General features: G+C 74.8%; 47 protein-coding genes and 1 pseudogene. 28 read left to right on the top strand and 20 right to left on the bottom strand.

Annotated elements, in window-relative coordinates:
- The 3 genes from ABD160_RS32990 to ABD160_RS32980 form a co-directional block, all read left to right on the top strand.
- The coding region (locus ABD160_RS32990; RefSeq protein WP_344030595.1) for a transglycosylase domain-containing protein at positions 1–2235 on the top strand (2235 nt) is incomplete at its 5' end.
- Positions 2236–2417: 182 nt separating this feature from the next.
- Positions 2418–3740: a glycosyltransferase family 87 protein gene (locus tag ABD160_RS32985; RefSeq protein ID WP_344030592.1), complete on the top strand. Its 1323-nt coding sequence runs from the start codon at positions 2418–2420 to the stop codon at positions 3738–3740.
- A gap of 153 nt (positions 3741–3893) precedes the next feature.
- Entirely contained in the window at positions 3894–4562 is a 669-nt protein-coding gene (locus ABD160_RS32980) for an NUDIX hydrolase (RefSeq protein WP_344030589.1), read from the top strand.
- A 1-nt stretch (position 4563) separates the two neighbouring features.
- Here ABD160_RS32980 and ABD160_RS32975 read toward each other — a convergent pair whose 3' ends face one another.
- On the bottom strand, positions 4564–5337 hold the full coding sequence (locus tag ABD160_RS32975) for a deoxyribonuclease IV (protein WP_344030586.1): 774 nt from the start codon (positions 5335–5337) through the stop codon (positions 4564–4566).
- A 218-nt stretch (positions 5338–5555) separates the two neighbouring features.
- Here ABD160_RS32975 and rpsF point away from each other — a divergent pair, with 218 nt between their 5' ends.
- The 5 genes from rpsF (at position 5556) to dnaB (ending at position 9247) form a co-directional block, all read left to right on the top strand.
- Complete coding sequence (gene rpsF / locus ABD160_RS32970; RefSeq protein WP_344030597.1) at positions 5556–5870, top strand: 30S ribosomal protein S6; 315 nt, start codon at positions 5556–5558, stop codon at positions 5868–5870.
- 11 nt (positions 5871–5881) lie between these two features.
- The gene (locus ABD160_RS32965; RefSeq protein WP_344030583.1) at positions 5882–6430 is read left to right on the top strand and encodes a single-stranded DNA-binding protein; all 549 of its coding nucleotides are present in this window, start codon (positions 5882–5884) and stop codon (positions 6428–6430) included.
- Positions 6431–6481: 51 nt separating this feature from the next.
- Positions 6482–6718 carry a 30S ribosomal protein S18 gene (gene rpsR, locus ABD160_RS32960; protein ID WP_085915038.1) on the top strand — a complete coding sequence of 79 codons (237 nt, stop codon included), beginning with the start codon at positions 6482–6484 and terminating at the stop codon, positions 6716–6718.
- 14 nt (positions 6719–6732) lie between these two features.
- Entirely contained in the window at positions 6733–7179 is a 447-nt protein-coding gene (gene rplI, locus ABD160_RS32955; RefSeq protein WP_344030580.1) for a 50S ribosomal protein L9, read from the top strand.
- Positions 7180–7831: 652 nt separating this feature from the next.
- Positions 7832–9247 (top strand): replicative DNA helicase, encoded by a 1416-nt coding sequence (dnaB, locus tag ABD160_RS32950; RefSeq protein WP_344030577.1) that lies wholly within the window; start codon positions 7832–7834, stop codon positions 9245–9247.
- A 190-nt stretch (positions 9248–9437) separates the two neighbouring features.
- Here dnaB and ABD160_RS32945 read toward each other — a convergent pair whose 3' ends face one another.
- Entirely contained in the window at positions 9438–9821 is a 384-nt protein-coding gene (locus ABD160_RS32945; RefSeq protein ID WP_344030574.1) for a DUF3040 domain-containing protein, read from the bottom strand.
- A 162-nt stretch (positions 9822–9983) separates the two neighbouring features.
- Positions 9984–10481 (bottom strand): dTDP-4-dehydrorhamnose 3,5-epimerase family protein, encoded by a 498-nt coding sequence (locus ABD160_RS32940; protein ID WP_344030572.1) that lies wholly within the window; start codon positions 10479–10481, stop codon positions 9984–9986.
- 195 nt (positions 10482–10676) lie between these two features.
- Between ABD160_RS32940 and ABD160_RS32935 the strand changes: the two genes are divergently transcribed.
- Positions 10677–11864 carry a methyltransferase domain-containing protein gene (locus ABD160_RS32935; RefSeq protein ID WP_344030570.1) on the top strand — a complete coding sequence of 396 codons (1188 nt, stop codon included), beginning with the start codon at positions 10677–10679 and terminating at the stop codon, positions 11862–11864.
- Between the two features lie 13 nt (positions 11865–11877).
- Entirely contained in the window at positions 11878–12267 is a 390-nt protein-coding gene (locus ABD160_RS32930; protein WP_344030567.1) for a BlaI/MecI/CopY family transcriptional regulator, read from the top strand.
- A gap of 6 nt (positions 12268–12273) precedes the next feature.
- Here ABD160_RS32930 and ABD160_RS32925 read toward each other — a convergent pair whose 3' ends face one another.
- On the bottom strand, positions 12274–13896 hold the full coding sequence (locus ABD160_RS32925; RefSeq protein WP_344030564.1) for an SDR family oxidoreductase: 1623 nt from the start codon (positions 13894–13896) through the stop codon (positions 12274–12276).
- A 38-nt stretch (positions 13897–13934) separates the two neighbouring features.
- The gene (locus ABD160_RS32920; RefSeq protein ID WP_344030561.1) at positions 13935–15377 is read right to left on the bottom strand and encodes an AI-2E family transporter; all 1443 of its coding nucleotides are present in this window, start codon (positions 15375–15377) and stop codon (positions 13935–13937) included.
- Between the two features lie 740 nt (positions 15378–16117).
- Between ABD160_RS32920 and ABD160_RS32915 the strand changes: the two genes are divergently transcribed.
- Positions 16118–16606, top strand: coding sequence for a hypothetical protein (locus ABD160_RS32915; protein WP_344030558.1), 489 nt, complete (start codon positions 16118–16120; stop codon positions 16604–16606).
- 513 nt (positions 16607–17119) lie between these two features.
- Positions 17120–18355: a D-arabinono-1,4-lactone oxidase gene (locus ABD160_RS32910; RefSeq protein ID WP_344030555.1), complete on the top strand. Its 1236-nt coding sequence runs from the start codon at positions 17120–17122 to the stop codon at positions 18353–18355.
- Positions 18356–18359: 4 nt separating this feature from the next.
- On the opposite strand, the gene ABD160_RS32905 is transcribed toward ABD160_RS32910, so the two are convergent.
- Positions 18360–19691, bottom strand: a complete 1332-nt coding sequence (locus ABD160_RS32905) for an amidohydrolase family protein (protein ID WP_344030552.1) — start codon at positions 19689–19691, stop codon at positions 18360–18362.
- Between the two features lie 2 nt (positions 19692–19693).
- Positions 19694–20350: an NYN domain-containing protein gene (locus ABD160_RS32900; RefSeq protein WP_344030549.1), complete on the bottom strand. Its 657-nt coding sequence runs from the start codon at positions 20348–20350 to the stop codon at positions 19694–19696.
- Between the two features lie 126 nt (positions 20351–20476).
- Between ABD160_RS32900 and paaI the strand changes: the two genes are divergently transcribed.
- Entirely contained in the window at positions 20477–20869 is a 393-nt protein-coding gene (paaI, locus tag ABD160_RS32895) for a hydroxyphenylacetyl-CoA thioesterase PaaI (protein ID WP_425563704.1), read from the top strand.
- A gap of 49 nt (positions 20870–20918) precedes the next feature.
- Here paaI and ABD160_RS32890 read toward each other — a convergent pair whose 3' ends face one another.
- From ABD160_RS32890 to ABD160_RS32865, 6 genes are all read right to left on the bottom strand, one after another.
- Entirely contained in the window at positions 20919–22205 is a 1287-nt protein-coding gene (locus ABD160_RS32890) for a benzoate/H(+) symporter BenE family transporter (protein WP_344030543.1), read from the bottom strand.
- Between the two features lie 84 nt (positions 22206–22289).
- Positions 22290–23540 (bottom strand): xanthine dehydrogenase family Fe-S subunit, encoded by a 1251-nt coding sequence (locus ABD160_RS32885; protein ID WP_344030539.1) that lies wholly within the window; start codon positions 23538–23540, stop codon positions 22290–22292.
- Positions 23537–24409 (bottom strand): FAD binding domain-containing protein, encoded by an 873-nt coding sequence (locus ABD160_RS32880; protein WP_344030536.1) that lies wholly within the window; start codon positions 24407–24409, stop codon positions 23537–23539. The genes ABD160_RS32885 and ABD160_RS32880 overlap by 4 nt, the downstream gene beginning before the upstream one ends.
- Positions 24409–25191, bottom strand: a complete 783-nt coding sequence (locus ABD160_RS32875; protein ID WP_344030534.1) for an enoyl-CoA hydratase/isomerase family protein — start codon at positions 25189–25191, stop codon at positions 24409–24411. The genes ABD160_RS32880 and ABD160_RS32875 overlap by 1 nt, the downstream gene beginning before the upstream one ends.
- Before the next feature lies 1 nt (position 25192).
- Positions 25193–27604, bottom strand: coding sequence for a xanthine dehydrogenase family protein molybdopterin-binding subunit (locus ABD160_RS32870; RefSeq protein ID WP_344030532.1), 2412 nt, complete (start codon positions 27602–27604; stop codon positions 25193–25195).
- Positions 27597–29111, bottom strand: a complete 1515-nt coding sequence (locus tag ABD160_RS32865; RefSeq protein WP_344030529.1) for a class I adenylate-forming enzyme family protein — start codon at positions 29109–29111, stop codon at positions 27597–27599. The genes ABD160_RS32870 and ABD160_RS32865 overlap by 8 nt, the downstream gene beginning before the upstream one ends.
- Before the next feature lie 143 nt (positions 29112–29254).
- On the opposite strand from ABD160_RS32865, the gene ABD160_RS32860 reads away from it, so the two are divergent.
- A complete protein-coding gene (locus ABD160_RS32860) occupies positions 29255–29827 on the top strand; it encodes a PadR family transcriptional regulator (RefSeq protein WP_344030526.1) in 573 nt (190 codons plus the stop codon).
- Positions 29828–29852: 25 nt separating this feature from the next.
- On the opposite strand, the pseudogene ABD160_RS32855 reads toward ABD160_RS32860, so the two are convergent.
- From ABD160_RS32855 to ABD160_RS32840, 4 genes and pseudogenes are all read right to left on the bottom strand, one after another.
- Positions 29853–30962, bottom strand: a pseudogene (locus tag ABD160_RS32855) (nitric oxide synthase oxygenase); the annotation flags it as partial.
- Positions 30963–31557: 595 nt separating this feature from the next.
- Entirely contained in the window at positions 31558–32331 is a 774-nt protein-coding gene (gene trmB, locus ABD160_RS32850; protein ID WP_344030523.1) for a tRNA (guanosine(46)-N7)-methyltransferase TrmB, read from the bottom strand.
- A complete protein-coding gene (locus tag ABD160_RS32845; RefSeq protein WP_344030520.1) occupies positions 32324–33328 on the bottom strand; it encodes a glycosyltransferase family 2 protein in 1005 nt (334 codons plus the stop codon). Before ABD160_RS32845 ends, trmB begins: the two co-directional genes overlap by 8 nt.
- Before the next feature lie 54 nt (positions 33329–33382).
- Positions 33383–34375 carry a glycosyltransferase family 2 protein gene (locus tag ABD160_RS32840; RefSeq protein ID WP_344030517.1) on the bottom strand — a complete coding sequence of 331 codons (993 nt, stop codon included), beginning with the start codon at positions 34373–34375 and terminating at the stop codon, positions 33383–33385.
- Between the two features lie 757 nt (positions 34376–35132).
- On the opposite strand from ABD160_RS32840, the gene ABD160_RS32835 reads away from it, so the two are divergent.
- Both ABD160_RS32835 and ABD160_RS32830 read left to right on the top strand, forming a co-directional pair.
- Complete coding sequence (locus tag ABD160_RS32835; protein WP_344030514.1) at positions 35133–35495, top strand: hypothetical protein; 363 nt, start codon at positions 35133–35135, stop codon at positions 35493–35495.
- Between the two features lie 94 nt (positions 35496–35589).
- Complete coding sequence (locus ABD160_RS32830) at positions 35590–35904, top strand: hypothetical protein (protein ID WP_344030511.1); 315 nt, start codon at positions 35590–35592, stop codon at positions 35902–35904.
- A 6-nt stretch (positions 35905–35910) separates the two neighbouring features.
- Here the strand turns inward: ABD160_RS32830 and ABD160_RS32825 are convergent, their stop codons facing one another.
- Both ABD160_RS32825 and ABD160_RS32820 read right to left on the bottom strand, forming a co-directional pair.
- Entirely contained in the window at positions 35911–36375 is a 465-nt protein-coding gene (locus tag ABD160_RS32825) for a hypothetical protein (protein WP_344030509.1), read from the bottom strand.
- A gap of 86 nt (positions 36376–36461) precedes the next feature.
- Entirely contained in the window at positions 36462–37025 is a 564-nt protein-coding gene (locus ABD160_RS32820; protein ID WP_344030507.1) for a TetR/AcrR family transcriptional regulator, read from the bottom strand.
- A gap of 139 nt (positions 37026–37164) precedes the next feature.
- Here ABD160_RS32820 and ABD160_RS32815 point away from each other — a divergent pair, with 139 nt between their 5' ends.
- The 4 genes from ABD160_RS32815 (at position 37165) to ABD160_RS32800 (ending at position 43881) form a co-directional block, all read left to right on the top strand.
- A complete protein-coding gene (locus tag ABD160_RS32815; protein WP_344030504.1) occupies positions 37165–38748 on the top strand; it encodes an MFS transporter in 1584 nt (527 codons plus the stop codon).
- Between the two features lie 147 nt (positions 38749–38895).
- Positions 38896–39243 carry a hypothetical protein gene (locus ABD160_RS32810; protein ID WP_344030502.1) on the top strand — a complete coding sequence of 116 codons (348 nt, stop codon included), beginning with the start codon at positions 38896–38898 and terminating at the stop codon, positions 39241–39243.
- Positions 39244–39605: 362 nt separating this feature from the next.
- Positions 39606–41426 (top strand): phosphoenolpyruvate carboxykinase (GTP), encoded by a 1821-nt coding sequence (locus ABD160_RS32805; protein WP_344030500.1) that lies wholly within the window; start codon positions 39606–39608, stop codon positions 41424–41426.
- Positions 41427–41829: 403 nt separating this feature from the next.
- Positions 41830–43881 (top strand): hypothetical protein, encoded by a 2052-nt coding sequence (locus ABD160_RS32800; RefSeq protein WP_344030497.1) that lies wholly within the window; start codon positions 41830–41832, stop codon positions 43879–43881.
- 3 nt (positions 43882–43884) lie between these two features.
- Here the strand turns inward: ABD160_RS32800 and ABD160_RS32795 are convergent, their stop codons facing one another.
- Complete coding sequence (locus ABD160_RS32795) at positions 43885–44229, bottom strand: DUF3024 domain-containing protein (RefSeq protein WP_344030493.1); 345 nt, start codon at positions 44227–44229, stop codon at positions 43885–43887.
- 186 nt (positions 44230–44415) lie between these two features.
- On the opposite strand from ABD160_RS32795, the gene ABD160_RS32790 reads away from it, so the two are divergent.
- The 8 genes from ABD160_RS32790 to ABD160_RS32755 all read left to right on the top strand — a co-directional run.
- Positions 44416–46395 carry a serine hydrolase domain-containing protein gene (locus ABD160_RS32790; RefSeq protein ID WP_344030490.1) on the top strand — a complete coding sequence of 660 codons (1980 nt, stop codon included), beginning with the start codon at positions 44416–44418 and terminating at the stop codon, positions 46393–46395.
- Positions 46396–46400: 5 nt separating this feature from the next.
- A complete protein-coding gene (locus ABD160_RS32785) occupies positions 46401–47708 on the top strand; it encodes a sensor histidine kinase (protein ID WP_344030487.1) in 1308 nt (435 codons plus the stop codon).
- Positions 47705–48361: a response regulator transcription factor gene (locus tag ABD160_RS32780; RefSeq protein WP_344030484.1), complete on the top strand. Its 657-nt coding sequence runs from the start codon at positions 47705–47707 to the stop codon at positions 48359–48361. The genes ABD160_RS32785 and ABD160_RS32780 overlap by 4 nt, the downstream gene beginning before the upstream one ends.
- Positions 48362–48390: 29 nt before the next feature.
- On the top strand, positions 48391–48984 hold the full coding sequence (locus ABD160_RS32775) for a peroxidase-related enzyme (protein WP_344030482.1): 594 nt from the start codon (positions 48391–48393) through the stop codon (positions 48982–48984).
- Between the two features lie 99 nt (positions 48985–49083).
- Positions 49084–49416, top strand: a complete 333-nt coding sequence (locus ABD160_RS32770; protein WP_344030479.1) for an antitoxin — start codon at positions 49084–49086, stop codon at positions 49414–49416.
- 213 nt (positions 49417–49629) lie between these two features.
- Positions 49630–50823, top strand: a complete 1194-nt coding sequence (gene pdhA, locus ABD160_RS32765) for a pyruvate dehydrogenase (acetyl-transferring) E1 component subunit alpha (RefSeq protein WP_344030476.1) — start codon at positions 49630–49632, stop codon at positions 50821–50823.
- Positions 50820–51797: an alpha-ketoacid dehydrogenase subunit beta gene (locus ABD160_RS32760; RefSeq protein WP_344030474.1), complete on the top strand. Its 978-nt coding sequence runs from the start codon at positions 50820–50822 to the stop codon at positions 51795–51797. The genes pdhA and ABD160_RS32760 overlap by 4 nt, the downstream gene beginning before the upstream one ends.
- A gap of 9 nt (positions 51798–51806) precedes the next feature.
- The coding region (locus tag ABD160_RS32755; protein ID WP_344030471.1) for a biotin/lipoyl-containing protein at positions 51807–52919 on the top strand (1113 nt) is incomplete at its 3' end.

Here is a 52919-nt window from a genome sequence, read left to right as displayed (position 1 = left end):
GCGGCGCCGGGCCGGACCGGTGGCCCGCCCGGGCCGCCCGGCCGCACCGACGGCCGCCGCCCCGGCGGTGACGGCGGCGACGGGCGCAGGCCGAGCCGCAGGCGCCGGATCCGGAACTGGCTCATCGCCGCGGCCGGGGTCTCGGTGCTCGGCCCGCTGGTCGCCTTCGCGATCGGCTGGCTGGTCTTCCCGGTGCCGGCCGCCGACGACATCGCGGTCACCCAGGTGGCGACGTTCACCTACGCCGACGGCGCGCCGCTGGCGACCGTGCGGCCCGGCAACGTGAACCGCACCAGCGTCACGCTGGACCGGATCCCGGTGCCCGTGCAGCAGGCCGTGCTGTCCGCCGAGGACCGCAGCTTCTTCTCCAATCCCGGCTTCGACATCTCCGGCATCGGCCGGGCGGTGATCAACCAGCTGACCGGCGGCATCGGCGGCGGCTCGACGATCACCCAGCAGTACATCAAGGTGACCACCGGGGACGACCAGAACTCGCTGTTCCGCAAGTTCCGCGAGGTGGTGCTGGCGGCGAAGATCTCCAAGGAGATGACGAAGGAACAGATCCTGGAGAACTACCTGAACGCGATCTACCTGGGCCGCGGGGCCTACGGCGTGCAGGCGGCCAGCCAGGCGTACTTCGGCAAGGACGTGTCGGAGCTGAGCGTCTCCGAGGGGGCGATGCTGGCCGGCGTGATCCAGTCGCCGTCGCGCTGGGACCCGGCGAAGAACCTGGACATGTCGCAGCAGCGCTGGAACTTCGTGCTCGACGGCATGGTGGGGCAGAACTGGCTCAGCCAGGCCGAGCGGGACCAGCAGCAGTTCCCCCGCTGGAACGAGTCGTCCGCCGCCGAGGGCGGCGGCATCCCCGGCGACGACCGGGGACACATCTACAACGCCGCCCGCGGCGAGCTGGAGGGGCTCGGCATCTCCGAGACCGAGCTCAACACCCAGGGGCTCACGATCACCACCACGATCGACCCGGCCGCCCAGGAGCAGGCCGCCGAGGCCGTCGCGCAGAGCCTGGACGGGCAGCCGGAGAACCTGCGCTCGTCGCTGGTGTCGGTCGATCCGCGGACCGGTGCCGTGATCGCCTACTACGGCGGCGAGAACGGCGTCGGGCTGGACTACGCGTCCGTGCTGAAGCAGCCCGGGTCGTCGTTCAAGCCGTTCGTGGTCGCCGCGGCGCTGCAGGCGCCCGACCCGATCGGCCTGGGCACCACCTACGACGGGTCGTCGCCGCAGACGCTGGCCGGCACCCGGGTCACCAACTCCGAGGGAGTGAGCTGCGCGAACTGCTCGGTCAAGGAGGCGATGACCAAGTCGATCAACACCGTCTTCTACCGGATGGGCCTCGACGTCGGCCCGGCGCGGGTCGCCGATGCCGCGCACCAGGCCGGCATCCCCGCCGACCTGCTGCCGGACCCGACCGGCGGCATCTCGCTCGGCGACCGTGAGGTGCACCCGAAGGACATGGCGGCGGCCTACGCGACGTTCGCCGCGGACGGCGTGAAGCGCGCGCCGTACATGGTCAGCAAGGTCACCGCCAACGACGGCCGGGTGATCTACGACCGCGGCGGGACCGACGACGGCGAGCAGGTCATGCCCCAGGAGGTCGCGCGCAACGTCACCGAGTCGATGACCGACGTCGCGAGCTCGTCCCGGATCGGGCTCAACGGCGGGCGCCCGGTCGCGGTCAAGACCGGCACCGTGCAGAGCTCGGTCGAGGGCCAGAACAACGACGCGTGGACCGTCGGCTACACGCCGTCGGTCTCCACCGCCGTCTGGGTCGGCACCGACGACAACTCGCCGATCCGCAACGCCTCCGGCAACGCGATCTTCGGCCGGATGCTGCCCGGCCAGATCTGGCAGTCGTTCATGGACGACGTGCTGCGCGGTACCCCGCCCGAGCAGTTCTCCAGCTTCCGGCCGATCGGCGAGGCCCCGCCGGCCCGCAACGTCTCCGCCGACACCGGCTCCGGCGACGACTCGTCGTCGGCCGGGGAGAGCACGGAGCCGAGCCGGGAGCCCGAGGAGGGCCGGGACCGCAACGGCGACGAGGGCGGCGGGCGCGACGGCTCCGGCGGCGACGGCGACTCCTCGGACGACGGCTCCGGTGGCGACGGGGGCGGCGACCGCAACCCGTTCGAGAACGGCGACCCGTTCTCCGACGGCGGCGGCCCGGACTCCGGTGGCGGCCAGGACGGCTCCGACGACCCGAACGGCGGTGGGGGCTGAGCGACCCCGGCCGCCCCGGCGCCGATCCCCCCGGGGAACCGCACACCGGGGACGGCCCGACCGTCCGCGAGGTCCCGAGCTGGACCGAGCCGCTCGCCCGCTCGGCCAGCCGGCTGGTCGGCGGCCCGCTCGGCAGGCACGCGCTGATCGGCCGGGCCCGCTACTGGACGCCGCTGCGGGCCGTGCTGCTGCTCGCCGTCGTCGTGCTGGCGATGAGCTGGCTCGGCAAGGCGGCCTGCCTGCAGGAGTACCGCACCGCGGACGGCGTGCTGGCGCTCGACTGGCGCAACGACCGCCAGTACGTGGCGATGTGCTACTCCGACACGGTCCCGCTCTACGGCCTGGAGGGGCTCGCCGACGACGGCGTCCCCTACCGCGACGCCTGGTTCGAGACCCGCTCCGACGGCACCCGGGTCGAGCGCTGGATGGAGTACCCGGTGCTCACCGGGTTCTTCCAGTACCTCAACGCGCAGCTCACCGACGGCTGGCAGTGGCTGGCGGAGCGGCTGCCGCTGCCGACCGCGCTCGACGTCGTCGTCTACTTCAACATGACGGCCTTCTGGCTGTCGGCCGCCTGGCTCACGGTGGTCTGGGCGGTGCTGCGGCTGCGGCCGGACCGGCCGTGGGACGCCGCGCTGGTCGCGCTGTCCCCGCTGGCCCTGGTGCACGTGTTCACCAACTTCGACGCGCTCACCGTCGCCCTCGCCACCGGCGCCCTGCTGGCGCTGCGCCGGGACCGGCCCGGCTGGGCCGGCGTCCTGATCGGGCTCGGCGCCGCCGCGAAGCTCTACCCGCTGCTGCTCCTGGTGCCGATCCTGCTCGTCGGGTGGCGGCGCCGCTCCGACGGCGGCCTGGTGCGGGCCGGCTGGGCGACCGGCGCCGCGGTCGCCGCCTGGACCGCGGTCAACCTGCCGGTCGCGCTCGCCTGGCCGCGCGGCTGGGCCGAGTTCTTCCTGCTCAACCGCACCCGTCCGGCCGATCCGGACTCGATCTGGTACTCGCTGAGCTGGTTCACCGGCTGGGCCGGGTTCGACGGCCCACTCGTCGACGGGGCCCCGCCGACCATCCTGAACGCGATCACCGCGGTGCTGATGGTGCTCGCCGTCGCCGCCGTCGCCTGGCTCGCGCTGCGCGCCCCGCAGCCGCCGGCCGTCGCGGAGCTCGCCTTCCTGTGCGTCGCCGCTTTCCTGCTGGTCAACAAGGTGTGGAGCCCGCAGTACTCGCTCTGGCTGGTGCCGCTCGCGGTGCTGGCGATCCCGCGCTGGCGGCTTCTGCTCGGCTGGATGGTGATCGACGCCCTGGTCTGGGTGCCGCGGATGTACCAGTACCTCGGCGTGGCCGACAAGGGCCTGCCGATGGAGCCGTTCCTGGTCACCGTCCTGGTCCGGGACGCCGTCGTGGTGGCGCTGTGCGTGCTGGTGGTGCGGCAGATCCTGCGGCGCGGGCGGGACACCGCGCCCGACCCGGTCTGGCCGCCCGCGACCCGGGTGGCGGCCCGCACCTGACCCGCCGCGCCCCGCCCCGCACCCCGCCGTGCGCCGAGATGCAGCTCAGCGGGCGTTCCGGTGTGCGATGCGCCCGCTGAGCTGCATCTCGGTGACGGGTGACGGTGGTCTCGCCGCGCAGGCCACCGCGCACGGGTGCGGAAGTATCGGGGCATGGGCGACGACGCGGTGGTCCCGGACCGGGTGCAGCAGCGGCTGCGGGAACGGATCGAGGCGGCGCTGCCGGTGCTGCAGCGGCGCGCCGCGACCGACACCGAGCGGGCCGGGAAGCGGCCCGCGTCGGTCACGATGACGCTGCTCCCGGTGCCGGGCGCGACCGGTGACGGCCCGCTGGCCACCGAGGTCGCGTTCGTGCTCACCCGCCGGGCCCGGTCGCTGCGCGCGCACTCCGGCCAGTGGGCGCTCCCCGGCGGCCGGCTGGACGCGGGCGAGACGGCCGAGCAGGCCGCCCGCCGCGAGGTCGCCGAGGAGGTCGGCCTGGACCTCGGCCCGGACCGGGTGCTCGGCCTGCTCGACGACTACCCCACCCGCTCCGGGTACGTCATCACGCCGGTGGTGCTCTGGGCGGGTGGTGCCGGGGAGCCGGTCCCGAACCCGGACGAGGTCGCGGAGCTGCACCGGCTCCCGCTCGCCGAGATCGACCGCGAACCCCGCTTCCTGACCATCCCGGAGTCCGGGTCCCCGGTGATCCAGGTGCCGCTGTTCGACCGCTACGTGCACGCCCCGACCGGTGCGGTGCTCCACCAGTTCCGGGAGGTCGTGCTGCACGGGCGGCCGACCAGGGTGGCGCACCTGGAGCAGCCGGTGTTCGCCTGGCGGTGACTCAGCTCCGCGTGTGCTCGCGGAGGTACGCGATGTCGGCGGCCTGGCCCTCGGCCGGGGTCTCCACGACCACCGGCGCGCCGGCCTCGGCGACGACGGCGGCCAGCTCGTCGGGCGGGATGGTGCCCGCACCGATGTTGGCGTGCCGGTCGCGGGCGGAGTCGAACGGGTCGCGCGAGTCGTTCAGGTGGATCAGGTCGATCCGGCCGGTGATCGCCTTCGCCCGCGCCACGATCCCGGCGAGCTCCTCCCCGCCGGCGAACGCGTGACAGGTGTCCAGGCAGAACCCGACGCCGAACTCGCCCACTGCGTCCCACAGCCGGCCGAGCGCGTCGAACCGGCGGGCCATCGCGTTGTCCCCGCCCGCGGTGTTCTCGATCAGGACCGGCACGTCGAAGCCGTGCTCGCCGGCCTGGCGCTCGACGAACTTGCGCCAGTTGTCGATCCCGGCGGCCGGGTCCTCGCCCGCGGTGACGTGACCGCCGTGCACCACCAGGCCGAACGCGCCGACCTCGGCCGCGCCGGCCAGGTGCTGCTGCACGATCTTGCGGGACGGGATCCGGATCCGGTTGTTCGTGGACGCCACGTTCGCGGTGTAGGGGGCGTGCACCACGACCGCGACCCCGGACCCGGCCAGCTCGGCGGCCCGCGGGTGCGGCGGCGGCTTCTTCCAGCCCTGCGGGTCGGAGAGGAAGAGCTGGATCACCTCGGCCCCCACCTCCTCGGCCGCGGCCAGCGGGTCCTCGGCGTCGCGGACGTGTGCTCCGATCTGCATGCGGGTCACGGTAGCGAGCGCCCCCGACAGAACCGCCCGGGTGCCAGTGTACCCGCAGGTGGGGCGCCGGACGGCCGTTGGTAGCCTTGCCCGGTCATCCCGCAGGTCCGCGTCCGGCTCCGGCCGTGCGGCGATTCTGTCGGGGGGCACTGAGAACCTCCTGTCACGGCCGTCCGGGCCGTGACCGTTTTCGAGTCCATAGGAGGTGAGTGGTTCTCATGCGTCACTACGAGGTCATGGTCATCCTCGACGGCAGCCTGGACGAGCGCACCGTGCAGCCGTCCCTGGAGCAGTTCCTCACCGTCGTGAAGAGCGACGGCGGATCGGTCGAGAAGATCGAGGTCTGGGGCAAGCGCCGGCTGGCCTACGAGATCAGGAAGCAGAGCGAGGCCATCTACGCGGTCGTCGAGATCGCCGCGGAGCCCGCCACCGTCGCCGAGCTGGACCGCCAGCTGGGTCTGAACGAGTCCGTGCTGCGCACCAAGGTGCTGCGCAAGGACGTCACCCGCACGCCGGCGCCCGCCGCCGGCTGAGAGGGGCTGTCATGGCCGGCGAGACCGTGATCACCGTCGTGGGAAACCTGACGGCCGATCCCGAGCTGCGGTTCACCCCCTCCGGCGCCGCGGTCGCCAACTTCACCGTCGCGTCGACGCCGCGGACCTTCGACCGCCAGTCCGGCGAGTGGAAGGACGGCGAGGCGCTGTTCCTGCGCTGCAACATCTGGCGGCAGGCGGCGGAGAACGTCGCCGAGTCGCTGACCCGCGGTGCGCGGGTCGTCGTGCAGGGGCGGCTGCGGCAGCGGTCCTTCGAGACCCGTGAGGGCGAGAAGCGCACCGTCGTGGAGATGGAGGTCGACGAGGTCGGCCCCTCGCTGCGCTACGCGACCGCCAAGGTCAACAAGGTCAGCCGGGGCGGAGGCTCCGGCGGCTTCGGTGGCGGCGGCGGTGGCGGCGGCTACGACGGCGGTGGCGGCGGCGGCCAGCAGGGCGGCGGCTCCGGCGGAGGCAACTCCGGCGGCGGCTATGACGACCCCTGGGGTTCGGCCCCGCCCGCCGGGAGCGGCGCGGCGTCCGACGACGAGCCCCCTTTCTGATCCACGTACCCACCGCCCGTCACGGGCGGTAGACCCACCAGGAGCACCACCATGGCCAAGGCCATCGTGCGCAAGCCGAAGAAGAAGGTTTGCGCGTTCTGCAAGGACAAGGCCCAGCTGATCGACTACAAGGACACCGGTCTGCTGCGGAAGTTCATCTCGGACCGGGGCAAGATCCGTGCCCGTCGGGTGACCGGCAACTGCCGTCAGCACCAGCGGGACGTCGCCGTCGCGGTCAAGAACTCCCGCGAGGTCGCCCTCCTGCCCTACACCTCGACCGCGCGCTGACGAGGAGAACGCAGATGAAGCTCATCCTCAACGCCGACGTCCCCAACCTGGGCGCGCCCGGCGACATCGTCGAGGTCAAGGACGGCTACGGCCGCAACTACCTGCTGCCGCGCAAGCTCGCGGTCGTCGCCACCCGTGGTGCCGAGAAGCAGGTCGAGCAGATCCGCCGGGCCCAGAAGACCCGCGAGATCCGGGACCTCGGGCACGCCCAGCAGGTCGACTCGCAGCTGCGCAACCTGAACGTGACCGTCCCGGCCAAGGCCGGCGACAACGGCAGGCTGTTCGGCTCGGTCACCCCGACCGCGGTCGTCGAGGCGGTCAAGGCGTCCGGCGGTCCGACGCTGGACAAGCGGATCGTCGACGTCCCGGGTCACATCAAGACCCTGGGCAAGCACCAGGTGCAGGTGCGCCTGCACCCGGAGGTCACCACCGAGCTGCCGATCGCGGTCGTCGCGAGCTGAGCGGTGCGGTGGTCGGTCGACCACTGAGAGTAGTCAGAGCGGTGTCCGGAGCCGAGTGCTCCGGGCACCGCTCTGTCGTATGTACGGGCCCGCCCGCGACGGGTCGGCGACCGGTCCGCGGACGCGCTCCGGAGTCGCGAGTGGACGGGTCCGCCCGGTCGGGTGAGGACGGACCGGATCCGCTGTCACACAGACGACACGCCGCGCGGTGACGATCGGCTCGTCGGGCGGGGCTGTGGACGCGCCGGGCGGTGAACGGTGTCCGGCGCACTCCGACACGCCGGAAGCGGCCCTGCGACGACACGCCAGAGCGATGTTGTCCACAGCTGTCCCCATGCCACTGACCAGCGATTATGGCAGAAATCGATGCGCTGTCCCCAGGTTGTCCACAGCACGGTCCCGGGATGGGCGGCGGTCGTGCACAGTCCGTCCCCAGGTTGATCACCAGGCCGGTTGGTGCCGGGGGTGTGCGCCGACCTAGCCTCGGTCCGACCGGCTCGGCAGTACGTCCCGCACCCGCCCGCACGACAGGCGGCCCGGTGGCGGGCGCCCGGGCCGGACCATCACGGGAGACCCACGCGAGTACGCCGAGGACGGCTCTCGCGCTTCGAACGTGTGTTCGCTATGCTGTCCACCGGGGGTGACGCTGCGTATGGCTCTGACGGACGATCGTCCCACCGGCCGGCCTCGAGCCGTTCGCGACGAGGACCAGGCGGGCGGCTCCGGCAGCGGCGGGAGCGGCACCTTCGATCGTCAGCCGCCGCAGGATCTCACCGCGGAGCAGTCGGTACTGGGCGGCATGCTCCTGAGCAAGGACGCGATCGCCGACGTCGTCGAGGTGCTCCGCCCGGAGGACTTCTACCGTCCCGCGCACCAGACGGTCTACGAGACGATCCTGGACCTCTACGGCCGCGGTGAGCCGGCCGACGCGGTGACCGTGTCGGCCGAGCTGCAGCGCCGCGGCGAGCTGGTGCGCCTGGGCGGTGCGCCGTACCTGCACACCCTCATCGCGACGGTGCCGACCGCGGCGAACGCGGCGTACTACGCGGAGATCGTCGGGGAGAAGGCGATCCTGCGCCGGCTGGTCGAGGCCGGCACCCGGATCGTGCAGCTCGGCTACCACGGAGCCGAGGGCGGCGAGGTCGACGAGGTCGTCGACCGGGCGCAGGCCGCCGTCTACGAGGTCACCGAGCGCACCACCACCGAGGACTACACGGTGCTGGAGGAGCTCCTCCAGCCGACGATGGACGAGATCGACGCGATCGCCTCCCGCGGCGGCATGTCCTCCGGCGTCCCCACCGGGTTCGCCGATCTCGACGCGGTCACCAACGGTCTGCACCCCGGGCAGATGGTCGTCGTCGCGGCCCGGCCCGGGCTCGGGAAGAGCACCCTGGGGTTGGACTTCGCCCGCTCCTGCTCCATCAAGAACGGCATGACCAGCGCGTTCTTCTCCCTGGAGATGAGCAAGTCCGAGATCGTGATGCGTCTGCTGTCGGCGGAGGCACGGATCCGGCTGGCCGACATGCGGGCCGGCCGGATGTCCGACGAGGACTGGACGCGGATGGCGCGGCGGATGTCGGAGATCTCCGAGGCGCCGCTCTACATCGACGACTCGCCGAACCTGACGCTGATGGAGATCCGGGCCAAGGCGCGCCGCATGAAGCAGCGCAACGACCTGAAGCTGATCATCCTGGACTACCTGCAGCTGATGACCTCGGGCCGCAAGGTCGAGTCCCGCCAGCAGGAGGTCTCGGAGTTCTCCCGGCAGATCAAGCTGCTCGCCAAGGAGCTCGAGGTGCCGGTGGTCGCGATGAGCCAGCTGAACCGTGGTCCCGAGCAGCGGACCGACAAGCGGCCGATGCTGTCCGACCTGCGTGAGTCCGGATCCATCGAGCAGGATGCCGACATGGTGGTGCTGCTGCACCGCCCGGACGCCTTCGAGCAGGACGACCCGCGGGCCGGCGAGGCGGACCTGATCCTGGCCAAGCACCGTAACGGTCCGACGACGACGATCACCGTGGCGCACCAGCTGCACTACAGCCGGTTCTCCGATCTCGCGCACGGCTGAGCGCCGGGCAGCGGCAGCACCGGGCGCGCGGGCGGCCGGTACGACGTGGCGTGCGGCCCGCTGACCGCGGCGTGGGACGTGGCGACAGCGTGGGACGTGGCGGCAGCGCGGCGGTGGCCGCGGCACGGGGTGTCAGGCGGCCGGGCAGGCCCGGCGCGACCGGCGCGGTGAGCGTGGCCCGGCGGCCCGCTCAGCCCCCGGGTCGGCGCCGCTGCGGCACGGTGGCCGCGACGCCCAGCGACAGCGCGGCGAGCACGATCCCGGCGATCACCACCGGCACCGCGACCATGACCGCTCCGGCCAGCAGCACCAGCAGGGACACTCCCAGCAGCGCCGACGGCAGCGGCCCGGCCCCGTGCACCGAACGACCCGACCCGCCCGGGCCGTGCAGCAGGCTTCCCGGCGCGGCCGGACGCAGCAGGCTCCCCGGGGTGGCGGGACGCAGCGCGCGCCCCGGGCCGGCCGGCCGGTTCGCGCCGGTGAGCGCCGCGAACCGGCGCACCAGGCGTGGATCGGTGAGCCGCAGCTGGATCTCGATCTCGTGCAGCCGCCGTGTCTCGCGCTCGCTCAGCACAGGAGCACCCCTCGGAGTCTCGACCGGCGCACGGGAGCACCGGTGGGGAGCCTGGGGCGACGTCGATCCGGGCGTTCAGGGCAGACTACGTGACCTGATCGTGACCTTGACAGCCGGGCGAACGGGGTCACAGTGCCGGTGCTCACGCCGCACCGGCCCGGGTCACCAGATGGAGACGCGGTCCCGCCGGGGCCCGGCCGGGGCGCCGAGCCTGCTGCACAGACCGGTCCACGAGCGGTCCGGGGCCGGTGTCCTGGCGGGCCGGGACCGCAGCCAGCGCAGCTGGAGGTCCGGGTCGTCGGGATCGACGGTCGCCCGGTCCCGGCGGCTCGGCCTGGCCGCCGACCGGGTCTCGACGATCGTGCCGTCGGTGAGCGCCTGCACGCCGTGCAGGCAGCCGGGCGGGACCAGCAGCAGCCGCCCGCCGTCCAGCACGGACACGGCGAGCCGGCCGAACGTCTCGGCCTCCGGGCGGGCGTCGATCACGACCGCGTAGCCGGCTCCGCGGGACACGTCGAGCAGCACCGCCTCGGCCCGGTGCAGGTGCAGGCCGTCCACCGCGTCCCGGGCCACCCGGCGCCTGCGGCGCACCGCGAACGCGTCCGGCCCCGGCGGCCCGACGAGCAGCGACCCCGGCACCACGGTCCTCAGCACGCTCACCCGCCGCTCCCCCCGGCCGCTCCGGTCACGCCCGGTGGCGTGTCCGGGCCCCGGCCCGTTTCTCGTACCCGGGACGACAACGAGCGAGACCGCCGTCGGTGACGCTCGGCGAATGTGTACTGCTCCGAACGGGTGGCCGAGGCGTGGCCGCCGTCGCGGACTACTATCGCCCATAGTTGATCGGGGGTGGGCGCCATGCCGGAACCGGTGCGCTGCCGCGCCTGCCGTTCCGATCGCGGCGAGATCGTCCTCGACCTCGGCGAACAGCCCCCGTGGGACCGCATGCCGCTGCGGGACGCGCCGCTGCCCGATCCGGTCGCCCCGCTGCGGATGTGGCTGTGCAGGCGCTGCGGCCTGGCCCAGCTCGCCGACGACGTGCCGGTCGCCGAGGAGCTGCACGGCGTCGAGCCGCTGGCGTTCGCCGCGCAGAGCGACCGGTCGGTCGCCCGGCTCGCCGACGCCGGCCTGGTCCGTCCCGGCGGCCGGGTGGCCGAGTTCGGCAGCCCGCACGGCGAGTCCTGGCTGCCCCGGCTGACCGGCCGGGGGATGACCGCGCTCGACCCGGCGGATCCCGGGGCCGGGCCCGCCGACCTGGTGGTCGACGTCTACGGGCTGCTGCACGAGCCGGACCAGCGGACCGCGCTGCGCCGCCGCGCCGCCCTGCTCGCCCCGGGCGGGACGCTCGCCCTGCAGCTCCTGTCGCTGGGCACCGTGCTGCGCGAGGGCCAGTGGTACGACCTGCGGCACGGTCACCACGCCTACTGGTCGCTGCCCGCGCTGGACGCGGCGCTGCGCGGGCACGGGATCGGCCTGCACCGCGCCTGGTGGTACCCGCTCTCCGGCGGAACGCTGCTGGTCACCGCCCGGGCCGGGGCCGAGCCGGACGCCGGGGCCCGGCGGCTGCTCAGGGCCGAGGACGGGCTCGGCGTCCGGACCGCGGCCGGGCTGGGCCGGTTGCAGGCCGCCGCCGACGGCACCGGCGCGCTGCACGCCTGGCTGGTCGCCGAGCGGGCCGCGGGCCGCACCGTCGCCGCCTACGGCGCCGCGTCGCGGGCGGTCCCCCTGGTCTGCCGGGCCGGGATCCGGTCGGACCTGCTCGCGGCGGTCGGCGACGCGGCGCCGGCGAAGCAGGGCAGGCGGATGCCCGGCACCGACGTGCCCGTCGTCGCCCCGGCGGAGCTGGCGCGGCTGCAGCCCGACCGGGTCGTGCTGTTCATGCCGGAGCTCGCCGACGAGGTGCGCGCGGAGCTGCCGGGGATCGAGGCGGCCGGGGGCCGGTGGGTCGTCCTCGATCCGGCTCCGCGGCTGCTCGGCCGGGTGGCGGCGGAGCGGTCCGCCGGACGGAGCCCTGGGGCGCATGGGGGGTTGCGGTTACCCTCGTAGGCCGGGAGGCACCATGCGAGGTCGACTCGGTGAGCTCGAGGCAGCCGTGATGGACGTGCTGTGGGACGGTGCCGCACCGTGCCGCGTCCGGGACGTCCGGGCCCGCCTCGCACCGGCCCGCCCGCTGGCCTACACCACCGTCATGACGGTGCTGGACAACCTGCACCGCAAGGGCTGGGTCCGGCGCGAGCTCGACGGCCGGGCCTATCTCTACCGCCCGGCCGCCACCCGCGAGGAGGAGACCGCGCAGGCGCTGCGCGAGCTGCTGGACGCGGCCGGCGACACCGAGGCCGTCCTGCTGCACTTCGCCCGCTCGGTGTCCGAGCGCGAGTCGGCGGTGCTGCGGGCCGCGCTGAACCCGTCGGCGCCGCCGGTGCTGTGGGGCCGCGACGCCGCGGGCTGACCGGGATCAGGCGGCGCGGCCGGCGGACCGGCGGGACCGCAGCCAGGACGGCCTGCGGCTCGCCGGCGGGGTGTCGGGTGCGCCGTCGTCGGTCCGCTCGGCGGTCCTGGTGATGTTGCGGACCATCCCGCCGAAGACGATCCCGTGGAACGGCGCGACCGACCACCAGTACAGGAACCCGGGCAGCCCGTGCGGGATGAACACCGCGCGCTGATGGTAGGTCGATCCGCCGTCGCGGGGCCGGACCGTCATCTCCAGCCAGGCCCGGCCCGGGACCTTCATCTCGGCCCGCAGCCGCAGCAGCGCCGCCCCGTCCCCGTTCCGGCTGTCCCCGTTCCGGCTGTCGCCGCCGGGTTCCACCAGCCGTTCCACCCGCCACCAGTCCAGCGCGTCGCCGGTGTGCAGGTCGTCCGGGTCGCGGCGGCCGCGGGCCAGCCCGACCCCGCCGACGGCCCGGTCCATCCATCCGCGCACCGACCAGGCCAGCGGGAACGAGTACCAGCCGCGCTCCCCGCCGATGCCCTTGACGACCGTCCACAGCCGTTCGGGTGAGGCGCCGCAGTCCTGCTCGCGCTCGTCGAGGTAGACGCTGCCGCCCGCCCACTCCGGGTCGCTGGGCAGCGGATCGGACGGCACGTTCTGCACGGTCGCGCCGGACCAGCGGGTCTCGACCTCGCCGTCGGTGATCCGGGACAGCGCCAGCCGCACCGCCCGGTCGTAGCCGATCCGGCCCTCCGGCGGGTCGGGCACGTAGCCCAGGATGTCCTGCTCGGAGCAGACGACCTCGTGCACCAGCGACTCGATCAGCGGGGTCGCGATCGACTTCGGCACCGGCGTGACGACGTTGATCCAGTGCGCGGACAGCGACGGCGACAGCACCGGCACCGGGACGACCCGCCGGCGGCCCAGCCCGGCGACGGCGGCGTAGCGCTGCATCATCTCGACGTAGGTGAGGATCTCCGGCCCGCCGATGTCGAACGTCCGGTTCAGCCGCCCGGGCAGCTCGGCCGCCCGGATCAGGTAGCGCAGCACGTCGCGCACCGCGATCGGCTGGATCCGGTTGTGCACCCAGCGCGGGGTGACCATCACCGGGAGCCGCTCGGTGAGGTGGCGCAGCATCTCGAAGCTGGCCGATCCGGAGCCGAGGATCACCGCCGCCTGCAGCACGACGGTCGGCACCCCGGACCGCAGCAGCGTCTCCCCGACCTCGACCCGGGACGCCAGGTGCGCCGACAGCTCGGCCGGGTCGCCGTCCGGGTGCAGCCCGCCCAGGTAGACGATCCGCCGCACGCCGGCCTCGCGCGCGGCCTCACCGAGGATCAGCGCCGCCCGCCGGTCGAGCGAGGCGAAGTCCGAGTCGGACAGCGAGTGCACCAGGAAGTAGACGACGTCGACGTCCCGGCACGCCTCCCGGACGCTCTCCGGATCGAGCAGGTCCCCGGTGACGATCTCGGCGTCGCCTGCCCACGGGACGTCCGCGAGCTTGTCCGGGTTCCGGACCAGGCAGCGGACGTGCACCGGGCCGGCGTCCGGGTCGGGCACCAGATCGGCCTCCGGGCCGTGCCCCAGCAGCCGCGGTGCCAGCCGTCCACCGATGTACCCGGTCGTTCCCGTGACGAGATAGCGCACGGACCGATCGTCCCACCGGTTCGCCCGCCCGGCAGGGTTCACGATCTCCCGGTGAGCTCGGCGGGCGGGTTCCCGTCGCGCGGCCGCAGCGGATCGACGGCCTCGGGTGCGACCTCCCGGGGTGCGACGAGCGAGCGCACGGCGGCGGTGAGCACCGCCAGCAGCGGGACCGCGAGCAGCGCGCCGACGATGCCGGCGATCACCACGCCGGCGGCGACGGCCAGCGCGACGGCCAGCGGGTGCAGCCGCACGGCGCGTCCGAGGAGCACCGGCTGGAGCACGTGGCTCTCCAGCTGCTGCACGGCCAGCACGACGCCGAGCACGATCAGCGCGGTCCCGAGGCCGTTCGCGACCAGCGCGATCAGCACGGCGATCGCCCCGGTCACCACGGCGCCGACGATCGGGATGAAGGCGCCGACGAACACCAGCGCCGTCAGCGGCAGCGCCAGCGGTACGCCGGTGATCCACAGCCCGAGGCCGATCCCGGTCGCGTCCACGATCGCGACCAGCACCGTCGCCCGCACGTAGCCGACCAGCGAGGCGAACGCGCGCCGCCCGGCGACGTCCACCCGCTCGCGCCGGCCGACCGGTGCGAGCAGCCGCAGGAAGCCCCACATCCGGCGGCCGTCGTAGAGCATGAAGATCAGTGCGAACAGGCACAGCGCGAAACCGGCCAGCACCTCGCCGACCGTCGTCGCGGTGCTCACCGCACCCGAGGTGAGGGTCTGCTGGTTGTCCTGCAGGGTCTCCAGCAGCTGGTTCCCGAGCTGCTCGACGTCGACCTGGAACGGGGTGGCGTCCACCAGGCCCTGCAGCGACGCCACGCTGATCGTGAGCTGCCCGATCAGGTCGGCGGTGCCGTCGACCAGGGTGTTGACGACGAGGGTCAGCAGCCCGCCGAGCGCGGCCAGCCCGGTGACCATCACCAGCCCGGTGGCGACCCCGCGCGGGACCCGCCGGTCGTGCAGCCACTGGACCAGGGGGGCGAGCAGCGCGGCCAGCAGCACGGCGATCGCGACCGGGATGACGACCACCCGCAGCTGGATCACCAGGAAGATCATCAGTGCCAGTCCGGCCGCGATGACCAGCATCCGGGCGCAGATCTCGGAGGCCACCCGCAGCGGTGCCGGGACGTCCGAGCGGCCCGCCGGGCGGCGCGATCGCCGGGCCCCGGGTGCCTGCTGCGGGGTGTCGGACCAGGACAGGGCGGCCTCCGGATCGGAGGCCGCGCCGCCCCGGGGCTCGGCGAGGGGCGGTCCGGCTCCCTCGGCGAGCGCGGCCGCGGGGGACCCGGGATCGTGCCCGGTGCCGGTCTCCGGGGGCGCGGTGTCCGGCTGCGCGGTGTCCGGGGGCGCGGTGTCCGGGTGCGTGGTGTCCGGCTGCGCCGTGTCCGGCCGTGCGGTGTCCGGGCGCGTCGTGTACGGGTCGGTGGCCGTCCCGGGGTCCGGCCGGCCGTCGCCTGGTCCCGCACCGTCCGCCATCACCCCGACGCTAGACCCCGGTCCGGCCGCCGGCCCGCCGCGCGCGGCGCCCGCACCCAGGTCCGCTCGGACGGCCCAGCGCCGGCCCGGCCGGGGCGGTCCACCCGGCGGTATCCGGCCGGGGCCGGCCCGTCGCCCCGGGACGGTGCCGGCGGTCCGGCAGGGCGGTGCCGACGACCGGCACGACGGTGCCGGCGATCCGGGCCCGCGGACCGGGACGCGCCGGCGACCGGCCGTCCGGCGACGTCCGCCCGGCACGCGATCCGGGGAACCTCTCGCACCCCTCGGACGGCCCAGCCACCGCGCGGTCGGAGCAGTGCGGACCACCGGAGGTCACGCAGCGTCGAACTACACCCGTGTAGTGGACACCCCGAGGTCCGGCGGTGACACCGTCAGGTGGCGGACCGGTCACCCATCGCCCGATCACCGCCCGGACGTGGCCCGAAGCCGGTGGGAGCAGCCGGAGCGACACCTCCACCCCGGGTTCGGGACGGGTGGACGATTACTCGCTGCTCCACAAGAGCGCCGGACGAACACTCTCCGTACACGCGACGCAGGGGGACGGCCGGGCTGCGCCACCCGTACGAGCGCACTTGCCGGTGTCGCTGTAACCGCCGTTTCCCCGCTCGGGTGTCACCCGTTGACGGAGTGAGTGGGCCGAACGGCGGTACGACGGGTACGGACTTCGGGCGAACCAGTTGCGGCACACAACCGACGTCAGCGAGCAGGAGGTACGGCGGGTGTACGAGTTCGAGAATGGATCCAGCGGTCACGGTTCCGGCGGTCTCGAGTCGTCGATCCGGCGTCGGCGGGCCACCCGGGACGGATGGCCGTTCCCGGGCCGGCACGAGTCGCACAACGAGATCGCGGACGAGACCCCGATCTTCCATTCGCTCACCGTCGGCGGGTGGCGGGACCGGCAGCGCTCCGGCTCCGCGGGCAACGCCGTGCGGCGGGTGCACCGCGGCACCGTCCGGACCACCCGCCGCGCCCCGGCCGCCGACGCCCGGCAGACCGCCGACGCGGTCGCCGCGTTCCACACCGATCCGCTCGCCTCGCCGGTCCCGCAGCAGTCCGAGCCGGTCGGCCGGGGCACCTGGAACGACCCGGGCGACGCCGCGCTGGCGATGCTGCGGCGCCGCCGGGACGCCGCGCGGGCCGCGGACCGGGCGGCGGTCGCCGACCTGCTCGGCGGCGCCGGGCGGCACCGGCTGACCCGTTCGGCCTGATCGTCACGGCGCAGGCAACCAGCGCGCCCCCGGGACGTCCCGGGAGGTGAGAAGACGTCCCGCGGAGACCTTGGGCCGCGGGGTGGGTGACGACCGGCTGGGGAGCAGGGTCGTCAGCACGCAAGGCGAGGGCCGGAACGCCGGGTCGGAGGGAGCCGACCGGGCGTCCCGGCCCTCGCGCGTGCCCGTGCCGGCACGGTCGGGCGGTGCCGGACGCGATCGAGCCGGCCCGGAACCGTGGGGAGCGCGATTCCGGAGGCGCGGGCTCGACGAGGCGGGGACGGCGTCGGCCCTGCCTCACGCGGCGACATGATCGCCACGGAGTGTGACCGTAACGGGCGGCCGTCCGGGTCACAAGGGGTCTGTCATAGTCCGTTCTGCAGCATCACCGAACACTGCAGTCACCACCGTCACCTGAGTCACCACGTTCGACGCAGTCGTGCGGGGTGACGTCGCCGCGTCGTACCCGGATCCTTCCGCACGGTGACGCCCGGGCGCTCTACCCTGCAGTCGATGAGCACCGATGCCGCGGCGACCGGACCCCGTCGCACCGACCGCCCGCTGGACGAGGCCGGGGTGGTGACGGCGGTGCGGCGCGCCGCCGAGCGGGGCACCCGGGTGCGCCCGACCGGGGCGGGGGCGCGGGCGCCGGGACCGCTGGTCCGGACCGACGACGTGCTGCTCGACGCGTCCGCGCTGACCGGGGTCGTCGAGGTCGCCGAGGACACCGTGCGGGTCCGCGCCGGGGAGACGATCGCCGCCCTGTGCACCACGCTGGCCGCGTCCGGGCGCGCGCTCGCGACCGTGCCGGACGCGCCGCGGGCCACCATCGCCGGTGCCACCGGGCTCGGGATGTACGGCGGCGAACCGGCCGTCGGGTCGCTGTCCGACCAGGTGCTGGCGGTGCGGCTGGTGGACGGGCTGGGCCGGGTCCGCGAGGTGACCGGATCGGACCTGGACGCCGCCCGCTGTGGCCTCGGCGCGCTCGGCGTGCTCACCGCCGTGCAGCTGCGCACGGTGCCGCTGCGCAGGCTGCGGGTGCACGAGGAGCCGACCCGGACCAGCGAGCTGCTCACCGACGGCGTGCTGACCGGGCACGCCTGGACCGAGTGCGACGTGGCGGTGCACACCGGCCAGGCGATCGTCCGGTGGGCCGAGCCCGAGGACACCGACGACCTGCCCGCCGAGGTCGCCGAGGGCCGCGGCGGATACGCCGGGACCTGGGGCCGGGCGGTGTCCCGGCTGGCGTCGTCGTGGTGGTCCGCGCGGTCGTCGTGGCCGCCGCCGCACCGCTGGGCACCCGGGACCGCAGGCCCGCCGCACGAGGTGCTGCCCGATCCGCAGCCGTGGGACCCCGATCTCGCCGAGTGGGCGGTGCCGCGCGCCGCGCTCGGCACCGTGCTCCGCGAGCTGGGCGCCGCGGTCGCCACCCGGGGGCACGATCTGCGCCCGGTCCGGGTGCGGCTGGGGCCCGCCGAGACCGGCCACCTGCACCCGGCGTCCGGCCGGGACACCGCCTACCTGCGGATCCGGACCCGCGGCGCGGCGGAGGAGCCGGTGCGCCGACTGGCCGGTGCCGTCCTGGAGGACGCGGGCGGGCGCCCCTGCTGGACGACCCGGCACGAGTGGGGGCCGGACGAGCTGGCCGTCGCCTACCCGGGCTGGGCGGCGTTCGGCGAGGTCCGCGACCGGTTCGACCCGGAGCGGCGGTTCACCGATCCCTACCTGGCGTCGGTGCTCGGCCCCTGACCCCTCAGGACGCCAGCGCCTTCCGGAGCCGGGCCGAGACGGCCCGCACCGCGGCGAGCGACTCCCGGCGGTCGGCCATCGTCGGCTCGCCGCCCGCGACGACCTGCTCGCCGCCGACCCACACGTCGCGCACCAGCCGCGAGCCGCCGGCCCACACCAGGTTCGACACCAGCTGGGCGTCGTCCTCCGGGGCGACGAACGCCGAGTCGTCGGTGTCGATGTGCACCACGTCGGCCCGCCGGCCGGTCTCGAGCACGCCCAGGTCGTCCCGCCCGATCGCGGCCGCGGCGTCGGCGGTGCCCATCAACAGCACCTCGGCGGCGGTGATCGCCGCGGCGTCGTCGGCCCCGATCCGGGCGAGCAGCCCGGCGAGCCGCGCCTGGTGCCACAGGTCCAGGTCGTCACCGGAGGCCGGGCCGTCGGTCCCCAGCCCCACCGGGACGCCGGCCCGGCGCAGGTCCAGCAACCGTGCCGTCCCGGCCGCGAGCTTGGCGTTGGAGCCGGGGCAGTGCGCGACCGCGACCCCGTGCCGGGCGTAGGTGGCGATGTCGTCGTCGGACAGGTGCACCGAGTGCGCGGCCAGGATTCGGCCGCCCAGCGCGCCGCCCGCGTCCAGCATCGCCGGGACCGAGCCGTGCTCGTCGCGCAGGTGGGCGTCCTCGCCGCGGGACTCGGCGACGTGCGTGTGCACCAGCGCGCCCCGCTCGCGGGCGTGCTCGGAGATCGACGCCAGCGCGCCGGGCGGGAGGGTGTACGCCGAGTGCGGGCCGTAGCCCAGCTCGATCCGGCCGTCCCCGCCCGGGTGCAGGCCGTGCGCGTCGATCCGGGCCGACACGTCGTCGCGCATCTGCTCCCAGGTGCCCAGCCGGTCCCAGCCGGGCGCGGCGATGATGCCCGGCGTCAGCACGGCGCGCGATCCGGCGGTCCGGACGGCGTCGGTCAGCGCGTCGGTGAAGAAGTACATCTCGACGCTGGTGGTGCAGCCGGTCCGCAGCAGGTCCAGGCAGCCGGCGAGCATCCCGGCGTGCACGTCGGACTCGGTCAGCAGCGCCTCGGCCGGCCACATCACGTCGGTCAGCCACGGCATCAGCGGGAGATCGCCGCCCATCCCGCGCAGCAGCGACATCGGGGTGTGGCAGTGCGTGTTCACCAGGCCGGGCATGATCAGCCCGGGCAGCGGCCGGACGACGGCGTCGGTCGCCGGGGCGTCGGCCGCCGGGCCGAAGTGGGCGATCCGGCCGGCGTCGTCGACGTCGAGCACGGCGTCGCGGACGACCGGGAACCCCGGCGCGCAGCTCAGCGCCACCGGGGCGGTGAGCCGCTGCAGCACCGCCATCGTCAGCGCCGCTCGAGCAGCGAGCGCAGCGACCGGAACGGCGGCAGCCAGGCGCCCTCGTCGGGCAGCGTGTCCAGCGAGACCCGCGGCAGCGGCTCCCGGAACACGCCGTCGATGTCCTCCAGGTCCAGGAACGAGATCACCTCGGAGGACAGCGCGAACCCGGCGTACTCCCGGAACCCGATCACCGAGACGTCGGTGCCGGACTCGACGAGCTTCTCCAGCGGGTCCTTGAACGCCCGCCCGTCGCCGGACGCGACGACGACGTGCCGCAGCCTGCCCTCGGCCGCGCGCAGGTCGATGTGCGCGAGCATGTCGTCGTCGACGTCGGAGTCCTCGCTGCTCTTCGGCTTGGCGAAGACCGCGAAGCCGACGTTGCGCAGCGCCTCGACCCAGGGCCGGACGATCTCGATGCTGCCCGCGGCGACGTTGGTGAACACGCACGCCTCGGCCTCGGCCTCGGGGCCGGCGAGATCGAGCAGCCAGCGGCCGACGGCGTCGAACCGGGGCCGGTAGGCCGACGTCGGCCGGGCGCCCAGCAGCGAGCCGAGGCTCATGTCCATGTTCGGGGCGTCCCAGACGAGCAGCACCCGCTCCAGCGGTCCGGTCGGCCCGGTACGCCCCTGCTGGCCCGTCACGGTCCCCGCCCCGCTGCTCATGCCGGCGAGCCTAGTCGGGACGTGCCGTCGGCCGGCGGGCGCCGGGTGGGCGAGACTGTGCCGGTGACGACGACGGGCAGTGCGGGCACCGACGGTCAGCGGATCGCCGAGGAGAGCGCGGCCGCGATGCGGGCGGCGGACCGGGCGGCCCGCGCCGCGGGCGTCGAGGTGACGGAGGTGGCGCCGGGCCGCGCCGTCGCCACCATGACGGTCGGCGAGGACCACGCCAACGGCCACGGCGTCTGCCACGGCGGCTACCTGTTCCTGCTCGCCGACGCCGCGATGGCGTACGCGTGCAACGCCTACGGCGTCTCGGCGCTGGCGACCGGCGCGGACATCGCGTTCCTGCGCCCGGCCCGGACCGGCGACCTGCTGACCGCCGAGGCGGCGGAGCGCGCGCTGACCGGCCGGTCCGGGCTCTACGACGTGACGGTCCGGACCGCCGACGGGGCGGTTGTCGCCGAGTTCCGGGGGCGGACCCGGCAGGTCCCCGGCCTGGCCCCGCCGCCGCCGGCCTGACCCGCCCGGCCCGCCCGGGCGCGGCCCGCGACCGCACCGGCGACCGGGCTCACGCCGGTGCGGACCGGAAGTCGCGACCCTCCAGGACCGCCGAGGCGAGCACGCCGGCCACCAGCGCCCAGAACGGGCTGGAGATCCCCAGCGGCGCGATCCCGCTCATGGCCACGACCAGCGCCGTCAGCGCCCCCACCCGGAACCGGCCCTCGCCGAACGCGCCGCGGAACGACGAGACCAGCACCCCGATCATCGCCAGGCCCGCGACGGCCGAGACCAGCTCGACCGGCAGCGCCGTCACCGCGGTCACCGCCAGGCCGGCGAGCACGCCGAAGGCGATGAACACGACACCGTTGACCACGCTCGCCGCGTACCGGGCGTCCTTGTCGGGGCCCGCCTGCGGACCGGCGCAGATCGCCGTCATCGGCCCGGCCACGTTCGCGTTGTGCCCGCCGAACAGCGGGGCCAGCGCGCCGCCGACGCCGCTGGCCACCGTCATCGCGTTCACCGGCGGCCGGTAGCCCTGGCTGAGCAGCACGCCGTAGGCCTGCGCGTTCTCGGCCGCGATCACCAGGACGGCGAGCGGCAGCGCGACGGCGAGCAGCGCGCCCACGTCGAAGGTGGGGACGACCAGCACCGGAAGGGTCCAGCCCTCGACGGCGGCGCCGTCCCCGGAGAGGGCGCCGGTCGCGATGGCCGCGACCAGCCCGGCCCCGAGTGCGCCGAGCGCCCCCGGGACCGACGGCACGAACCGGGACAGCACCAGGAACCCGGCGATCGCCGAGCCGACGATCCACGGCGCCGCCGCGGCCGCGTTCACCACCTCGGTGCCGAACCGGATCAGCGCCCCCGCGATCATCGCCATCACGATGGGCAGCGGGAGCAGGCGGGCCACCGTGCCGATCAGCCCGCTGAGGCCGAGCGCCAGCACGAGCAGCCCGGCGACCAGGAACGCCCCGACCAGGTCGGAGAACTCGTAGGAGCCGAGCGCCCCGACCGCGAGCACCGCGCCGGGGATGGAGTACGCGCCGACCGCGGGCATCCGGTAGCGCAGAGCCAGGAACAGCGAGATCAGCCCGCCGAACACGTAGATCCCGAAGATCCAGGACGAGATGATCACGCCCGGGACGCCGGCGGCGGCGGCTCCGTCGATCACGATCAGGGCGGGCCCGGTGCACCCGAAGACCGCGGCGACCACCCCGGCGCCGATCGTCGCCGGAGTGAGCCGCGACGGCAGGCCGCGCAGGCCGGACCGGATGCCGGGGCCGGGCTCGAGCCCCCGGGAACGGACCGGCCCGTCCAGCACGGCGCCCTCGCCGGGCCCGTCGGTGGATGCGGTCATCGTGTCGCCTCCTTGCGATCACACACCGGATCGGTACAGTGGATGCAGTGGGTGCAGTGGGTACGGGGGTGTCCGGCGGTGCGGTCAGGACCGGCGGCGCAGGCCCCGGAGCCGGCCGAGCCCGCGCCGGACGAGCGCCCCGGCGGCGTCCCGGGCGGTGCCGACGAGCAGCCGCAGCTGCGCCCGGCGGCCCGGCGCCGTCACCGAGCCGGTCTGCGCGGCCTCGTCGACGCTCGCCGCGAACTGCTCGAACATCCGCCGCGAGACGTCCCCGGCGAGTGCCCGGCCGAACTGGGCGACCCGGCCGGTGAGGTGGACGTCGGCGTGCGCGGTCAGCACGGTCCCGCCGCCGGGGCCGGCCGCCGCCGCCAGCACGACGTCGGCCCGGGTGGCGCTGCCCCCGGCGTCTGAGCCCTGGGCGTGGAAGCGCAGCCGGTGCGCCGCCGGGTCGCGTTCGACGACCTGGGCGAGTCCGTCGAAGGAGAGCCTCACCGGGCCGAGCGCGACGGTGGCGCGGCCGCGGTACCGGTCGCCGTCGAGCACCTCGGTCAGCCGGGCGCCGGGCAGGCAGCGGGCCAGCAGGTCGAAGTCGTCCAGCACCGCCCAGACCCGGTCGGTCGGCGACCGCAGCGTGCTGGTCACCTCGACCACCGCCGACGGCGGCCCGGAGGGCAGCTCGACGCGCTCGGGTGCCGCGGCCGCCGGGACGTCCTCGGCCGGGGCCCCGGCCCCGGATCCCGCTCCGGTGCCACGGCCGACCAGGGTGCGGTGGCCGCAGGCCAGCGGGCCGGGGACGCCGTCCGGGTAGGTGCGTGCGACGTCGTCGACGGCGGCGAGGATCCCGCGGTACCCGGTGCACCGGCACAGCACGCCGGACATCTGCTCGGGCAGCTCCTCTGCGGTGACGCCCGGATCGGACCGGAGCAGGTCGTAGCTGCTCATCAGCATGCCGGGGGTGCAGAAGCCGCACTGCAACCCGTGATGGGCGGAGAACGCCCGCTGCAGCGGATGCTGGTCCTCGGGGGTGCCGAGCCCCTCGACGGTGACGATCTCGGCGCCCTCGCACTGGACGGCGAACAGCAGGCAGGCCCGGGCCGCCTGCCCGTCGACCATGATCGTGCACATCCCGCACACGCCGTGCTCGCAGCCCAGGTGGGTGCCGGTCAGGCCGAGCTGCTCGCGCAGCGCGTCGGCGAGATGCGCCCGGGGCGGCACGTCGACGGTGGCCCCGGTGCCGTTGACGGTCATCGCGATCCGGACGGTCTCGTCGGCGGCGACCCGTTCCCGGGGCGCGGGCCGGGCCCGCGAGGCCGGGGGATCGGACAGGGCGGTCATGCGGTCTCCCTCCGGTCCCGGGCGCGGCGCAGCGCCCGGGACAGCTCTCGTGCGGCGAGCACGCCGAACAGCCGCCGCCGGTACCCGGTGGAGCCGTGGGTGTCCCCGCCGGTGTCGACGACCTCCTCGGCGAGCGCCGCGGTGGCCGGGCGGAGGCCGTGCTCGTCCTCCGCCTCGCGCAGCAGCGGCGTGACCTCGCGGGTGACGGCCCGGTCGGAGATCCCGAAGCCGGTCAGCCGGGCCCCGGTGACGGCGCCGTCGCGATCGACCCGGACCCGGGTGACGACCCCGGCGAGCGCGAAGTCGCCGTGCCGGCGGGCGATCTCGGCGAACCCGTGGCCCTCGCCGGCCGCCGCGGCCGGGAAGGTCACCGACAACAGGAGGTCCTCCGGGCCGGCGGCGGTGCTCATCGCCCCGGTGACGAACTCGGCCGCCGGGATCGTCCGCCGACCGGCCGGGCCGATCAGCTCGATCCGCGCGTCCAGGCAGCAGGCGACGGCGGGCAGCTCGGCGGCCGGGTCGGCGTGCGCGAGGCTGCCGCAGACGGTGCCCCGGCTGCGCAGCTCGCGATGACCGACGAACGGCATCGCCATCCCGATCAGCGGGACGGCGCGGGCGGCCGGGTCGTGCTCGACCGCGCGCTGGCGCACCGCCGCGCCGACGCGCAGGCCGCCGTCGCGGACGCCGAGCTCGCCGAGCTCGGGGACGGCGGTGATGTCGACGAGGGTGCCCGGCCGGCCCAGCCGCATGGCCAGTACCGGGACCAGCGACTGCCCACCGGCGAGCACCTTGCCGTCCCCGCCGGCGAGCTCGCCGAGCACGTCGTCGAGCGAACCGGGGCGGACGTAGGCGAACGGTGCGGCCTTCATCAGCGACCCGTGAACTCCGCCGCGCGCTTCTCGCCGAACGCCTTCACGCCCTCGGCGAAGTCGTCGGTGGCGCGCAGCATCGAGTAGGCCTTCCGCTCCAGCTCGATGCCGGTGTACAGCGGGCCGTCGACACCGCGGTCGAGGACCTCCTTGGCGGTGCGCAGCGCGGCCGGGGAGAAGCCGGCCATCCTCAGCGCGAGCTCGTCGGCTGCGGCGTGCAGGGCGTCCCGGTCGTCGTACAGCTCGGCGGAGAGGATCCCCCAGTCCAGCGCCTGCCGGGCCTGGATCCGGGTGGCGGTCATGATGTGGAACTTCGCCCGGGACAGCCCGATCAGCCGGGCCAGTCGCTGGGTGCCGCCGGAGCCGGGGATCATGCCGAGGTTCATCTCGGGCAGCGCGAGCTGGGTGCGGCCGGTGCCGAGCCGGATGTCGCAGGCCAGCGCCATCTCCAGCCCGACGCCGAAGCAGTAGCCGTCGATCGCCGCGATCACCGGCTTGGCGCTACGGGCCGGGGCGGTGACGTCGTGCCCGAGGTCGGTGAGGTCGATCGGGTCGACCTCCATGAACCCGGCGATGTCGCCGCCGGAGGTGAAGTGCTGCCCGTCCGAGCGGACCACCACGACCTTGATCTGCGGGTCCCGGTCGATCTCGGCGAAGCGCTCGGCGACCAGCCGGCGCATCTCCATCGTGACGACGGTGTACGTGCCGTGGGACAGGGTCAGGTACGCGACGCGGCCGTCGTGCCCGCGTTCGAGGACGACGTCGCCGCCGGTGAGTGCCATGTCAGGAACGCTCCTTCTCGGTGAACTTCCGGTGCAGGACCTCGCCGTGCAGGGGCAGCGAGGTGACGGTGATCCCGTGCGGGGCCAGCGCGTCGGCGACGGCGTTGGCGTAGGCGACCGGGAAACTCATGGACGACCCCTCGCCGCAGCCCTTGGCTCCGAGCGGGGTCAGCGGTGACGGCGTCACCACGTGGTCGGTGCGCAGCTCGAACCCGGCCTCGGCGCTGGTCGGGCACAGGTAGTCGAGGAACGTCGCCGACGTGGGCTGGCCGGACGGGGCGTGCGTGAACTCCTCGTAGCCCGCGCCGCCGAGGCCGTGCACCAGTGCGCCGTGGACCTGCCCGTCGAGCAGGGTCTGGTCGAGCACGGTGCCGGCGTCGTGCACCGAGGAGACCCGGTCGACGGTGATCTCCAGGGTGTCCGGGTCGATGGAGACGGCGACGATCTCGGCGACGAAGCCGTAGCAGAGCGAGGAGTTGATCCGGTCGTCGGCGGTGGCGGCCCGGGTCTCGCGCGGCGAGAACTCGGCCTCGGCGTAGAGCCGCGCGGGCACGCCCTCGGGCAGCGCGGCCGGATCCCAGTGCACGACGCCTGCCGCGTGCCGGAACGTGACGCCGCGGCCGTCGGGGTGCACCACGTGCCCGTCGACCAGCGACAGCTCGGCCGGGTCGGCGCCGTCGAGCAGGGTCGAGGCGGCGGCCTTCACCGTCGTCGCGATCGTGTCGGCGGCCGCGACGACGGCGCTGGTCACCAGCGGCGCGAAGCGCGAGGAGTAGGAGCCGGAGGTGACCGTCCAGGGCGTCGTCGCGGTGTCCATGTCGATCACCGCGCGGACCCGGTCGGGCGGCAGCCCGAGCCGTTGCGCGGCGATCCGGCGGGCCACCGTGGCGTGCCCCTGCCCCTGCGGGACCGAGCCGAGCAGCACGGTCACGGTCCCCTGGAGGTCCACCGACATCCGGACGTGCTCGGTGGAGCCGGACTTCCCGCGGCCCGGCCTGCGCTGCTCGGCCGGGGTGGCGAGACCGACGTAGCCGATGTTGGTGCCGGACGGGTCGACGACCAGCGCGGTACCGATCCCGTAGCAGCCGCCGCGGGCCCGCGCCTCGTCGCGGCGCTTCTCCAGCTCGGGCAGGTCGGCGTTCTTCACCGCCAGCTCCAGCGCGGCGGCGTAGTCGCCGGAGTCGTAGACGCCGCCGGTGGCCGTCTCGTGCGGGAACGCGGTCACCAGGTTCCGGCGCCGCACCTCGACGACGTCGAGCCCGGTCGCGTCGGCGATCTCGTCCAGCAGCCGTTCGAGGCCGAAGTAGAGCTGCTGGCCGCCGAACCCGCGGTTCAGCCCGGTCGGCATGGTGTTGGTGACGACCGCGCGGGCCCGGATCTGCACCGCGTCGATCGTGTACGGGCCGGTGATGTTGCCGTAGCAGCGGTAGAGCGTGGAGGGCTCCGGCGGGCGCAGGTAGGCGCCCACGTTGTCGATCAGGTCGGTGCGCAGGGCGGTGATCGTGCCGTCGGCGGTCACCGCGGCGGAGAACGTCATCGCCCGGTCGGCCCCGGTGGAGCTGGCCATCAGGTGCTCGACCCGGTCCTCGGACCAGCGCACCGGGGTGCCGGCGTGCTTCGAGGCCAGCGCCATCAGCACCACGTAGGGATAGATGCCCGCCTTGATCCCGAAGCTGCCGCCGATGTCGGCGGGCACGTGCAGCCGCACCTGCGAGGTGGGCAGGCCGAGCGCGCCGGCCATCACCGGCACCATCGAGAACGGCCCGTGGAAGTTCGCCCACGCCTCGACCGACGGCCCGCCGGACTGCTCGGTCCAGTGCGCGATCACCGAGTAGCACTCCATCGGCACCGAGGAGTAGCGGGGGAAGTCGTAGGTCCCGGTCACCACGTGGGCCGCGTCGGCGAACCGTTCCTCGACCGGCCCGAAGGAGAAGGTGCGGTCGGTGGCGACGTTGGTCCCGGCGTCGGGGTGCAGCAGCGGGGCGCCGGGCTCCAGCGCCGCGCGGGCGGCGGTGACCGCGCCGAGATCCTCGTAGTCGACCGTGACCAGCTCCGCGGCGTCCTCCGCGACGTACCGGTCGGTGGCGACGACGACGGCGATCGGCTCCCCGACGAAGCGCACCTTGTCGACGCCGGTGGGCAGGTAGGGCATCGGCACACCGGTCGAGAGCGGGAACGGCCGCAGCGCCGCACGCACCTCGTCGGGCCCGATCACCGCGGCCACCCCGGGATGTGCCCTGGCGCGGGTGAGATCCACCGACCGCAGCCGCGCGTGCGGCCGGTTGGACCGCACGACGGCGGCGACCAGCGTGCCGGGGAGCGGATCGAGATCGTCCAGGAACGCGCCGCGGCCGGTGACCAGCGCGGCGTCCTCGTCCCGGCTCGGGGTCCAGTGCTCCGGGTGCTCAGGCACGGAACTCACCCCTGGCCCGGTAGTCCCCCGCGACCAGGGTGCGGCGCAGGGTCTTGCCGACCCCGGACCGCGGCACCTCGTCGACGGCGATGACCCGCTTCGGGCGCTTCAGCGACGGCAGGTGCTCCCGCGCGAACGCCATCGCCCGTTCGGCGGCGACCATCGGGTCGGCCCCGCGGGCCGGGACGACGAACGCGCTGACGGCGTGCCCCCAGCGCTCGTCGGGCAGCCCGACCACGCACACGTCGTCGATCTCGGGGCACCGGGCCAGCACGGACTCGATCTCGTCCGGGTAGACGTTCTCGCCGCCGGAGTTGATCATGTCGTCGGTGCGGCCGGAGACCCAGAGGTCGCCGTCGTCGTCGGCGACGGCCAGGTCGCCGGTGTGGTACCAGCCCTCCCGGATCGCCCTGGCGTTCGCGTCGGGCCGCTGCCAGTAGCCGCCGAACGCCTCCACCGACTCCATCGAGACGATGACCTGTCCCTGCTCGCCGGGCTTCACCTGCTCGTCGACCGGGGCGTCCGCGTCCGGTGCGATCAGCCGGACCCGGGAGAACAGCCCGGCCCGGCCCGCGCAGCCGGGCTTGGCGGCGACGTCCGGGCCGATGGTGAAGGTGTAGATCTCGGTCGAGCCGAAGTGGTTGACGAACGAGACCGGTGCGAGCTCCTCGACGAGCTGCTCGGCCAGCGACGGGGTCATCGCCGCCCCGGCGTAGGCGAGGTTGTCCAGCGCGCCGGCCCCGCCGAGCCGGCCGGTGCGCAGCAGCGACCAGTAGATCGTCGGAACCAGGTAGAGCGAGCCGATCCGCTCGTCGAGGATCAGATGCATCGACTCCTCGGCGTCGAAGGCGGGCTGGCCGACCCAGGTGCCGCCGACGACGATCGATCCCAGCAGGGTGCGCAGACCCATCGTGTGGAACAGCGGCATCACGCCGAGGGTGGCCACCCCCTGCCGCTGCCGGGTCTGCATCACGTGGGCGACGGCGGCGGAGTGCTCGGCGCCGTGCGTGCGCGGCACGCCCTTCGGCTTCCCGGTGGTCCCGGAGGTGTAGAGCATCACGCTCAGGTCGGTGGCCTGCGGCGTCACCGCGGCGACCGGCGCGTCCTGCCGCTGCGCCGTGGCGTCGATCTCGGCGACGGTGCGCAACCGGTCGGTGATCCCGGCCTCGGCGACCCGGTCGGCGTGCGCGGAGTCGGCGATCGCGAGCCGCGCGTCGGCGTCGTCGAGGCAGTAGGTCAGCTCCGGGACCCCGAACCGGGTGGAGAGCGGCACCGAGACCGCGCCGAGCTTCTGGGCGGCGAGGTGCAGGCTCGCCAGCTGCTCGCCGCCGTGCATCAGCAGCGCCACCCGGTCACCCCGGCCCACCCCGTTCGCGCTCAGGGCCGCGGCCAGCCGGTCGGTGCGGGCGTCCCATTCGCGGTAGGTCAGCCGGCGCCCCGCGCCGGCGACCGCCGTCCGCTCCGGGTTGCGCTCGGCAGCCCAGCGCAGCGTCGTCACCAGGTCCATGCGACCTCCTCGTCGTCCATCTGTTTCAGACCATACGATTCGGACTATCGCGCTGGCAAGGGTCGTTCTCGGCGGACGAGGAGCGCCGGGAGCACCCGGCTACAGTCGGGTCCCTGCCGGTGGACCGGTCGTGAGGAGTGCGGATGCGGCTGTCGACGACGTCGTACCTGGTCCTGGGCATGATCGCGCTGCGCGGGCCGTCGACGCCCTACGACCTGAAGCGGGCGGTCAGCCGATCGGTCGGCTACTTCTGGCACTTCCCGCACGCGCAGCTGTACTCGGAGCCGGACCGGCTCGCCGAGGCCGGCCTGCTGGCCCTCGACACCGAGGACAGCGGTCGCCGCCGCAAGACGTACTCGCTGACCGGGGCGGGCCGGACCGCGCTGCGGGAGTGGCTGGCCGCCCCGACACCCGAGCACTTCGAGATGCGCGACGTGGCCGAGCTCAAGCTGTTCTTCAACGAGGCGGGCTCACCGGAGGACGTCGACAAGCTCGCCCGGGAGCAGATCCGCCAGCACGAGGAGCGGATCGGCATCTACGAGGCCATGGTCGACCGGCACGGCGCCGAGGGATGGGCCGAGCCCCGCATGATCACCCTCGAGCTGGGGCTGGAGATGGAGCACGCGGCGCTGCGGTTCTGGACCGCGCTGGCCGAGGGCGACCTGGACCGGCTGCGCCGCGACCGGGCCGAGCGGGACCCCCGCGGCCCGATCTGACCGGCCCGACGGCTGCCGGCTCCGGTCAGATCCGGTGCGGCTCCAGGAACGCCGGCCGCAGGTCGGGATCCGGCTCGTCGTAGTAGCGGTGGAACACCGGGGTCTGCGCACCGGACATCGGCGGCACGATCCAGCTCCAGTCGGCCGGGCAGCTCCGGCCCGCGGCCTCCTCCTTCTCCAGGTGCCGCAGGAAGCGCTCGGACTCGGTGTGGTGGTCGGCCATGGTGACGCCGTCGGCGTCGAACGAGTAGGTCACCGCCCGGACCAGCTCGACCATCGCCCGGTCCTTCCACATGGTGCGCACCGAGCGGGTGTCCAGCCCGAGCCGCTTCGCGATCTCCGGCAGCAGGTCGTAGCGGTCCGGGTCGGCCAGGTTGCGGGCGCCGATCTCGGTGTCGAGGTACCAGCCGTTGAACGGCGCGGCCGGGTAGACCACGCCGCCGATCTCCAGCGGCATGTTGCTGATCGCCGGGACGGAGTGCCAGCGCAGCCCGAGCCGGGCGAACCACGGGTGCTCGGGATGGCGCAGCGGGACCTCGTGCACGGCGTCCGGCGGGACGTCGAACAGCCGGGACCGGCCGTCCGCACCGGTGATCAGCAGCGGCAGCACGTCGAACCGGCCGAGCGGCTGCGGCCGCGGCCAGCCCATCTCGACCACCCGGTCGGTGAACTCGACCTGGGTCGGGTCGCCGATGACGGCGCCGTCCGGGCCGCGATGGCCGGCGTAGCGCACCAGCTGGTCGTTGCGGATCCGCGGGGCCGGCCGGCCGGGCACGTCCGGCGCGAACACGGTGATCGTGGACCGGATCCGGCCGCCGCGGGTGGCGGCCCGCAGGTGCCCGACGCTCTCCTGTGCGACGTCCGCCGGGTCGCTCAGGTGCCGCAGGTCGCGCACCTGCAGCGACTGCCAGTAGAGGCGGCCGATGCAGCGCGCCGAGTTCCGCCAGGCGACCCGCGCGCCGAACACGAGCTCGTGCGCGGTGTGGGTGTAGACGCCGCGCCGGTCGATCTCGCCCAGCACCTGCCGGAGCCGCTCGGTCAGCGGCAGCTCGGGCTCGGTCTCGGTGTAGACCTGACGGAGGAACTCCTCGGCGGCCTTCGGGTCGACCGGCTGCGGATTGCGCTCGTCCGGGACGCCGGCGGCGACCGGGTGCCCGCCGGACCGCCCGTGCCCGGTGACCGGGCAGCCGGTGGCGCCGGCCGCCGGGGTGCGGGTGGTCGCCGGGGTGCGGGTGGTCGCCGAGCCCGCCGTGCCCGCCGCCGGGACGACCGTGGTCGCGGCGATGCCGGGCGCCTCGACCCGGGTGGTGACGGTGGCCCCGGTGCTGCGCAGCGGGACCGCGACGGTGGCGCCCTCCACGGCGGCCGTCCCGCCGGTACGGACCGTGCGGCCCAGCGCGGCGGGGCCGACGACGGTGGTGGCCTCGACGCCGGTCCGGGCCGGGGTCGCCGTGGTGGCGTCGACCGCACCCGCCAGCGGGACGATCGCGACCGCCCGGGTGGCCGGTTCGGGCTGCTGCTGACCGGCGGACGACGCGGACTCCTCGGCGGTGCCCGGCTGGGCGTCGGTGGAGCGGGGGGTGGGGCTGGGGCGGAAACCGGCCGGGCGGCGCACCGGCTGGGTCGGTCGCGCGGGCGCGGGCTGGTTGCTCGCGGCGTGCTCCACCGTCGTCACGGGCGTCCTTCTGGGGTCACTCGGGCGGGGATGTGTGTCGGGGGGAACAATGACCCTAGTCGGTCACTCTCCGTATGTCACTGGGGGCGCTTCTGTGGTCGGCGACGTACAACAGGTCCCGTACCGGGCGACCCTCGATCCGGGCACGTTCCTCGAACTTCGTGGTAGGACGCCATTCGGGCCGCTCCTGCCACCCGTCCGGCCCCGGCGGGAAGGCGCCGTCCGGCCGTAGGTCGGGCTCCGCGGTGACCACTCTGCGCATCTGCTCGGCGTAGTGCGGCCAGTCGGTCGCCAGGTGCAACCGGCCGCCCGGGACCAGCCGGGACACGGCCAGCCGGACGAAGCCGGGCTGCACCAGCCGCCGTTTGTGGTGCCGTCGCTTCGGCCACGGGTCCGGGAAGAAGATCCGGAGACCGTTCAGCGATCGGGGCGCGACGGCCCGCTCCAGCAGCTCGACGGCGTCGCCGCGGAGCACCCGCTGGTTGCCCAGGCCGAGCTGTTCGACCCGCATCAGCAGCTGGGCGAGGCCGGGCTCGTAGACCTCGACGGCCAGGTGGTCGATCCCCGGCTCGGCCGCCGCGAGCGCGGCCGTCGTCTCCCCCATGCCGGAACCGATCTCCAGCACCAGCGGGGCGGTCCGGCCGAACGCGGCGTGCGGGTCCCAGTGGCCGCCCGGCTCGGGGAGCACGTCCGCGACCTCGCCGCCGAGCACCGGCCACAGCCTCCGCCAGGCCGACTCCTGGCCGTCGGAGAGCCGGACCCGCTGGTGGACGTACGAGCGGATCCGGCTGTCGTGCGGTCGGTCCGGGGTCAGCGCCCGATCAGGCACCGGTGGTGTTCCGGCCGGCGGCGGGCAGCCGCACGTGCGCCGTCGCGCCGGGCAGCCGGCCCCGGATGTAGCCGGCCGCGGTGACGCCGAAGCAGGCCACGATCGCGGCGGCCGAGGCGGGATTGCGCTCGCGCGCCTCCCGGAGCACGCCCGCGGGGAGCACCTTCAGCGTGTAGCTGCTCTCGGTGGACAGCGAGTCCCCGGTGCCGACGACCTTCGAGACGGCGGCCTTGGAGATGCCCTCGGCCCAGCCGCGGCGCAGCAGGTAGCGCCAGGAGACGCGGTCGTCGGAGACCCGGTGGTCGACCGCGGCCTTCGGCTCGAACAGGATCCGCGGGGTGCGGCCGTCGGCGGTGTAGGCCTGCCGGGCGCGGATGCAGAGCTCGGTCTCCTCGCAGCCCAGCGGGTTCTTGCCGATCCGGCCCATGTCCTCGGCGAACCCGCCGACCCGCTTGAACACCTCGGCCCGCAGCGACATGTTGCAGCCCATGAGGTTGCGCATCTCGGCCCGCTCGGTGGGCTGGCCGGTGTAGGTGCAGCCGACGACCCAGTCCAGCTCGCCGGTGGCGTCCGGATCGGTGGGCGCGGCGCCGGGCAGGGTGCGCGGGCGGCCGTCCGGCCAGCGCGGGTGGGCGATCCCGCCGACCCCGATGACGTCCGGATCGGCGTAGGGGGCGAGCAGCGCGCGGAGCCAGCCGGGGCGGGCGCTGGCGTCGTCGTCGAGGAACACGACGACCTCGCCGGAGGCCAGGTCGAGCGCGGTGTTGCGGGCGCCGGACAGGCCCTGCACCTGGTCGTTCGCGACGACGACGACCCCGAGCGGCCCGAACTCGCGCTCGGCGCGCTCGAACAACCGGTCGTTGTGGTCGACGACGACGATCGTCTCCAGCGGCGCGACGTCCTGGGCCAGCACCGACTCGACGGCCGACCGGATGTCGAACCAGCGCTTCTCGGTGTAGACACAGACGACGACGCTGGCGGTGGGCAGGTCGCTCACGACGTACTCGCTCCTCGTGCTGCTGGTTCCGCGGCGGGCCGCGCCGGCAGCGCTCTAGCGGGCGTACCCGGACGCCTTGCGGCGCTGCTCCATGCGACGGTGCTCCGCCATCAGGGTACGCAGCACCCGGGTGCCGTCCGCGAAGGTCCGCAGGTTCGTCTCGCCGAACATGCGCTCACGCTCGATCGACGGCACCTCGGTGATCTTCAGGTCGGCGGCGGCGACCCGGCAGTTGAGCACGGTCTCGATCTCGAAGCCGTCGCCCCAGAGCATCGAGCCGTCCTCCGGCTGCGGCGCGGCCGGGTCCGGGAGCTCGAGCTGCGGGAGCAGGTCGGCCCAGAAGGCGTTGTAGCCGTAGCAGAGGTCGGAGTAGCGGGTGCCGAACAGCCGGTTCGCGACGCCGTTCAGGCCGGCGTTGCCGGTCTTGCGCAGCAGCGTGATGTCGTCCGAGCCGCCGCCCTTGCAGAACCGGCTGCCCTTGGCGAAGTCGGCGCCGTTGACCAGCGCGTCGACGAAGCCGGGGATCTCGTTCGGGTCGGCCGAGCCGTCCGCGTCGAACATCACCAGGACGTCGCCGGTGGCGGCGGTGAAGCCGCAGGCCATCGCGTTGCCCTTGCCCTTGCGGGTCTGGGTGATCACGCGGGCCCAGGGCAGCGTGCGGCGGGCGACGGCGACCGTGTTGTCGGTCGAGTTGCCGTCGACGACGATCACCTCGTGCACCGCGGGGCGCACCGCGGCGATGGCCGGCAGCACGATCTCGAGGTTCCGCGCCTCGTTGCGGGTCGGGACGATGACCGAGACGGCCGGGTTCGCGCTGCGGCGCGGCGCGGGCCGGGGCCGCGGGCGCCGGAAGCCCTCGGGGCCCTCCGGCTGGAGGGGCTGGGCCGACTGGGTCGGCTGGGCCGCGCGGGCGGCACCGTTCGTCGGTCGGGCAGGACTCGCCGGGAGGGGCGTCTGTCCCGTGCCGGGGCCGGGCTGGGGCCCGGGTCGCGCGGGTGCGCTCGACTCGGGCGTGACGGCCGGGCGGGCGGGCGTAACGGCGCTCACACTTCCTCCATACAGGTCCGCTCTACTCGTTCAACGACGGTGTCACGGTCTGGTTGCGGTTCTCGTGTCGGGCAGCTTCTCGGACCCGACTGTGCAGACGTCCGGACCACCCGGGGGGTTGCCCCGGTCGGTTGATTCGTCCGTATCCGGCGTCCGGTTCGGTCCGCGCCCGGGACGCCGGTGGGGCCCGGGGGGACCGCTGCGCAGTCCTACGCATCCGGTCGCCGGTGGTGCCCGACAGGCTCTCACCATGTCGATCCGACGACGCCGGACGGACCCCCTCGGTGAGCTTCGTCCGCTCCTCGCACTGGCCAGGATGGACTGTGCTGCAACGCTGTCCTCGCAGGTGGACGGGCTGGTGGAGGTCGCGGTGCGCCGGCCGGGCCGGGCCGGCGACGCCGGCTGGTGGGCGGCAGCGCTGGACCGGCCGGCCCGCGATCTCGACGACGGCTGGGTGCGCCGTGCGGGTCCGCCGATGCGCCGCGCGAGCGCGCCGCGGGCACTGGGACGTCCGGGGCAACGGGTGACGCACATCACTCACGCTGGGTCACCGATCTGCGGTCCGGTCCTGGTGTCGGCGGCGTCGGCGGCCCTCGATGCCGTGCCCGGGCACCGCCCGCCCCGATCCCGGCGGTCCGGCGCCCCGCTCCCCCGGCGATCCGGCCCGTCGCGTGCCCGGCGATCCGGCCGGGCGGTGCGTCCCCGGCGGTCCGGCCCGGCCCGCCGCCCCCCGGGCTCGGGCGTGGCCGGTCTCCTCGTGTCCGGCGCCCTCCTCCCGGGAACGCTGCTGCCCGGAACCCTCCTGCCGGGAACGCTGCTGCCCGGCGCCCTGCTCTCCGGGTTGCTCGGCGCCGGACGGTTGCTGCCCGCCGCCGGCCCCGGGCTGCTGCTCGTGCTGTCCGGGCTGGTGCTGCTCGGCGGCGCCGGCATCGCCGCCCGGTCGCGGGCGGCCCGGGTCGCCCGGGCCCGGGAGATCGCGCACCGGGTGCGCGCGGCGGTGCTCGCCGCCGCGGACCGGGAGCTGATCCGGCGGACCCTGGACGCCGAGCTCGTCGTCGGGGGACGGTCGGCGCCGTGGCACCGGACGCCGTCCGGCCCGGGGACACACCGTGCGGCCTGACCCGGCTGCGGCCGGGCGCCCGGCCCCCGCGCCGGACCCGCGGACCGGTCCGGCCGATGCCCGGCCGGTTCGCCCGGGGCGCCGGCTGTGCGGGGTGTCCGGGATCGTGGCCGGTGCGGCGGCCGCCCCGCCGTGGTGGAGCTCGGTGCAGGTCGCCCGGGCGCCGGTCCGGCCGGAGGCGGACACCGGCCCGGTCCCCGGCACCGCGGTACCGGTGAGCGGGCCCGCGGCGCACGACACCGACCGGGACGGCCTGCCGGACACGCTGGTCGTCGACGGGTCCACCGGCACGTCGTTCTGGATCGACCTGGACCGCGACGGCCTGGCCGATCGCGTCGTCCGGCCGGGTCCGGCCGATCCGGCGGCCGGCCCGCCGGACGTGCTCACCGATCCCGGCGGGGACCGGTGACCCGGCTCAGTCCCCCGGCTGCTCGGACGGTGTCCGGGCCTCGCTCTCCGGGGCCGGCCCGCCGCCACCGCGCCGGAACCGGCCGGGGCCGCGGCGCTGCTCGGCGAGCTTCTGGTCGATCTCGGCGGACACGGCCTGCTGCCGGCGGCGCTCCCGGATCCGCAGCAGCACCAGCATCGAGACGCCGTAGGCGATGCCGACCAGCAGCAGCACCACACCGATCTTGAACACCACGGTCTGGGCCGTGCCCGCGTCGGCAGGCACGTCGATGACCGAGATCATCCCGAGCACGCCGAGCGTGAGCAGGTGGAACAGCACCACCAGCAGCCGGTTGATGGAGTGGGCGCTCTCCTTGTTCTGGAAGACGTCGTCCAGGAACGGTTGACCGGAGCGCAACAGGATCTGGCCGACACCGACCGTGATCAGAATGCCGATCACGACCAACGTCAGGTAGCTGGCGGTTCCCTCCACAGTGGGCCCCTCCCCGTGCGTGAGCAGGGTCCGAGCCTACCCTGTGCGACCGCTCCGACGCGCTGTGCGCGCGGATGGTTCACCGGTTAGGACCGGTCGGTGATCAGCTTCCGGAGCCGGGCGTGCAGCTCGTCCGGCGAGACGCCGCCGGTGAGCGGTGCCCCGGTGAGGGTGCGCAGGTAGAGGCCGTCCCCCACGAGCTGGACCAGCCAGGCGAGGACCGGGTCCTCGATCTCCTCGCGGAGCGCGGCGAGACCGTCGGCGTCGACCGCGGCCAGTGCGTCCCGGGCCGGTGCGCCTGCGGTGCTGCCGTCGGCGATCCGCAGCGCGGCCAGGTAGGTGCGGGTCAGCCCGACCGGCGACTCGCCGCCGGGCACCGAGGTGCGCAGGTAGTAGGCGACGGCGCCGTCCGGATCGGTCCGCATCCGCTCGGCGTCGCGCGCGCTGCGCTCGCGGAGCCGGTCGAGCAGCCCGCCGACCAGCGACTCCTTCGAGGAGAAGTGATAGAGCAGCCCGCCCTTGGAGACCTCGGCACTCGCCGCGACGGCGTCCAGGGTGGCCCCGCCCGGCCCCTGCTCGATGAGCAGCGTCTCGTACGCGTCGAGCACCCGGTCGCGGGCCGGTGGTCCTGCGTTCCGCCGCTCCGCCATCCGCGAAGGCTACCCACGTGCCCGTCGGTGCTTCCGCTCACAGGGCGGCCCGGCGGGTGGACTGTACCGTCTGGACGGTATATGACTGTACCGTCTGGACGGTAAAGCCGTCGTGCGGCGTTCACGGAGGAGAAGACAGATGTCACGGCCCGAGGTCAGCACCGGCCCGGTCGAGCGCCCGGGGGCCCGCGCCTGGCTCGCGCTGGCCGTGCTGGTGATCCCGACCCTGCTGGTGTCGATCGACAACACGGTGCTCGGCGTGGCGCTGCCCGAGCTCAGCGCGGCGCTCGGCCCGGACGCGTCGACCCTGCTGTGGGTGGTCGACATCTACCCGCTGGTGCTGGCCGGGCTGCTGGTCACGATGGGCACCCTGGGCGACCGGATCGGCCGCCGCCGGCTGCTGATGATCGGCGTGGCCGGCTTCGGCGTGGTCTCGCTGGCCGCCGGGTTCGCGACGTCCGCCGGGCAGCTCGTCGCCGCCCGCGCGCTGCTCGGCGTGTTCGGCGCGATGCTGATGCCCTCGACGCTGGCGCTGCTGCGCACCGTGTTCGTCGACCGGGTGCACCGCCGCCTCGCGCTGGCCGTGTGGGCGACCGGCTTCGCCGCGGGTGCCGCGCTCGGCCCGATCGTCGGCGGACTGCTGCTCGAGCACTTCTGGTGGGGATCGATCTTCGTGATGAGCGTGCCGCCGATGGCGCTGCTGCTCGTCGTCGCGCCGTTCCTGCTGCCCGAGTCGCGGGAGCCGTCCCCGGGCCGGCTCGACCTGGTCGGCGTGCTGCTGTCGCTGCTCGCGATGGGCCCGCTGGTGCTGGCGGTCAAGCTGATCGGCTCGTCCGGGTTCGGCCCGGGCGCCGCGGCGTCGGTGCTGGTCGGGGCCGCGGCCGCGGTCGGGTTCGTGCTGCATTACCGGCGGCGCGTCCGGGCCGGGCTCGATCCGCTGATCGACCTGGAGCTGTTCGCCCGGCCGGTGCTCCGCTACAGCGCGCTGGCCAACGCGACGACCATGTTCGGCCTGACCGGGCTGCTGTTCTTCGCCGCGCAGTACCTCCAGCTGGTGCTCGGCTCGTCGCCGCTGGAGGCCGGGCTGCTCCTGCTGCCCAGCTTCCTGGTGACGATCGTGGCCGGACTCGCCGCGGCCCGGCTGGCCCGCCGGTTCGCCCTGCACCAGCTGGTCTCGGTCGGGCTGGCGCTGGTGCTCGCGGGCTTCGCGGTCAGCCTGTTCCTGCAGGTCGACTCGGCGGTGCTGCTGCTGACCACGGCGGCGGTGCTGATCGGCGCCGGCATCGGGCTGTCCGAGACGGTCACCAACGACGCGATCCTCGCGGCCGCCCCGCCGGAGAAGGCGGGCGCCGCGTCCGCGGTCTCGGAGACGGCCTACGAGGTGGGCGCGGTGTTCGGCACCGCGGTCGTCGGTGGGGTGCTCTCCGCGGTGTACCGGGACGCGGTGGTGCTGCCCGGCGGCGCGCCCGCGGCGGCCGGCGAGACGCTCGGCAGCGCTGTCGAGGCCGCCCGGTCGCTGCCCGCGGGCCCGGCCGGCGAGCTGCTGGCGTCCGGCCGGGAGGCGTTCGTCGCGGGTGTCGACCTCGCGGCCGGGGTGGCCGCGGCGATCGTCGCGGTCGTCCTGGTGACGGCCGGGACCGGCCTGTGGCGGGCGCACCGGGGCGTGCTGGCCGCCGGCGCGTCCGGGATCCCGGAGCGGGCGCTGCAGCGTTCCGGTCGTTGACCGGGGCCCCGGGGGTGCGGGCCGGATCCCCGGGGACCCCGCGGACCCCGCCGGCCCCGGGGGCCGCCGCCGGGGCGCCCCGGCGGCGTGCCGTCGACCGGCTGGTTGACTACACCGGGACAGCCGCCGACGCCGTGGGAGACATCCGTGCCGTACGAGGTGGTCAGTGCCTACACGCTGGTTCTGGGTGGGGGACACGAGGAGCCGGATACCGACGAGCGCGGGTCCGGGCCCGAGGTCTCGGTGCACACCACCGCCGAGGACGCCTGGCGGGCACTGGACGCCGGCGTCCGGCAGCGCTGCGGGATGCGGCCCCGGCCGCGGCGGAGCATCGACCCGGACGCGGTCGTCCGGCTGGCCGACGCCTGGCGGGCGGCCGACCCGGTGACCCGCTACTGGAACATCACCGCGCACCGGCTGCCGATCATGGTCCCGGAGTTCGCGCGGACCCCGGCCGAGCCGGTCCGCACCCCCTTCGGCACGCAGAATGCGTAACTACGTCGGATCAATACGTTGAATCGGACCGTTCCGACTGCGCGGATGTAGTTCGGCGAAGCCTGCTTGCGCATTTCCGCTCAATCGTCCTGTGATGTCGTCGAATCCGTCACCCGCATCGGGTTGCGTTCGTGTGACAAGCCCGTCACCAGGAAGGACGTCGGCGTCCACGGCGGCCTTCTGGATCGATTTACATGATCGGTGTTGTGCCTGACCTCTCAAGAGATGCCATGGGTAGGGGTCCATTCCGCGGGTAGCCTCGGTTTCCACCTTTTCCCGCACAGGCCCGTGCCGATGATCGGTACGGGCTCGTAAGACTTCCCCGGGCGGCGGGCCGGGGCCGGCGAGGAGAACAGGACGACATGACTGCAGCCACCGTTCCGGGAACCGACAAGGCACCGACCACCAACCAGGCCGTCGTGGCCTGGGTGCAGGAGATCGCCGAGCTTGCGTCACCGGACCGGGTCGTGTGGTGCGACGGGTCGGAGGAGGAGTGGACCCGGCTGACCGACCAGCTGGTCGAGGCGGGCACCCTGACCCGGCTGGAGAAGAAGCCGAACTCGTTCTACGCCGCGTCCGACCCCGACGACGTCGCCCGGGTCGAGGAGCGGACCTTCATCTGCAGCGAGACCGAGCGGGGCGCCGGGCCGACCAACAACTGGCAGCCGCCGGCCGAGATGAAGCAGACCATGACCGAGCTCTACCGGGGCTCGATGAAGGGCCGGACGCTCTACGTCGTCCCGTTCTGCATGGGGCCGATCGACTCGGACGACCCGAAGATCGGCGTCGAGATCACCGACTCCGAGTACGTCGTCATCTCGATGAAGATCATGACCCGGATGGGCGCGAGCGTCGTCCCGCTGCTCGACACCGCCGGTGACCGCTGGGTCAAGGCGCTGCACTCGATCGGCGCCCCGCTGGAGGAGGGCCAGGCCGACGTCGCCTGGCCGTGCAACGAGACCAAGTACATCAGCCACTTCCCGGAGACCTGGGAGATCTGGAGCTTCGGCTCCGGCTACGGCGGCAACGCGCTGCTCGGCAAGAAGTGCTACGCGCTGCGGATCGCCTCCTCGATGGCGCACGACGAGGGCTGGCTCGCCGAGCACATGCTGATCCTCAAGCTGATCAGCCCGGAGGACAAGGCGTACTACGTGGCCGCCGCGTTCCCGAGCGCCTGCGGCAAGACCAACCTCGCGATGCTGCAGCCGACCGTGCCCGGCTGGCGGGCCGAGACCGTCGGCGACGACATCGCCTGGATGCGCTTCGGTGCCGACGGCCGGCTCTACGCCATCAACCCGGAGTTCGGCTTCTTCGGCGTCGCGCCGGGCACCAACTGGAAGACCAACCCGAACGCGATGCGCACCATCGAGCAGGGCAACGCGCTGTTCACCAACGTCGCGCTGACCGACGACGGCGACATCTGGTGGGAGGGTCTGGAGGGCGACCCGCAGCACCTGACGGACTGGAAGGGCAACGACTGGACCCCGGAGTCCGGCACCGACGCCGCGCACCCGAACTCCCGCTACACCGTGCCGATCGAGCAGTGCCCGGTCGTCGCCCCGGAGTGGGACGACCCGCAGGGCGTCCCGATCTCGGCGATCCTCTTCGGCGGCCGCCGCAAGACGACGATCCCGCTGGTCACCGAGGCGCGCAGCTGGCAGCACGGCACCTTTATGGGCGCCACCATGTCGTCGGAGAAGACCGCGGCCGCGGCCGGCGGGCTCGGCCAGGTCCGGCGCGACCCGATGGCGATGCTCCCGTTCCTCGGCTACAACGTCGGCGACTACTTCGCGCACTGGGTGAACGTCGGCAAGGGCGCGGACGCGGACAAGCTGCCGAAGATCTTCTACGTCAACTGGTTCCGGCGCGGCGACGACGGCCGCTTCCTGTGGCCCGGCTTCGGTGAGAACAGCCGCGTCCTGAAGTGGTGCATCGAGCGGCTGGAGGGCAAGGCGGCCGCCGTCGAGACCCCGATCGGCTACGTGCCCACCACCGACCAGCTCGATCTCGACGGCGTCGACGCCGACCAGGCCGACGTCGCCGAGGCGCTGGCAGTCGACGTCGAGGAGTGGAAGGCCGAGATCCCGCTGATCGAGGAGTGGTTCGCCACCATCGGCGGCGACAACCTGCCGTCCTCGATCCGCGACGAGTTCGAGGCGCTCAAGCAGCGCCTGGGCCTCTGAGCATCCCCGACCGGGACCGAACCCCCGGCGGCCGTCCGGCCGCCGGGGGTTTCGTCACATTGGGCCCACGATCGGTGACGGAGAGAGATTTCACGCCGATGGAGCAGTGCTGGACGGCGCGTCGTCACCCAGTGTGGACCCCGGAGGTTGCGTGGGTCGTGTCGCCGGGGAGTTCCGCCAGGTCGGAGCGCCGCGACGGCGCGCCGGGTAGCCTGCGACAGGACCGGCACGGGCGTGCCGCCGAGCCGTCGTGTGCCCGTTCGGGTTCCCGTCCGTCGCGGATCGTGATCGCGAACGGCGGTGGGCCGGACGGAGCAGGCGGGGAGGCGGAACGCCGGGCGCGCCACGGCGATACACACCGTGAGCGCCGTCCCCGGTACGGCGTTGCTGGTACGGCGGAGGTGTGAGCGAGATGCTGGATGTCCGGGTGTCCGAGGGCACGGACACGGAGGCGCTCGTCGCGTTCGTCGAACGGTTGGCGGGCAGCGGGCGCGGTGGACCGGCGGTACGGGCGGCGACGACCCGGATCGTCGGCGACCTGCGCGCCGAGCGGGTGCCCGCGGGTCTGCGGATCCTCTCCGCCTCGCTGAACTCGCCGGTCCCGCCGCGGCCGCGGTCCGCGGGCGACGAGACCGAGACGCTGGCCGGCGTGCTCGGCGACGAACCGCTGGTCGTGCTGTCCGACACCGGGACCGACGAGCTGGCCCGGGCGCTCGCCGAGCTGGCCGACCAGGGCATGCGGATCCTGCTGACCGGCGCGGACGCCGAGCGGCTCGGCGCGGTGCGCGCCGCGCTCCCGGCCGCACTCGGCGGGCGGATCGTGGACCGGCTGCCCGGGCTCTCCTCGATCGACCTGCGCCGGCTGCGCCGGCTGCTGGCGACGGTCGGCCGCGACCGGTCGGCCAGGGCGGACCAGGAGCTGCCCCCGGAGGGCGCGCTGCCGTCGCACGCCGAGGTGGCGGCCTGCTGCCGGCGGGCCGACCGGGTGGTCGACGGCACCGACGGCACCGACGGCGACGGGAGCGGTGAGGCGCGGGTGCTCCCGGGCCTGCTGCGCGATCTCGACGCCGAGCGCCGCGCGGCCGTCACCCAGGTCGCCCGCTGCGTCGTCGGCTCGCTCGGCTCGCTGGCCGGCGAGCCGGACGCCGATCGGCTGCGCGACGTGGTCGGCCGGCTCGTGCACGGCGGGCTGCGCTCCGAGTTCGAGTCGCTGCAGGGGCTGGCCGCCCGCCAGCGCGACGACCGGGTGCGTTTCGCCGCCGGTCCGCCGGTGCAGGTGCTCGAGCCGCTGCCGGAGGGCGGCGACGACGTGATCCGGCACTACCTCGACTATCTCGACGGCGGCGGCCGCATCCGGTCCTACTTCCGGCCGCAGCCGCAGCGCGACGCCGAGCCGATGCTGGAGCGGTTCCGGGTGGCCGGCGGCGAGCCGTACACCTACGACCACGTGGCCGCGATCGTCAACCACCTCGACCTGGCCCGCCGGGACGACGAGATCGCCCGCCTGTGCTCGCTGCTCGGGCTGCCGATCCCCCGCTCGGCGGACGAGCTGCCGGAGCTGACCGACACCCTGGACCGGATCGCCGCGACCGCGCGGTCGGTCGGCGCGCTGCGCCACGACGTGCTGTTCCTGCAGCAGAACTCGCCGGTGTCGGTGCCCGACCTGGAGACCGCGGAGCGGGTCGGCCGGGCCATCGTCGACTACGACGAGCACGGCGACCCGGCCGAGGCGGTCGACGAGCTGGAGCGGTTCGCGCAGGCGTGCGAGGGGTCCGTGCCGTTCGGCGCGATGGCGCCGGAGCACGCCGCGGCGGTCGCCGCCGTCCGGGCCCACGACCCGGACGCCTACGCCGAGGCGCTCGGCGAGATCGGCCGGGCCCGCCGCGAGGTCGCCGACCGGCACGAGCTGGACACGCTGCTCGGCGAGCTCGCCGGGACCCACCGCGACCTGGCGCTGGCCTGGGCCGCGCAGGCGGCGCGGGGCGCCCGCGGGTTCGGGCTCGTCGCCGTCCCGTCCACCGACGACCTGCTCGCCGCGCTGCCGCCCGCCGACTCCACCGACGTCGTCGTGGTGCTGGGGACCGGATCGATGCAGGCCGACGGCCTGCTGCTCACCGCGGCCGCACCGCGGATGCTCGCCGTCGTCGGCGACGAGCCGCGGGCCGAGTCCTCCGGGACCACCCTGCTGGAGGTGCTGAACCAGGCGTCGGCCCGGTTCCTGCGCGGCACCGGGATGGCGGAGCCGGCCGGCCCCGCCCCGGACGAGCACGCGGCGGTGCCTGCGGTGCCGCCCGCCTCGTCGGTGCCCGAGCAGCCCGGCCCGGCCGACGAGCGGTCCGGGCCCGAGGTGCCCGCGCCGCGTTCGGCGTCGGCCGGTCACGACCAGCGGCCCTCCGCCCCGTCGGCGATGGCCCCGGCGGCCCGACCGGCGGGCCCGGGCGGCGACGAGCGTTAGGCGCTAGCCCGATCCGACCGCGCGGATCCCGTCCGCCACCCGGTCGAGCAGCTCGAACGGGTCGTCGGCCGGTGGCCGGACGCGTTCCCACCGCTCCCCCGAGCCGGGGGCGGCGGGGACGTAGAGCGTCCACCGGCCCGGTTCCGGGTCGTCGGCCCGCAACCGGGCCAGCGAGGTCGACGACCAGGCGGCACCCAGCTCGGGGAACGCGGGTGGTCTGCGGTCGAGGATCGTGACGGTGCCGCCGGCCGTGGTGTAGCCGATCCGGCGGCGTCCGCGCTGCGGCTCGGGGACGAGCCCCGCACACCACGTGGCGAGCTGCTCGCGCACCTGCTCCGGGACTCCCATGCGGGCACATGGTCCCCGATCCGGATCCGTCCGGAAAGTCCCTCTCCGGTCGCAGCCCTCCACCGGAGGTCGTAACCGCGGATGGGCACCCGCGCGCGATGTGGGCGGGACCGCTCGTCACCAGGCTGGAACCCGGGACGACCGGCGGCGCCCGAGCCGCCGGCGCCGCGACGGGAGGACAGCCGGATGCGCCGGAGCAGGATCTGGTCACCTGGACGGGGGGCACCGGTCCGCCGGGCCCTGACGACCCTGGTCGCAACCGGTGTCGCACTGCTCGTGGCCGCGGGGTGCGCGGCACCCGCACCGGTGGACCCGGGACCGCCGCCGGTACCGGCCGCCCCGGTCACCGCGGACCTCACCCGGGCCGACGTCGACGCCTGGCTGGACGGCCTGCTCCCGGCGGCGCTGGAGCGCTCCGGCATCGCCGGCGCCGCGGTCGCCGTGGTGCACGACGGCGAGGTGCTGACCGCACGCGGCTTCGGCCACGCGGGCAGCGCGCCGGTCGATCCGGATCGGACCCTGTTCCGGGTCGGCTCGGTGTCCAAGGTGGTCACCGCGACGGCCGTCCTGCAGCAGGTCGAGCAGGGCCGGATCGACCTGGACGCCGACGTCCGGCAGTACCTCGACTTCGCGCTCCCGTTGCGGTTCGATCCGCCGGTCACGATGCGCCACCTGCTCACCCACACCGCCGGCTTCGAGGAGCGGGTCCGTGGACTGATCGTGCACGGCGAGGAGTCCCCCGATCTGCGGACCGCGCTCGTCGAGGACCCGCCGGAGCAGGTGTTCGCCCCGGGCACGACGCCCGGCTACTCCAACTACGGCTACGCGCTCGCCGGGTACGTGGTCGAGCGGGTCACCGGCACACCGTTCGACGAGCAGGTCCGCCGTGCGGTGCTGGAGCCCGCCGGGATGAGCTCGTCGACGTTCGCCCAGCCGCTGCCGGCGGAGCTGCGGGACCGGCTGTCGGCCGGCTACCTGAGCACCGACGGTCCGCCGATGCCGTTCGAGACGGTCGGGGTCGCCCCGGCGGGTTCGCTGACCGCGTCGGCGACCGACATGGCCCGGTTCGTCCGGGCGCTGCTCGACGAGCCCGGCGCCGGATCGCTGCTCGCCCCCCGGACGGCCGAGCTGATGCGTTCCCCCGGGCTCGGCCCGGACACCCTGGGCACCTTCGCGCAGGGCCCCCGGATGACGCTGGGCATGTTCGACGAGAGCCGCAACGGCCGGCAGGTGCTCGGCCACGGCGGCGACACCACCCAGTTCCACTCCCACCTGCAGGTCTATCCGGCCGAGCGGACCGGCGTGTTCGTGTCGCTGAACAGCACCGGGCGCGGCGGGATCGACACCCTGGAGATCCGGCGGGCGCTGCTGGACGGCTTCGCCGACCGCTACTTCCCGGCGGGCGGCGATCCGGCGCCGCCGGTCACCGGCGCGGACGCGGCGGCGGTCGCCGGGACCTACGAGTCCACCCGGGCGTCCTACAGCACCTTCCTGTCCGCGCTCGGCCTGGTCGGGCAGACCGAGGTGACGGCCCGCCCGGACGGCACGCTGCTGGTGACCCCGGGGCCCGGGAGCGCCCAGCCGGTCGGCTATCGGGCGATCCGGCCCGCGGTCTGGCAGGAGATCGGCGGGCAGCGGGTGCTGACCACCCGCACCACCGGCGACCGGGTCACCGGGATCGGCTTCGAGTCCGCCTTCACGCTGCAGCGGACCGGCCCGTTCCGGGACGCGTCGATCGCCGTGCCGGTGCTCGCGGCGTCGGTCGTGACCCTGCTGGTGGGCCTGCTCGCCTGGCCGGCCGGGGCGCTGCTGCGCCGCCGCGGGATGCCGGCGCGGGCGTCGCTCGGCCGGGCCGACCGGATCCTGCACCTGCTCACCCGGTTCGCGGCCGGCTGTGCACTGGTCGCGCTGGCCGGCTGGACGGCCGTGGTGAGCCTGGTCAGCGGCCTCGCCGAGGTGCCGGTGCCGCTGCTGCACGGGCTGCAGGCGGCACAGTGGATCGCTCTGAACGGGACCCTGGTCGCGGCGGCCGCCGTGGTCACCGCGGTGCGCGGCGGCGCAGGCCGGTGGCAGGTCGGGGGCCGGATCGGGCTGCTGCTCGGCCTGGCCGGGGTGGCCTGGATCGCGATCGCGTTCGGGCTGTTGTCCAGCAGTGTCGGATACTGAGCACCGTGCGCCCGTCCGCTGCCGGTCCGGAACCGGGTCCCGCCCGGGGCGGGCTGCCCGAGCGGTTCGACGCGCTGCTCACCGCGGCCGGCCTGACCGGCCCGTTCCGCCGGGACTGCGCACTCGGGGTACTGGTCGCCGGGCTGATGGCGGCCACGATCGGGCTGCTGGGCACCGGGATCGACCCGGAGGTCCGGTTCGAGCCGCCCCGGCTCGCGGTGCTGCTGGTGCTCACCACCGCGCAGGGCCTGCTGCTGGCGCTGCGCCGCACCGCCCCGGTGCTCTGCCTCGGCGTCGTCGTGGCCCTGCAGGTGGTGGTGTTCGCCGTGCTGCCCGATGCCCTGACCCTGCGCGGCCCGGCGCCGCTGGTCGCCGCCTACACCTGCGCGGTGCTGCTGGCGCCGCGCCGGGCGGCCCGGGTGGTCCTGGCGGCCGCGGCGGTCGAGACGGTCGGTTTCGCCGTCCTGCTGTTCCCGGTCCCGTCGGCCGGTGCGCTGGTGCTGCCGGTGCTGTCCCAGCTCGCCTCCGCGGTGCTCGTCTACGGGGTGGCCGTGCTGGTCGGCGGCTACGTCGCGGCCCGGCGCGGCTACGTCGCGCTGCTGCGGGCCCGGGCGGCCGAGTCGGAGCGGGCGCAGCGCAGCCGGACCGACGACGCCGTCCGGCGGGAGCGTTCCCGGATGGCCCGCGAGCTGCACGACGTGGCCGCCCATCACCTGTCCGGGATGGTGGTGCAGGCGGCCATGGTGGAACGGCTGGTCGATCGGGACCCGGAGCAGGCGCGCCGGATCGCCGGCCGGGTCCGGGAGCAGGGCCGGGAGACGCTGCGCGACCTGCGGATGGTGGTGGGCGCACTGCGCGAACCCGGCACCGCGGGCCCGCTGCCGGAGGACGACGCGCCGGTGCCCGGTCTCGCCGCCCTCGACCGGCTGGTCGCGACCACCCGCGAGCTGGGCACCCCGGTCGTCGTGGAACGCCGGGGCGAGCTCCCGGAGCTGCCGCCGATCGCCGACGTCGCGGGCTACCGGGTGCTGCAGGAGGCGCTGGCGAACGCCCGCGAGCACGCGCCCGGAGCGGCCGTCCGGATCGGGCTGGAGCACGCCGGGGACGAGCTGCGCGTCGAGATCGTCAACGACCCCCCGGCCGTTCCCGCGGCGGACGCCCCGGCCGGTCCGGGCGACGACCGCGGCTTCGGCCTGGTCGGCATGCGGGAACGGGCGCAGCTGGTCGGGGCGCGGTTCGAGGCCGGGCCGACCGGGCCGGGAGGATGGCGGGTGAGCCTGGTGCTGCGGGTGGAACCGGAGGTGGCCCTGTGATCAGGGTGGTGCTGGTCGACGACCAGGCCGTGGTGCGGGCCGGGTTCCGGATGTTCCTGGAGCTGGCCGGTGACATCGAGGTGGTCGGCGAGGCCGCGGACGGGGCGGAGGCGGTGCGGCTGGCCCGGCGGCTGGCCCCCGACGTCGTCTGCATGGACGTCCGGATGCCCGGTGGCAACGGCCTGGTCGCGACCCGGGAGATCGTCGCCGGGGACCCGCCGGTGCCCGCGGTGCTGGTGGTGACCACGTTCGATCTCGACGAGTACGTGTTCGGCGCGCTGGAGGCGGGGGCGAGCGGCTTCGTCCTGAAGGACACCGACCCGGACGACCTGGTGCACGCCGTCCGCCGGCTGGCCGCCGGGCACGGCCTGGTCGATCACACGGTGACCCGGCGGGTGATCGGCGAGTTCGCCCGGCGCCGCCCGGCCGCGGGGCCGGTCGACGGGCCGGTCGCGGACCTGACCCCGCGGGAGACCGAGATCGTCCGGCTGCTGGCCGGCGGCCTGTCCAACGCCGAGATCGCGGCCGAGCTCGTCGTCGAGACGAGCACCGTGAAGTCGCACCTCGGCCGGGCGATGACGAAGATCGGCGCCCGGGACCGGCTGCAGACCGTGGTGTGGGCCTACCGCACGGGCGTCGCGACACCCGGCTGAGCCGCCCGCGCCGGGTAGCGTCGCCGCTCATGGCACAGCAGCACGAGGTCAGCCGGTTCGGGCACGTCGATCCGGAGGGTCTCCCGCCGGACCTGGCCGAGCGGGTCGGCGCGATCGCCGAGAAGTCCGGCTTCGTCCCGAACGTGTTCCGGGCACTCGGGAGGCGGCCCGCCGAGCTGCGCGCGTTCCTGGACTACCACGACGCCCTGATGGAGCCCGCCCCCGACGCGGGCGGGCTGTCGAAGGCGGAGCGCGAGCTCGTCGTCGTCGCCACCTCGGGGGCGAACAGCTGCACCTACTGCGTGGTCGCGCACGGGGCGATCCTGCGCATCCGGTACCGGGACCCGGAGATCGCGGACCGGGTCGCGACCAACCCGTACGCGGTGCAGCTGTCGGACCGGGAGCGGGCGATCGTCGATCTCGCGCTGGTCGTGGCCCGGCAGTCCGAGTCGCTCGACGAGGCCGATCTCGACGCCGCCCGGGACGCCGGCCTGACCGAGGACGAGATCTGGGACGTCGGCGCGATCACCGCGCTGTTCGCCATGTCGAACCGGCTCGCGCACCTGACCGCGCTGCGCCCCAACCCGGAGTTCTTCCTGCTCGGACGGGTGCCGCGCGGCTGAGGGGGGAACTTCCTGCCCGCAGCGCCGCGTTCCCCTACCGTGGGCTCGACAGCCCGCGGCACGCCGAGTTGCCGCGACCCGTCACGGAGGTCCGTCACGATGTCCCTGTTCCGACGACTCGTCGTCCTGGCCGGCGCGGCCGAGGCCGCCCGCCGCTACGCCCGTTCCAACCCGGACAAGGCCGGGAAGGCGCTGGACTCGGCCGCCCAGTTCGTCGACAAGCAGACCGGTGGTAAGTACACCAACCAGATCGCCGGCGTCGCACGCAAGGCGAAGGACGCCGCAGGCATCCCGCAGCCCGGCTACGGCTACGGGACGCCCGGCACCACCCCGCCCGCGCCGCCCGCGCCGGGCAACGGGCAGCAGCCCGGCGGCGCTCAGCAGCCGCCCGCGTTCCCGCCGCCGAACCCGGGCAACCAGCAGGGTGCCTGAGTCCGCCCGCGACCGGCCCCGGCACCGTGACGGTGCCGGGGCCGTCGCATGTGGACACCCGGTGGGCCGCGCCGCACGAGCTGTCCCGGCGCCCGATCCCGTGCCAGGATCGGGGACGACGCAGGAGCGTCCCTGACCCGCCCACCCGTGCGGGTCACGGCGCCGACACCGCCGGCCGGTCACCCCGGCCCGGCGACACCGAGGAGGTACGCCGTGGAGGAACCGCAGGCGTGGGTACCGGGGGATCCGCGGTCGCGGCCCAGCCGCGAGCAGGTCGTCGCCGGGCTGAAGGGGGTCGACGAGGGCGGGGTCGAGCTCGTCCAGCTGCTGACGCCCGAGGGCGAGCGGGTGCACCACGAGCACTTCGACCGCTACACCGCCGACGTGACCCTGGACGACCTCAAGTCGCTCTACCGGGACCTGGTGCTGGTCCGCCGCGCCGACCGCGAGGGGAACTCGCTGCAGCGGCACGGCGAGCTCGGGATCTGGGTGCCGCTGCTCGGCCAGGAGGCCGCGCAGGTCGGCTCCGGCCGGGCGCTGCGCCCGACCGACATGTGCTTCCCCAGCTACCGCGAGCACGGCGTCGCGTGGACCCGCGGGATCGACCCGACCGAGCTGCTCGGCATCTTCCGCGGCACCGACCACGGCGGCTGGGACTTCACCGGCCGCAGGTTCCACCCGTACACCATCGTGATCGGCAACCAGTGCCTGAACGCGGCCGGCTACGCGATGGGCCAGCGCTTCGAGGGCAGGGTCGGCGACCCGGACACCGGCGAGGCGACGATCTGCTACTTCGGCGACGGCGCCACCAGCCAGGGCGACGTGCACGAGGGCTTCGTCTGGGCCGCCGCCTACGACGCGCCGCTGGTCTTCTTCTGCCAGAACAACCAGTGGGCGATCTCGGTCCCGCTGGAGCGCCAGACCCGGGTGCCGCTCTACCAGCGCGCCCGCGGCTACGGCTTCCCCGGCGTCCGGGTGGACGGCAACGACGTCCTCGCCTGCCTCGCCGTCACCCGCTGGGCGCTCGACGAGTGCCGCACCGGCAACGGGCCGGTCCTGATCGAGGCGTTCACCTACCGGATGGACTCGCACACCACCTCCGACGACGCCACCCGCTACCGGCTGGCCGACGAGGTCGAGCTGTGGAAGCTGAAGGACCCGATCGAGCGGGTCCGGGTGCATCTGGCCCGCCGGCACGGCGTCGAACAGGAGTTCTTCGAGGCGGTCGACGCCGAGGCGAACGAGCTGGGCGAGCGGCTCCGCGCGTTCTGCCGGGCGATGCCGCAGCCGGGCCCGGAGCGGATGTTCTCCGAGGTCTACGCCGAGGCGTCCCCGCGGGTCGACGCGCAGCGCGCGGAGTACCTCGCCTACCACGCCTCCTTCACCGGCGAGGGGGAGCAGGCATGAGCACCACCACGATGGCGAAGGCCCTCAACGACGGGCTGCGCGCCGCGATGGAGCGCGATCCCAAGGTCCTGATCATGGGTGAGGACGTCGGCAGGCTCGGCGGCGTCTTCCGGATCACCGACGGGCTGCAGAAGGACTTCGGCGAGCAGCGCGTGCTGGACACCCCGCTGTCCGAGTCCGGCATCATCGGCGCCGCGATCGGGCTCGCCGTGCGCGGCTTCCGGCCGGTCTGCGAGATCCAGTTCGACGGGTTCGTCTTCCCCGGCTACGACCAGATCGTCTCCCAGCTCGCCAAGCTGCGGTACCGCACCCAGGGCACGGTGCCGGTGCCGGTCGTCGTCCGGATCCCGTTCGGCGGCGGGATCGGCGCGGTCGAGCACCACTCGGAGTCGCCGGAGTCGCTGTTCGCGCACGTCGCGGGCCTGAAGGTGGTCGCCTGCGCCACCCCGGCCGACGCGCACTGGATGATCCAGCAGGCGATCGCGGGCGACGATCCGGTGATCTTCTTCGAGCCGAAGCGGCGGTACTGGGAGAAGGGGACGGTCGATCCGGACCTCTCCGCGGCCCCGCCGCTGCACTCGTCGCGGGTGGTCCGCCCCGGCTCGACGCTCACCGTCGCCACCTACGGACCGATGGTGAAGACCTGCCTGGAGGCCGCGACCGCGGCCGCCGAGGACGGCCAGGACCTGGAGGTGATCGACCTGCGCACGCTGTCCCCGCTCGACCTGGGGCCGGTCGCGGAGTCGGTGCGCCGCACCGGGCGGCTGGTCGTGGTGTCCGAGGCACCGTCCGAGTCCTCGATCACCTCCGAGGTCGCCGCCCGGATCCAGCAGGAGTGCTTCTTCTCGCTGGAGGCCCCGGTGCTGCGGGTGACGGGCTTCGACACCCCCTACCCGCCGTCCCGGCTGGAGGACGACTACCTCCCCGACCTGGACCGGGTGCTGGACGCCGTCGACCGTTCGCTGGCCTGGTGAGGGACCCCGATGACGCGTGAGCTGTTCAACCTGCCCGACGTGGGCGAGGGACTGACCGAGGCCGAGATCGTCACCTGGCGGGTCGCTCCGGGCGACACGATCCAGGTCAACGACGTGATCGTCGAGATCGAGACGGCGAAGGCGGCGGTGGAGCTGCCCTCGCCGTGGGCGGGCACGGTCGGCGAGCTGCTGGCCGAGCCGGGCGCGACGATCGAGGTCGGGACGCCGATCATCGCCATCGACACCCCCGGTTCCGGTTCCGGCGGGGCCGTCGAGGAGGAGGCCGGCGCGAAGATCGGTGAGGCGGGCAAGGACGGCCGGATCGCCACGCTGGTCGGGTACGGCCCGCGGCAGGGTTCGGTGCGCCGCCGGCCACGGCGCGCGCCCGGTGCTTCCGGCGTGCCCGGTGCTTCCGGCGAGCCCGGTACTGCCGGCGAGCCGGGTGTTTCCGGCGCTCCCGGTGCGACCTCCGCTGCGCCTGCCGGTGCGCCGGGCTCGCCCGCGCCCGGCGGGGAGCCGGGGTCGCCCGCGTCCGCGCCGCCGGACGTCCCGGCCGGGGTGGCCGCGGCCGCCGCGGTGGGGCCCGGTGAGGCGGCGGACGTCCGCGCCGAGGTGCCCGGGGCGGGCCCGGGCGGTGCGGTCGCACCCGGGGCCCACGGCACCGCCCCCGACACCGCCGGCCTGTTCGATGAGTCCGGCCCGGCCGAGCCGGTCGGCACCGGCACCGGTACCAGCAGTGCGGTCGGCACCGGCGCCGGCAGTGCGCCCGGCACCGGCACCGGCATCGGTACCGGCAGTGCGGTCGGCGCTGCGGGCCCGGTCGCGGCGCTCGTGCCGCTGGCACCCCCACCGGTCCGGCTGCTCGCCCGGGAACTGGGCGTCGACCTGCGCGCGGTGACCGGGACCGGCCCGCACGGCCGGATCACCCGCGACGACGTGCACGCCGCCGCGGCCGGATCAGCCGCCCCGGCCGGAGCCGGAAGCCCGGCAGCCACCGGAACCCCGGCCGCCACCGGAACCCCGGCCGGGACCCAGGCCGTCACCGGGGGCCCGGCCGCAGCCGCGGCGCCGGGCGCCGGGGCCGCCCCGGTCGCCGCGACCGCCGCCCCGGTCGCCGGGGCG

Source organism: Pseudonocardia kongjuensis (assembly GCF_039526905.1).
Taxonomy (GTDB): domain Bacteria; phylum Actinomycetota; class Actinomycetes; order Mycobacteriales; family Pseudonocardiaceae; genus Pseudonocardia; species Pseudonocardia kongjuensis.
Note: the sequence above shows the minus strand (reverse complement) of the source record. Positions and strands in the feature narration are given on the sequence as shown.

Bases quoted from the DNA above. Each gene is read 5' to 3' on its own strand.
- ABD160_RS32980 (WP_344030589.1), top strand. From the start codon at position 3,894: ATGGGCGACGACGCGGTGGTCCCGGACCGGGTGCAGCAGCGGCTGCGG.
- ABD160_RS32975 (WP_344030586.1), bottom strand. From the start codon at position 5,337: ATGCAGATCGGAGCACACGTCCGCGACGCCGAGGACCCGCTGGCCGCG.
- rpsF (WP_344030597.1), top strand. From the start codon at position 5,556: ATGCGTCACTACGAGGTCATGGTCATCCTCGACGGCAGCCTGGACGAG.
- ABD160_RS32965 (WP_344030583.1), top strand. From the start codon at position 5,882: ATGGCCGGCGAGACCGTGATCACCGTCGTGGGAAACCTGACGGCCGAT.
- rpsR (WP_085915038.1), top strand. From the start codon at position 6,482: ATGGCCAAGGCCATCGTGCGCAAGCCGAAGAAGAAGGTTTGCGCGTTC.
- rplI (WP_344030580.1), top strand. From the start codon at position 6,733: ATGAAGCTCATCCTCAACGCCGACGTCCCCAACCTGGGCGCGCCCGGC.
- dnaB (WP_344030577.1), top strand. From the start codon at position 7,832: ATGGCTCTGACGGACGATCGTCCCACCGGCCGGCCTCGAGCCGTTCGC.
- ABD160_RS32935 (WP_344030570.1), top strand. From the start codon at position 10,677: ATGCCGGAACCGGTGCGCTGCCGCGCCTGCCGTTCCGATCGCGGCGAG.
- ABD160_RS32930 (WP_344030567.1), top strand. From the start codon at position 11,878: ATGCGAGGTCGACTCGGTGAGCTCGAGGCAGCCGTGATGGACGTGCTG.
- ABD160_RS32920 (WP_344030561.1), bottom strand. From the start codon at position 15,377: ATGGCGGACGGTGCGGGACCAGGCGACGGCCGGCCGGACCCCGGGACG.
- ABD160_RS32910 (WP_344030555.1), top strand. From the start codon at position 17,120: ATGAGCACCGATGCCGCGGCGACCGGACCCCGTCGCACCGACCGCCCG.
- ABD160_RS32905 (WP_344030552.1), bottom strand. From the start codon at position 19,691: ATGGCGGTGCTGCAGCGGCTCACCGCCCCGGTGGCGCTGAGCTGCGCG.
- ABD160_RS32900 (WP_344030549.1), bottom strand. From the start codon at position 20,350: ATGAGCAGCGGGGCGGGGACCGTGACGGGCCAGCAGGGGCGTACCGGG.
- paaI (WP_425563704.1), top strand. From the start codon at position 20,477: ATGCGGGCGGCGGACCGGGCGGCCCGCGCCGCGGGCGTCGAGGTGACG.
- ABD160_RS32890 (WP_344030543.1), bottom strand. From the start codon at position 22,205: ATGACCGCATCCACCGACGGGCCCGGCGAGGGCGCCGTGCTGGACGGG.
- ABD160_RS32885 (WP_344030539.1), bottom strand. From the start codon at position 23,540: ATGACCGCCCTGTCCGATCCCCCGGCCTCGCGGGCCCGGCCCGCGCCC.
- ABD160_RS32880 (WP_344030536.1), bottom strand. From the start codon at position 24,409: ATGAAGGCCGCACCGTTCGCCTACGTCCGCCCCGGTTCGCTCGACGAC.
- ABD160_RS32875 (WP_344030534.1), bottom strand. From the start codon at position 25,191: ATGGCACTCACCGGCGGCGACGTCGTCCTCGAACGCGGGCACGACGGC.
- ABD160_RS32865 (WP_344030529.1), bottom strand. From the start codon at position 29,111: ATGGACCTGGTGACGACGCTGCGCTGGGCTGCCGAGCGCAACCCGGAG.
- ABD160_RS32860 (WP_344030526.1), top strand. From the start codon at position 29,255: ATGCGGCTGTCGACGACGTCGTACCTGGTCCTGGGCATGATCGCGCTG.
- ABD160_RS32820 (WP_344030507.1), bottom strand. From the start codon at position 37,025: ATGGCGGAGCGGCGGAACGCAGGACCACCGGCCCGCGACCGGGTGCTC.
- ABD160_RS32815 (WP_344030504.1), top strand. From the start codon at position 37,165: ATGTCACGGCCCGAGGTCAGCACCGGCCCGGTCGAGCGCCCGGGGGCC.
- ABD160_RS32805 (WP_344030500.1), top strand. From the start codon at position 39,606: ATGACTGCAGCCACCGTTCCGGGAACCGACAAGGCACCGACCACCAAC.
- ABD160_RS32795 (WP_344030493.1), bottom strand. From the start codon at position 44,229: ATGGGAGTCCCGGAGCAGGTGCGCGAGCAGCTCGCCACGTGGTGTGCG.
- ABD160_RS32790 (WP_344030490.1), top strand. From the start codon at position 44,416: ATGCGCCGGAGCAGGATCTGGTCACCTGGACGGGGGGCACCGGTCCGC.
- ABD160_RS32775 (WP_344030482.1), top strand. From the start codon at position 48,391: ATGGCACAGCAGCACGAGGTCAGCCGGTTCGGGCACGTCGATCCGGAG.
- ABD160_RS32770 (WP_344030479.1), top strand. From the start codon at position 49,084: ATGTCCCTGTTCCGACGACTCGTCGTCCTGGCCGGCGCGGCCGAGGCC.
- ABD160_RS32760 (WP_344030474.1), top strand. From the start codon at position 50,820: ATGAGCACCACCACGATGGCGAAGGCCCTCAACGACGGGCTGCGCGCC.